Annotated in this window: 53 protein-coding genes and 2 tRNA genes (1 of these 55 running past the window's edge); 21 read left to right on the top strand and 34 right to left on the bottom strand. The window is 54.8% G+C overall.

The features are described from left to right. Window positions 1-246 precede the first annotated feature (246 nt). Window positions 247-690 carry an acyl-CoA thioesterase gene (locus tag FFI90_RS02900; protein WP_144776359.1) on the top strand — a complete coding sequence of 148 codons (444 nt, stop codon included), beginning with the start codon at window positions 247-249 and terminating at the stop codon, window positions 688-690. A gap of 67 nt (window positions 691-757) precedes the next feature. Here FFI90_RS02900 and FFI90_RS02895 read toward each other — a convergent pair whose 3' ends face one another. The 4 genes from FFI90_RS02895 to FFI90_RS02880 all read right to left on the bottom strand — a co-directional run bounded on the left by FFI90_RS02895 (window position 758) and on the right by FFI90_RS02880 (window position 4,011). Continuing rightward, window positions 758-1,396 carry a response regulator transcription factor gene (locus FFI90_RS02895; RefSeq protein ID WP_144776357.1) on the bottom strand — a complete coding sequence of 213 codons (639 nt, stop codon included), beginning with the start codon at window positions 1,394-1,396 and terminating at the stop codon, window positions 758-760. 6 nt (window positions 1,397-1,402) lie between these two features. Beyond that, a complete protein-coding gene (locus tag FFI90_RS02890; protein ID WP_186317899.1) occupies window positions 1,403-2,923 on the bottom strand; it encodes a PAS domain-containing sensor histidine kinase in 1,521 nt (506 codons plus the stop codon). A 96-nt stretch (window positions 2,924-3,019) separates the two neighbouring features. Further along, window positions 3,020-3,565, bottom strand: a complete 546-nt coding sequence (locus FFI90_RS02885; RefSeq protein ID WP_144776355.1) for an isochorismatase family protein — start codon at window positions 3,563-3,565, stop codon at window positions 3,020-3,022. A 14-nt stretch (window positions 3,566-3,579) separates the two neighbouring features. Then, window positions 3,580-4,011 carry a MaoC family dehydratase gene (locus tag FFI90_RS02880; RefSeq protein ID WP_144776353.1) on the bottom strand — a complete coding sequence of 144 codons (432 nt, stop codon included), beginning with the start codon at window positions 4,009-4,011 and terminating at the stop codon, window positions 3,580-3,582. Window positions 4,012-4,161: 150 nt separating this feature from the next. Here FFI90_RS02880 and FFI90_RS02875 point away from each other — a divergent pair, with 150 nt between their 5' ends. The 4 genes from FFI90_RS02875 to FFI90_RS02860 are packed head-to-tail and all read left to right on the top strand — an operon-like array spanning window position 4,162 to window position 9,536. Beyond that, a complete protein-coding gene (locus FFI90_RS02875) occupies window positions 4,162-5,529 on the top strand; it encodes a malonyl-CoA decarboxylase (protein WP_144776351.1) in 1,368 nt (455 codons plus the stop codon). Between the two features lie 28 nt (window positions 5,530-5,557). Then, a complete protein-coding gene (gene phbB / locus FFI90_RS02870; RefSeq protein WP_144776349.1) occupies window positions 5,558-6,301 on the top strand; it encodes an acetoacetyl-CoA reductase in 744 nt (247 codons plus the stop codon). Between the two features lie 11 nt (window positions 6,302-6,312). Beyond that, the gene (locus tag FFI90_RS02865; RefSeq protein ID WP_144776347.1) at window positions 6,313-8,091 is read left to right on the top strand and encodes an acyl-CoA dehydrogenase family protein; all 1,779 of its coding nucleotides are present in this window, start codon (window positions 6,313-6,315) and stop codon (window positions 8,089-8,091) included. 23 nt (window positions 8,092-8,114) lie between these two features. After that, window positions 8,115-9,536 (top strand): NAD-dependent succinate-semialdehyde dehydrogenase, encoded by a 1,422-nt coding sequence (locus FFI90_RS02860; RefSeq protein ID WP_144776345.1) that lies wholly within the window; start codon window positions 8,115-8,117, stop codon window positions 9,534-9,536. A gap of 95 nt (window positions 9,537-9,631) precedes the next feature. On the opposite strand, the gene FFI90_RS02855 is transcribed toward FFI90_RS02860, so the two are convergent. Then, a complete protein-coding gene (locus tag FFI90_RS02855) occupies window positions 9,632-10,402 on the bottom strand; it encodes a ferredoxin--NADP reductase (protein ID WP_144776343.1) in 771 nt (256 codons plus the stop codon). 144 nt (window positions 10,403-10,546) lie between these two features. On the opposite strand from FFI90_RS02855, the gene FFI90_RS02850 reads away from it, so the two are divergent. Continuing rightward, window positions 10,547-11,431: a LysR substrate-binding domain-containing protein gene (locus FFI90_RS02850; RefSeq protein WP_144776340.1), complete on the top strand. Its 885-nt coding sequence runs from the start codon at window positions 10,547-10,549 to the stop codon at window positions 11,429-11,431. A gap of 3 nt (window positions 11,432-11,434) precedes the next feature. Here FFI90_RS02850 and FFI90_RS02845 read toward each other — a convergent pair whose 3' ends face one another. After that, window positions 11,435-12,061, bottom strand: a complete 627-nt coding sequence (locus tag FFI90_RS02845; RefSeq protein ID WP_144776338.1) for a MiaE family protein — start codon at window positions 12,059-12,061, stop codon at window positions 11,435-11,437. A 193-nt stretch (window positions 12,062-12,254) separates the two neighbouring features. Here FFI90_RS02845 and acnB point away from each other — a divergent pair, with 193 nt between their 5' ends. Then, the gene (gene acnB, locus FFI90_RS02840; protein ID WP_144777191.1) at window positions 12,255-14,849 is read left to right on the top strand and encodes a bifunctional aconitate hydratase 2/2-methylisocitrate dehydratase; all 2,595 of its coding nucleotides are present in this window, start codon (window positions 12,255-12,257) and stop codon (window positions 14,847-14,849) included. Window positions 14,850-14,935: 86 nt separating this feature from the next. On the opposite strand, the gene FFI90_RS02835 is transcribed toward acnB, so the two are convergent. The 16 genes from FFI90_RS02835 to FFI90_RS02760 all read right to left on the bottom strand — a co-directional run bounded on the left by FFI90_RS02835 (window position 14,936) and on the right by FFI90_RS02760 (window position 30,669). Beyond that, complete coding sequence (locus FFI90_RS02835; RefSeq protein WP_144776336.1) at window positions 14,936-15,928, bottom strand: zinc-dependent alcohol dehydrogenase family protein; 993 nt, start codon at window positions 15,926-15,928, stop codon at window positions 14,936-14,938. A 23-nt stretch (window positions 15,929-15,951) separates the two neighbouring features. Continuing rightward, window positions 15,952-16,698: a sulfite exporter TauE/SafE family protein gene (locus FFI90_RS02830; RefSeq protein ID WP_144776334.1), complete on the bottom strand. Its 747-nt coding sequence runs from the start codon at window positions 16,696-16,698 to the stop codon at window positions 15,952-15,954. Continuing rightward, window positions 16,695-18,872, bottom strand: coding sequence for a TRAP transporter permease (locus tag FFI90_RS02825; RefSeq protein ID WP_144776332.1), 2,178 nt, complete (start codon window positions 18,870-18,872; stop codon window positions 16,695-16,697). Before FFI90_RS02825 ends, FFI90_RS02830 begins: the two co-directional genes overlap by 4 nt. Beyond that, a complete protein-coding gene (locus tag FFI90_RS02820; RefSeq protein WP_144776330.1) occupies window positions 18,872-19,879 on the bottom strand; it encodes a TAXI family TRAP transporter solute-binding subunit in 1,008 nt (335 codons plus the stop codon). The genes FFI90_RS02825 and FFI90_RS02820 overlap by 1 nt, the downstream gene beginning before the upstream one ends. 161 nt (window positions 19,880-20,040) lie before the next feature. Continuing rightward, window positions 20,041-21,537, bottom strand: coding sequence for a sodium/proline symporter PutP (putP, locus tag FFI90_RS02815; protein ID WP_144776328.1), 1,497 nt, complete (start codon window positions 21,535-21,537; stop codon window positions 20,041-20,043). 340 nt (window positions 21,538-21,877) lie between these two features. Beyond that, window positions 21,878-22,657, bottom strand: a complete 780-nt coding sequence (locus FFI90_RS02810) for an AraC family transcriptional regulator (RefSeq protein WP_144776326.1) — start codon at window positions 22,655-22,657, stop codon at window positions 21,878-21,880. Between the two features lie 38 nt (window positions 22,658-22,695). Further along, window positions 22,696-23,331, bottom strand: coding sequence for a dTMP kinase (gene tmk / locus FFI90_RS02805; RefSeq protein ID WP_144776324.1), 636 nt, complete (start codon window positions 23,329-23,331; stop codon window positions 22,696-22,698). Then, the gene (gene mltG / locus FFI90_RS02800; RefSeq protein ID WP_186317898.1) at window positions 23,328-24,380 is read right to left on the bottom strand and encodes an endolytic transglycosylase MltG; all 1,053 of its coding nucleotides are present in this window, start codon (window positions 24,378-24,380) and stop codon (window positions 23,328-23,330) included. Before mltG ends, tmk begins: the two co-directional genes overlap by 4 nt. Before the next feature lie 5 nt (window positions 24,381-24,385). Next, window positions 24,386-25,216: an aminotransferase class IV gene (locus tag FFI90_RS02795; protein ID WP_144776320.1), complete on the bottom strand. Its 831-nt coding sequence runs from the start codon at window positions 25,214-25,216 to the stop codon at window positions 24,386-24,388. Window positions 25,217-25,222: 6 nt separating this feature from the next. Next, window positions 25,223-26,470: a beta-ketoacyl-ACP synthase II gene (fabF, locus tag FFI90_RS02790; protein ID WP_144776318.1), complete on the bottom strand. Its 1,248-nt coding sequence runs from the start codon at window positions 26,468-26,470 to the stop codon at window positions 25,223-25,225. Window positions 26,471-26,608: 138 nt separating this feature from the next. Continuing rightward, the gene (gene acpP / locus FFI90_RS02785) at window positions 26,609-26,842 is read right to left on the bottom strand and encodes an acyl carrier protein (protein WP_012136033.1); all 234 of its coding nucleotides are present in this window, start codon (window positions 26,840-26,842) and stop codon (window positions 26,609-26,611) included. Between the two features lie 134 nt (window positions 26,843-26,976). Further along, on the bottom strand, window positions 26,977-27,720 hold the full coding sequence (gene fabG, locus FFI90_RS02780) for a 3-oxoacyl-ACP reductase FabG (RefSeq protein WP_144776316.1): 744 nt from the start codon (window positions 27,718-27,720) through the stop codon (window positions 26,977-26,979). A 16-nt stretch (window positions 27,721-27,736) separates the two neighbouring features. Next, complete coding sequence (fabD, locus tag FFI90_RS02775; RefSeq protein ID WP_144776314.1) at window positions 27,737-28,675, bottom strand: ACP S-malonyltransferase; 939 nt, start codon at window positions 28,673-28,675, stop codon at window positions 27,737-27,739. A 112-nt stretch (window positions 28,676-28,787) separates the two neighbouring features. After that, on the bottom strand, window positions 28,788-29,789 hold the full coding sequence (gene plsX / locus FFI90_RS02770) for a phosphate acyltransferase PlsX (RefSeq protein ID WP_144776300.1): 1,002 nt from the start codon (window positions 29,787-29,789) through the stop codon (window positions 28,788-28,790). A gap of 43 nt (window positions 29,790-29,832) precedes the next feature. Further along, on the bottom strand, window positions 29,833-30,012 hold the full coding sequence (rpmF, locus tag FFI90_RS02765) for a 50S ribosomal protein L32 (protein ID WP_144776298.1): 180 nt from the start codon (window positions 30,010-30,012) through the stop codon (window positions 29,833-29,835). Window positions 30,013-30,114: 102 nt separating this feature from the next. Next, a complete protein-coding gene (locus FFI90_RS02760; protein ID WP_144776296.1) occupies window positions 30,115-30,669 on the bottom strand; it encodes a YceD family protein in 555 nt (184 codons plus the stop codon). Between the two features lie 138 nt (window positions 30,670-30,807). Here FFI90_RS02760 and FFI90_RS02755 point away from each other — a divergent pair, with 138 nt between their 5' ends. Beyond that, window positions 30,808-31,404 carry a Maf family protein gene (locus tag FFI90_RS02755; protein ID WP_144776294.1) on the top strand — a complete coding sequence of 199 codons (597 nt, stop codon included), beginning with the start codon at window positions 30,808-30,810 and terminating at the stop codon, window positions 31,402-31,404. 21 nt (window positions 31,405-31,425) lie between these two features. Here FFI90_RS02755 and FFI90_RS02750 read toward each other — a convergent pair whose 3' ends face one another. Genes FFI90_RS02750 through rluC form a run of 3 tightly spaced genes read right to left on the bottom strand, consistent with a single transcriptional unit; the run spans window position 31,426 to window position 34,202 of the window. Beyond that, complete coding sequence (locus FFI90_RS02750; RefSeq protein WP_144776292.1) at window positions 31,426-32,451, bottom strand: S49 family peptidase; 1,026 nt, start codon at window positions 32,449-32,451, stop codon at window positions 31,426-31,428. Between the two features lie 39 nt (window positions 32,452-32,490). Next, window positions 32,491-33,138, bottom strand: a complete 648-nt coding sequence (locus FFI90_RS02745) for an HAD family hydrolase (protein WP_144776290.1) — start codon at window positions 33,136-33,138, stop codon at window positions 32,491-32,493. Beyond that, on the bottom strand, window positions 33,138-34,202 hold the full coding sequence (gene rluC, locus FFI90_RS02740; protein WP_144776288.1) for a 23S rRNA pseudouridine(955/2504/2580) synthase RluC: 1,065 nt from the start codon (window positions 34,200-34,202) through the stop codon (window positions 33,138-33,140). The genes FFI90_RS02745 and rluC overlap by 1 nt, the downstream gene beginning before the upstream one ends. A 19-nt stretch (window positions 34,203-34,221) precedes the next feature. Between rluC and FFI90_RS02735 the strand changes: the two genes are divergently transcribed. The 3 genes from FFI90_RS02735 (at window position 34,222) to FFI90_RS02725 (ending at window position 38,577) form a co-directional block, all read left to right on the top strand. Then, window positions 34,222-34,434, top strand: a complete 213-nt coding sequence (locus FFI90_RS02735) for a hypothetical protein (RefSeq protein ID WP_144776286.1) — start codon at window positions 34,222-34,224, stop codon at window positions 34,432-34,434. A gap of 375 nt (window positions 34,435-34,809) precedes the next feature. Then, a complete protein-coding gene (gene rne / locus FFI90_RS02730; protein WP_144776284.1) occupies window positions 34,810-38,031 on the top strand; it encodes a ribonuclease E in 3,222 nt (1,073 codons plus the stop codon). A gap of 3 nt (window positions 38,032-38,034) precedes the next feature. Beyond that, window positions 38,035-38,577, top strand: coding sequence for a YecA/YgfB family protein (locus FFI90_RS02725; RefSeq protein ID WP_144776282.1), 543 nt, complete (start codon window positions 38,035-38,037; stop codon window positions 38,575-38,577). On the opposite strand, the gene FFI90_RS02720 is transcribed toward FFI90_RS02725, so the two are convergent. Further along, the gene (locus FFI90_RS02720; protein ID WP_144776281.1) at window positions 38,574-39,452 is read right to left on the bottom strand and encodes a PHP domain-containing protein; all 879 of its coding nucleotides are present in this window, start codon (window positions 39,450-39,452) and stop codon (window positions 38,574-38,576) included. The two genes, FFI90_RS02725 and FFI90_RS02720, sit on opposite strands and share 4 nt — an antisense overlap. 123 nt (window positions 39,453-39,575) lie before the next feature. Here FFI90_RS02720 and FFI90_RS02715 point away from each other — a divergent pair, with 123 nt between their 5' ends. From FFI90_RS02715 to FFI90_RS02705, 3 genes are all read left to right on the top strand, one after another. Next, window positions 39,576-39,875, top strand: coding sequence for a YciI family protein (locus FFI90_RS02715; RefSeq protein WP_144776279.1), 300 nt, complete (start codon window positions 39,576-39,578; stop codon window positions 39,873-39,875). A gap of 138 nt (window positions 39,876-40,013) precedes the next feature. After that, window positions 40,014-40,685, top strand: a complete 672-nt coding sequence (locus FFI90_RS02710) for a TIGR04211 family SH3 domain-containing protein (RefSeq protein ID WP_144776277.1) — start codon at window positions 40,014-40,016, stop codon at window positions 40,683-40,685. A gap of 5 nt (window positions 40,686-40,690) precedes the next feature. Next, complete coding sequence (locus FFI90_RS02705) at window positions 40,691-40,981, top strand: PilZ domain-containing protein (protein WP_144776275.1); 291 nt, start codon at window positions 40,691-40,693, stop codon at window positions 40,979-40,981. A gap of 32 nt (window positions 40,982-41,013) precedes the next feature. Here the strand turns inward: FFI90_RS02705 and rraA are convergent, their stop codons facing one another. Together rraA and ppsA are read right to left on the bottom strand one after the other, a co-directional pair. After that, window positions 41,014-41,493 carry a ribonuclease E activity regulator RraA gene (gene rraA / locus FFI90_RS02700; protein ID WP_144776273.1) on the bottom strand — a complete coding sequence of 160 codons (480 nt, stop codon included), beginning with the start codon at window positions 41,491-41,493 and terminating at the stop codon, window positions 41,014-41,016. Window positions 41,494-41,524: 31 nt separating this feature from the next. After that, window positions 41,525-43,897, bottom strand: a complete 2,373-nt coding sequence (ppsA, locus tag FFI90_RS02695; RefSeq protein ID WP_144776271.1) for a phosphoenolpyruvate synthase — start codon at window positions 43,895-43,897, stop codon at window positions 41,525-41,527. Between the two features lie 151 nt (window positions 43,898-44,048). On the opposite strand from ppsA, the gene ppsR reads away from it, so the two are divergent. Further along, on the top strand, window positions 44,049-44,864 hold the full coding sequence (gene ppsR / locus FFI90_RS02690) for a posphoenolpyruvate synthetase regulatory kinase/phosphorylase PpsR (protein WP_144776269.1): 816 nt from the start codon (window positions 44,049-44,051) through the stop codon (window positions 44,862-44,864). A 53-nt stretch (window positions 44,865-44,917) separates the two neighbouring features. Here ppsR and FFI90_RS02685 read toward each other — a convergent pair whose 3' ends face one another. Continuing rightward, a complete protein-coding gene (locus tag FFI90_RS02685; protein ID WP_144776267.1) occupies window positions 44,918-47,842 on the bottom strand; it encodes an insulinase family protein in 2,925 nt (974 codons plus the stop codon). A gap of 100 nt (window positions 47,843-47,942) precedes the next feature. Here FFI90_RS02685 and FFI90_RS02680 point away from each other — a divergent pair, with 100 nt between their 5' ends. The 3 genes from FFI90_RS02680 (at window position 47,943) to FFI90_RS02670 (ending at window position 50,834) form a co-directional block, all read left to right on the top strand. Beyond that, the gene (locus FFI90_RS02680) at window positions 47,943-48,404 is read left to right on the top strand and encodes a hypothetical protein (protein ID WP_144776265.1); all 462 of its coding nucleotides are present in this window, start codon (window positions 47,943-47,945) and stop codon (window positions 48,402-48,404) included. Between the two features lie 113 nt (window positions 48,405-48,517). Further along, window positions 48,518-49,675, top strand: coding sequence for an MORN repeat-containing protein (locus FFI90_RS02675; protein WP_144776262.1), 1,158 nt, complete (start codon window positions 48,518-48,520; stop codon window positions 49,673-49,675). 61 nt (window positions 49,676-49,736) lie between these two features. Continuing rightward, the gene (locus FFI90_RS02670; protein WP_144776261.1) at window positions 49,737-50,834 is read left to right on the top strand and encodes a response regulator; all 1,098 of its coding nucleotides are present in this window, start codon (window positions 49,737-49,739) and stop codon (window positions 50,832-50,834) included. On the opposite strand, the gene FFI90_RS02665 is transcribed toward FFI90_RS02670, so the two are convergent. Continuing rightward, window positions 50,794-51,444, bottom strand: coding sequence for a nucleotidyltransferase family protein (locus FFI90_RS02665; RefSeq protein WP_281288095.1), 651 nt, complete (start codon window positions 51,442-51,444; stop codon window positions 50,794-50,796). The two genes, FFI90_RS02670 and FFI90_RS02665, sit on opposite strands and share 41 nt — an antisense overlap. Before the next feature lie 134 nt (window positions 51,445-51,578). On the opposite strand from FFI90_RS02665, the gene FFI90_RS02660 reads away from it, so the two are divergent. Then, window positions 51,579-52,430, top strand: coding sequence for a 6-carboxytetrahydropterin synthase (locus FFI90_RS02660; RefSeq protein ID WP_144776257.1), 852 nt, complete (start codon window positions 51,579-51,581; stop codon window positions 52,428-52,430). 236 nt (window positions 52,431-52,666) lie between these two features. Here FFI90_RS02660 and FFI90_RS02655 read toward each other — a convergent pair. The 3 genes from FFI90_RS02655 to gltX all read right to left on the bottom strand — a co-directional run bounded on the left by FFI90_RS02655 (window position 52,667) and on the right by gltX (window position 54,422). Beyond that, window positions 52,667-52,742: transfer RNA gene (locus FFI90_RS02655), tRNA-Glu, on the bottom strand. Window positions 52,743-52,750: 8 nt separating this feature from the next. Then, window positions 52,751-52,826 (bottom strand) — tRNA-Ala (locus tag FFI90_RS02650). Between the two features lie 114 nt (window positions 52,827-52,940). Then, window positions 52,941-54,422 (bottom strand): glutamate--tRNA ligase, encoded by a 1,482-nt coding sequence (gltX, locus tag FFI90_RS02645; protein WP_144776255.1) that lies wholly within the window; start codon window positions 54,420-54,422, stop codon window positions 52,941-52,943. A 185-nt stretch (window positions 54,423-54,607) separates the two neighbouring features. Between gltX and FFI90_RS02640 the strand changes: the two genes are divergently transcribed. After that, a complete protein-coding gene (locus FFI90_RS02640; protein ID WP_144776253.1) occupies window positions 54,608-55,558 on the top strand; it encodes a zinc ABC transporter substrate-binding protein in 951 nt (316 codons plus the stop codon). On the opposite strand, the gene FFI90_RS02635 is transcribed toward FFI90_RS02640, so the two are convergent. Then, a complete protein-coding gene (locus tag FFI90_RS02635) occupies window positions 55,535-56,449 on the bottom strand; it encodes an AEC family transporter (RefSeq protein ID WP_144776251.1) in 915 nt (304 codons plus the stop codon). The genes FFI90_RS02640 and FFI90_RS02635 overlap by 24 nt on opposite strands. A gap of 231 nt (window positions 56,450-56,680) precedes the next feature. Between FFI90_RS02635 and FFI90_RS02630 the strand changes: the two genes are divergently transcribed. Further along, window positions 56,681-57,509, top strand: partial view of a trans-sulfuration enzyme family protein gene (locus FFI90_RS02630; RefSeq protein ID WP_144776249.1) — the 5' portion only. It continues 368 nt past the right edge of the window; the window shows 829 of its 1,197 coding nt (coding positions 1-829); the start codon lies at window positions 56,681-56,683; the stop codon falls past the right edge of the window.

Here is a 57,509-nt window from a genome sequence, read left to right as displayed (position 1 = left end):
GAGCAACGATATTACACCGTTACCTGAACTGAACTGCGAAGTGCAAAAGGGAAAGAAAGGGGCTCTAACGACCTGTGCGGCCAGGGGAAAACCGCAGTTTCTAAAGCATCACAGAAAGAACTCTCTGGATCAGCCTGAGTTGGTATCAGGCCAGGTCAGGCAGGATCGTTCGGAACGGGAATTTGACATACTCACTGCCTTGAGCAATGCTCCTGTCCCGTTAGCCAATCAAAGAGGTGATTAGAAATGGCAGAGGGCGCCACCAAAGACTGGACTCTGGAACAGTTTCCGATTCGTACCTATGACAAATTGCGCTACGCGGACACAGATCGACAGGGTCATGTGAACAATGCGGTATTTTCAACGTTTCTTGAAACGGGCCGGGTTGAACTGATATACGACTCGGAAGCCCCACTTGCCTCTTCCGACACATCCTTCGTAATCGTCAACATCAACCTTCAGCTGCGCGCGGAAATTCACTGGCCGGGGACTGTCGATATTGGATCAGCTGTCACACGCGTTGGTAACAGCTCCATACAGCTACATCAAGGCATCTTTCAAAATGGGGTGTGTTGTGCAACCGCTGAATCAGTGATTGTTTGCATTGACAATAACACCCAGAAGCCAACGACGTTAGCAGACGCTGCCCGGCGCAACCTCTCTCGCCTCGAAACGGCCAACAAGCGGTAAGTTACGGCCTTGCACCATTCGTCAGATTAAAGGGCGACCCGGCTGTACCCCCCTTAAGCAGCTGGACTTATGGCTTCGCAATGCCCTGTACCAATCCCAGCGCTATGGCCACCTGCACCAGCTCTGCAAACGAATCCACTTTCATTTTTGCGGTCATGTGCGCCCGGTGCCCTTCAACCGTTTTCCTGTTGATACCAAGCTCATCGGCGGCTTCCTGATTCGAGAGCCCCTTAACGATCAGCTCCAGGACCTGACGTTCTCTTCGCGTCAAGCTGTCGTAGCGATCCCGAATACGAGACTGTGAACGACGCTGAACAAATCTAGCCCGGTCTTTCTCCAGGGCATCATGGACGTGGTCAATCAGTAACTGGTCGTCAAACGGCTTTTCGATAAACGTTATGGCGCCTTGAGTCAGGGCTGTCACGGCCATATCCACATTACCGTGGGCCGAAATCATGATCACCGGCAGCTCAATATTGTAGTCTGACAGTTTTTTCTGCGCGTTAATCCCGCTGAGCCCCGGCATCCTCACGTCCATCACGATGCAGCCGCTGGAGCCCGTATCGAAACCCTCGAAAAACGCCAATGCATTCTCGTAGGTTTGAACATTCAGGCCGACAGACTCAAGCAGCCACTTCAAGGAGTCTCTTACGTCCGTGTCGTCATCAATGACAAAAACTGTCTGTGCATCGTTTTGAGAGGTCATGAGTGATCAGTCAGTCGTATTTAGAGTAAATGAAAAGCGAGCCCCGCCTGCAGGGATGTTTTCTGCCCAGAGCTCACCTCCAAGATTCTCTACCAATGAACGACTGATGGCCAGCCCCATTCCAAGCCCGGTGTCCTTGGTTGAAAAAAAACGATCGAAAAGACGAGACATATCCGCTTCCGAAATACCCTGCCCCTGATCTTCCACCTCAACTTGCAGTTGACTGCTTCCGTATGACTCGACACGAATGTCCACGGTAGTAACATCTTCATCTTCTGATGAGGCGCTCGCCTCTATGGCGTTCACAATAAGATTCAACAACACCTGCTCCAACTGAATCTTATCTCCTCTGACCGGGGGCAAGTCGGAGGGCGGCTCAAACGCTATGCGCACATTGTTCCGCTCCGCCATGCTCTCGCAGAAATCGACCATCTCACGGATCAATTCCGGTAAATTGAGGCTGGTGATCACCGGCTCCTGCTTTCGGGTGAAGTCCATCATCCGGTGGATTATCCCACCTGCCCTCAAAGCCGTTCGGATACTACGACTAATGGGCAGTTCGACATCGCTCCAGGAGAGCATGGCTTTATCCGCAAAACGCCGCTCAATACCCCTGAGGTAGTTCACCATTGCGGCTAAGGGCTGATTCAACTCATGGGCCAGGCTAGACGCCAATTCGCCCATCGTGACCAGACGACTGGCGTGATCAATATCGGCTTGATACTGCTTGAGCTGTTCTTCTGCGACTTTTTTCTCTGTGAGGTCATGGGCTACCAGCGAGTAGTATTCAATACCCCCCTGCAAGGATCGGTGAGCCAGTAGTTCAAGCATGACCGGTATGCGAACGGCATTGAGACTTCGCATGGCCAGCTCTCCACGCCAACTCCCCGTCTCCCCCGCTGCGGGGAAGCCCTCATCCATCAATTTTCTGAAACCTTTTTCCGTCACAAACCAGGAAAGGGGGGATGCGCTGTAATCTGTACGTTCCAGCTCAAGAGCAGTTCGAGCAGCTTCGTTCAGATGAGAAACGGTAAAGTCCAGGTTCGCGAAGATAACCAGATCCTGGGTGCTTTCCAGTACTCGTGCCAGCCGGCGGTTTGCCTTATCCGCCTTGATCCTGTGAGAAGCATCCCGAGAAACTACGAGGATCTCCCGAATACCGTTGGTTTTCGGGTCACGAATGGTCCGGCTGGTACTTTCCAGCCAGGTGTAATGACCATCCTTGCAGCGAAAGCGGTATGTATGGGTATACAGACCTCGATCATAATTCACCGTCGGCGCCCGCAACCGAAAATCTTCTACATCATCGGGATGATAAAGATCATAGGCGGAAATACCGACAACCTCTTCAACGGTATAACCCAACAGGTGCGTCACCGCAGGGGATACATAGATAAATCGCCAGTCTTCCGGTGTATGCCGGGAGATCATGTCGGTGGATTGTTCTGCCATTTCCGCCAGCAGGCGGTTGCGTTCGGCGTCGTCGGTCAGGGCCGTAAGCCCTTCTTCCGGAGTGCGGTTTTTCATGAGTATGAGATTCTCGGAACTCGGGTTGCCTGGTCGAACCCTATTCTGACGGTCTCCGGGGCCCTTGACCATAAGGTACCGGGGCCCCGCGACTTACTAGCGCAGAAACTCTTTGCTGAAGGCCTTGAATTGAGCCGCATCAGAACGTCGCAGCCATTCAAACCCGACCATTTCTTTCGTGACAATTCTGGCCCCGGCCTGTTCCATCCGGCGTAGCGCTACTTCAGTGTCGTAAGAGTTGCGTGCAGAAATGGCATCCGCTGCCACAAAAACCTCCAACCCTCTCTCCAGCAGCCTGATCGTCGATTGCATCACGCAAGCTTGAGATTCCATACCACACAGGACAACCTGTTTGCGGCCGTGTGCCTGAAATGCTTTATCAAAACCCGGGTCGTCTATGCACGCAAAGAAGGTTTTGCCGTAAATATTGGCCGGCCCCACCAGTTCGCGTAAACCCTCTTCCGTATGGCCCAGACCATCCGGGTACTGCTCAGACCCCATCACCGGCACGTTCATCAGGCCGGCCAGGCGAACCAGCCAGTCGCAGTTGTTCACCAGCTTCTCGTTTTCGTGCACACCGCCCAACAATCGGGCCTGCACATCAATCACGGCAAGGATGCAATTCTCTCGATCCATCAACATATCAGTCTCCAAACTTATGCCGGGCGGCGGTCAACCATGTTGGTGGCCACGCCTTCCGCAACAACCGTATCACCCACTTTACAGATGGTTTCGAGTTTTACTCGGCGGCGTTCCTGGCTGATCTCAATGACCTTGGCAGATGCAACAACTGTGTCACCGATATGAACCGGCGCTTTGAACTTGATCTGCTGGTCAATGTAGATCGCACCTGGGCCAGGCAACCGTGTACCCAAAACCGCAGAAATCAGCGCTGCACTGAACATGCCGTGAACGATCCGCTCTTTAAACGGCGTTGTTTTCGCATACTCGGCATTAATGTGTACCGGATTGTCATCGCCACTGATGCCAGCAAACAAAACAACATCCGCATCTGTGATCGTCTTGGCGTAGAACGCCTCCATCCCGACTTCCAGATCTTCCAGGTAGTAACCATGTAGTTCTTGCATTGTATTTTCCTTTTGTTGATCCATACAGCCGCTACACTACTGGTTTATATCCGTCGAACCAAGTACTTTTACTTGGTTTTTTCAAATTGCTCTGGTAGCCTGCTCTCATCAACAAAGACAACACCGCTTTGTACATAGGGAGTCGCGGTCATGCAGAGGCAACCCGTAAGCATTTTTGAAAGAGCCTTTAAGAAGCTGGTCTCAGGTGGACTGGAATCCGTAGGCCGTCGTGGTTCAGACATATTGAACATTGCGGAAGACCTCCCGGAGCCTGATGTCGCTATCGTCAAAGAATGGATAGACGACTGTCTCGCCGAGAATGGTGGCCAGGTAGAAGCCCGCAAGCGAGCGGCCCTCCTTGGGCGCGCCTATCTAAAGCTATCCGTTACCGGAAGAACCCGTTTTTTGGGGCTGCTGGCCGAATACTATGGCGTTCACGAAGGCACGGTAGAAAGCGCTATCGACAAATGGCATAACGCTAAGGCCAACGAGAAAACCGAAGCCGCTCAGGCTTTACGCAAAGCGCTGATACCCAGCCGGACCGCCCTGTTAAAGCAATTCAACGGAGTACCTTCTGGCGTAAAATTCCTGGTTGATATGCGGGAGGAACTGCTCAGGCTCTGCAAAGAATATCCGGAACTGAAACCTCTGGAAACCGACCTCCGGGACCTTTTGGCTACCTGGTTTGATGTTGGCTTACTGCAACTGGAAGAAATAAGCTGGAACTCCAGTGGTGCCATGCTTGAAAAGCTGATTGCCTATGAAGCCGTGCACGCCATCAAGAGTTGGAGTGATCTGAAGAACCGACTCGATTTCGATCGCCGCTGTTTCGCCTTCATTCATCCGAACATGCCCGACGAGCCTCTGATCTTCGTTGAAGTGGCTCTGGTGAACGGCCTGGCCGATAACGTCCAGAAACTTCTGGACGAACATGCTCCCACTCAAGATATCGACAAAGCTGACACGGCAATTTTCTATTCGATATCGAACGCTCAGAAGGGCCTGGCCGGCATCAGTTTTGGCAACTTTCTGATCAAGCAGGTGGTCAGCAAACTGCAAGGCGAATTCCCCCAGCTTAAACAGTTCGCCACACTTTCGCCGGTTCCTGGCTTCCGCCGCTGGCTGGAGAAAACCCCGGCGAACGAACTTGTCCTGTTGCCCGGTGGAGAGCAATGGCTCAGCACACCCCCTCCGCGCAACCCGGTGCAGGCCATTCAGGAAGACAAAACCGGCGCGCAGCAAGACGCCATCATGAAGCTCGCTACCACCTACTTATGTTCCTCCAAATCAGGTACGTCCCGTGCGAACGATCCGGTAGGGCACTTCCATCTGAGCAACGGTGCCCAGGTCGCCCGACTTAACTGGATGGCTGACACCTCTGAAAAGGGGCTCAAACAATCCGCAGGGCTAATGGTTAACTACCTGTACGAGCTTCCGAAAATTGTTCAAAGAAGTAACCAGTACACCTCACAGGGAATCATTTCCCAGTCTTCCAATATCAAGAAACTCTTGAAGTAAACAACCCGCAAATAGAAAGGAGAAGACCATGACGAATCGCATCGCAGTTGTGACCGGAGCAACCGGTGGTCTGGGTACCGCCATGTGTAAGGCGCTGGCCGCTCAGGGCCGTAAAGTAGTAGGCACCCACCTGCCAGGTGAAGAAGCGCAAGCCAACGACTGGCAAGCCAGCCTGCAGCAAGAAGGCATTGAAGCAGCCGTTTACCCGCTGGACGTAACCAACTTTGACGGCTGCAAAGCCTTTGTTGCTGCCGTTGAAGACGATCTGGGCCCTATCGACATTCTCGTTAACAACGCCGGCATTACCAACGACGCACCGCTGAAGAGAATGCAGCCAGAACAATGGAACCAGGTTATCAACGTCAATCTGACATCCATGTTCAACATGTGCCAGCAAGTGTTCGAAAACATGTGCGAGCGCGGTTTTGGCCGTATCGTGAACATTTCGTCCCTGAACGGCGAGAAAGGTCAGTTTGGCCAGTGCAACTATGCGGCGACGAAAGCCGGTATCTATGGTTTCACCAAATCCATTGCTCAGGAAGGTGCCCGTAAAGGCGTAACCGCCAACTCGGTGTCCCCTGGATACATCGACACCCCAATGGTTCGTCAGGTACCTGAAAAAGTACTGGACAACATTGTTGCGGGTATCCCGGTTGGCCACCTTGGCAAGCCTGAAGACATCGCCAGAGCCGTAGCTTACCTGACAGCTGATGAAGCCAGCTTCGTGACCGGCACTAACATGTCGGTTAACGGCGGCCAATACATGGCCTAAGGGAGCAAACCATGACAGGGTTCAGAGCACCCACCCGTGAGATGGCGTTTACCCTGCAGCAGGTTGCCGGATTTTCAGACATGGCGAATGCCTGTGGCTACGAAGATGCCTCCGAAGACGTCGTTGCAGCCATTCTTGAAGAAGCCGCACGCTTTGCCGGTTCCGTCATCGCCCCAACCAACGTCATCGGTGATCAAACCGGTGTGCGTCTGGGTACCGACCACGAGGTGGTCACCCCGGCAGGCTTCAGAGAGGCTTACCAGCAATACGCTGAGAGCGGTTGGGCCAGTTTGCAGTTTGACCCCGAGTTCGGTGGTCAGGGTCTGCCTTTCTCGCTGGCCATCCCGGTTCAGGAAATGTGGCATGCCGCCAACATGGCCTGGGGGCTCTGTCCTTTGTTGTCTCAAGGCGCCGTAGAGGCACTTTCCGAGAACGCCAGCGAGATGCTGAAAGAGCAGTTGCTGCCGAAAATGATTTCCGGGCAGTGGACCGGAACCATGAACCTGACCGAACCACAGTCCGGTTCCGATTTGTCAGGCATTCGCACCCAAGCCCGTCCGGATGGCGACGCCTACCGGATAAAAGGTCAAAAGATTTTCATCACCTGGGGTGAGCACGACATGGCGGAGAACATCATCCATCTTGTACTCGCTCGCGTGCCCGATGCTCCTCCCGGCGTCAAAGGCATATCGCTGTTTGCTGTACCCAAGTATTTGCCGAAAGGTTCCGGAGAACCCGGGGAAAGAAATGACTGCCAAGCGGTCTCGCTGGAACACAAGCTCGGCATCCACGCCAGCCCCACCTGCGTCATGAGTTTTGGCGATAATGAAGGCGCCATCGGTTATCTGGTGGGCGAAGAGAATCGCGGCCTGGCCTGCATGTTCACCATGATGAACAACGCACGGCTGACCGTTGGCCTGCAAGGTGTGTCCATTTCTGAGCGCGCTTATCAACAGGCACGGGACTACACCTTCGAGCGAATTCAAGGCACTGCTCCCGGCGAACAGGGTGTTTCCCCAATCATCAGGCACCCGGACGTGCGCCGCATGCTGATGATCATGAAAACCTTGACCGAGGCAGCCCGCGGGCTCGCCTATACCGGCTGTGTGGCCGTTGATTACGCCAAAGCGGATAACCTTCCAGACGACATCAAGAACCGCTACAAGCGCAGAGCCGACCTGCTGACACCGCTGGTTAAAGGCTGGTGCACAGAAATCGCACAGGAAGTCACTTCTCTGGGCATTCAATGTTACGGCGGCATGGGCTTTATTGAAGAAACAGGCGCTGCACAGCACTATCGTGACGCCCGCATTCTACCTATATACGAAGGCACCAATGGCATTCAGGCCCTTGACTTGATCGGCCGGAAAACCGTTCGTGACAGGGGCCAGGCGATGGCCGAGCTGATTGATGATATGCGGCCGCTCACTGGGCCACTACAAAGCAGTTCGGTGCTCACAGCTGAGCGCCAGGCCAGATTTGACCAAGCGGTAGCCTTCCTTGAAGATGCCACCAGAATGATCCTGGAGCGCGGCGATGACGACCAGTTTACTGGCGCTGTAGCCTTCGACTATCTGATGCTGAGCTCTACCGTGGCTGCAGGCTGGCTGATGCTGAAAGCCGCTACTGCAGCCGCGAACGCGCAGGCTGACCAGAACTCATTCGCAGCCAACAAACTGGCCACCACAAACTTTTTCATCGATCACATCCTGCCGCGCTGCTCTGCGCACCTGAGCGCGATGCGATCCGGAGACGACGCCATTATGGCGCTGTCGGAAACAGAGTTTTAACAACAACCAAGAGGTATCGCCTCATGTATATTAACGGACAATGGTTAACCGGGCGCGCTGAGCTCCCGGTAACCAACCCTGCCACAGGTGAAATCATCGGGCAGGTGCCCGACTGTACAGACCAGGATATTGAGGCGGCCATTACGGCCGCCGATTGTGCTTTTAAAGAATGGAAAAAAACCACCGCGTACCACCGCTCCCAATTGCTCTACCGGGCTTGGGAACTGATGATCCGGCAAAAGCGTGAACTGGCTGAACAGATGACCCGCGAACAGGGCAAACCCCTGAAAGCGTCCCTCAATGAAGTTCAATACGGCGCAGATTTCCTGCTGTGGTTTGCCGAAGAAGCCAAACGCGTATACGGGCAAAGTATTCCTTCCGCCCGTGAAAACCAGCGTTTTATGGTGCAGAAGTCACCTGTTGGCGTGGTCGGTGCGATTACGCCCTGGAACTACCCGATTTCCATGATTACCCGCAAGCTCGCACCCGCACTGGCGGCAGGCTGCACGGTGATCCTGAAACCGGCTGAAAGCACACCCCTATGCGCAAAAGCCATGATAGAGATCTTCGCCGAAGCAGGCTTTCCGGCTGGCGTGGTTAACATGCTGACCGTGCAGGATCCTTCCCGGGTGGGCGATGCTTTTTGTACCGACCCGCGAGTTCACAAGCTGACCTTCACAGGCTCTACCCCTGTCGGCAAGAAACTTAACGGCCTGGCCGCAGCCAACATGAAGCGTGTCTCTATGGAACTCGGTGGCCATGCACCTGCCATTGTCTTCCCTGATGCTGATCCGGTGCATGCTGCCAAAGGCCTGTCCCTGGTCAAGTTCTTGAATACTGGCCAGGCCTGTATTAGCCCTAACCGTATTTTCGTGCACGAAGATCACCTTGAACCGTTCATTAACGAACTCACCAGCCGCGCCAGTCGCCTGGTGGCCGGCAACGGCATGGCCGAAGGCGTGGGCATTGGCCCGCTAATCAATGAACAGGCCATCCTGAAGGTTGATCGTCAGGTTAAAGACGCAGTAGCCAAGGGCGCGAAAGTAGAGACCGGTGGCCACCGATTAATGGAAAACGGACTCTCAGAGGGTTACTTCTATGCCCCTACTGTGCTCTCCGGAGTAACGCCTGAGATGAAAATCTACCGGGAAGAAACCTTTGGCCCGGTCGCTCCAGTCATCAGCTATCGCTCAGAAGACGATGTCATCGCCATGGCCAACGACACCGAGTATGGCTTGGCGGCTTACATCTACAGCAACGACATGACGACGGCCATGCGGGCGTTTGAAGCTCTGGATTTCGGCATTATTGGTATTAACGATATCAACCCGACCAGCGCCGCAGCACCTTTTGGTGGTATGAAGAACAGCGGCCTTGGCCGTGAGGGCGCTCAGGAAGGTATAGAGGAATACCTCGAAACCAAACTGGGTGGACTCGCCATCTGACCGGCGGGCTTGAAGTGATCATTATTGATGACACTCAGGTGTGAGGGGGCGACCCACCGCCCCCTCACACTATCAGACCAAGCGCTCCGTGCGTCCTAGCTCTCCACGAAAGCCCTTTCAATCACATAATGCCCCATCTCCCCACCACGAGCTTCCCTGAAGCCCATTTCGTTCAGTATGGAACAGGTGTCCTTGAGCATGCTGGGGCTACCACAAATCATAAAGCGGTCGTTTTCGAGATCAAAGTCCTGCAAACCCAGATCCTGGGTTATCTTGCCGCTTTCCATAGCTGCCGTCAGCCTGCCTTCATTGCGGAATGGCTCCCGGGTCACGGTGGGATAGTACTCAAGCTTGCCCTTGACCATTTCACCGAAGAACTCGTTTTCCGGCAGCTCTTCAATCTCGTGCTGGTAAGCCAGCTCTGAGACGTAACGCACCCCGTGAGTCAGGATGACTTTATCAAAGGCGTCGTATACGTCGGGATCCTTGATGATACTCATAAAAGGCGCAAGGCCGGTTCCCGTGCTGATCAACCAGAGGTTCTTCCCTGGCAGGAGGTTGTCCAGAATCAGCGTTCCGGTTGGTTTGCGGCTGACAAGGATCTCGTCCCCGACCTGGATTTTCTGCAGACGTGATGTGAGCGGACCGTTTTGCACCTTGATTGAGAAGAACTCGAGTTCCTCTTCGTAATTGGCGCTGGCGATACTGTAAGCACGCATCAATGGCTTACCCTCAGTTTCCAGGCCAATCATCACAAAGTGGCCATTCTTGAACCGGAACCCCGGGTCGCGGCTGGTTTTAAAACTGAACAGCGTATCGTTCCAATGATGTACGCTGGTGACCGTTTCTTTTATCAGGTTGCTCATTTAAACCTCTTGGCTGCCCGGTTAACGAACGGCGGCGAATGTTGCAAATTTGAATTGCCTAAAGTCTAACTCATCACTAACCTATCGATGAAATGGGATATTCCCATAACCTTATTCGGTTACATCGATTTAGAGCGTTTTGTTATGAAATACAGCTTCAGACAACTCGAAGTGTTTCTGGCGGCCGCGCATTTTCAGAACATTACCCGCGCCGCGGAATCGCTTGCTATGTCGCAGTCTGCCGCCAGCAGCGCCCTCAAAGAGCTGGAAAACCAGTTTGATATCCAGTTGTTTGACCGGGTTGGCAAGCGCCTGCAACTGAATGAACTCGGGCGCCTCTACCGGCCCAAGGTGGAAGCCGTTCTCGCTCAGGCAACGGAGCTCGAACAAGCCTTCAGCAAACATTCCGAAGTCGGCGCTCTGAAAGTCGGAGCCACCCTGACCATAGGTAACTATCTGGCCGTTGGTGTTATGGCCCAATACATGAATACCACTACCCGGCCCCGGGTATCCCTGGAAGTGGCCAATACCAGCACCATCGCGCGCCGGGTAAAGGATTTCGAACTCGATATTGGCCTGATCGAAGGTGAGCTACAATCCTCAGAGCTTGAGGTTCTGCCATGGCGCGGAGACCAGCTGGTGTTGTTCTGTTCACCTACTCATCCATTGGCCGCCAAGAAAAACATTTCAGATACGGATCTACGGAACGCCACCTGGATCATGAGAGAGCAGGGCTCGGGAACCCGACAGACGTTCGAACGCGGCATGCACGGCCTGCTTCCGGACTTGAACGTACTGCTGGAGCTGGAGCATACCGAAGCAATCAAACGGGCCGTGGAAGCTAACCTTGGCATAGGCTGCCTGTCAGAAGTCGTTCTTGCGGACGCCTTCAAACGTGGCAGCCTGGTACCTCTGAAAACGCCGGGGAGCCGTAATTTCGCACGGCAGTTCTATTTTATTCTGCACAAACAGAAATACCGGAGTGCAGGTATCGACGCGTGGATCGGCCTTTGCCGCGCGCTCGAGTGACGCTCAGCCAACAGGCCCGCTGTGAAACCGGAACTCCTCATCGGGCTCCAGAATCAGCTGTTTTTCGATCGCCAGAAACTCAGCCACCCTTGCGTCGACCGACCCAACATTGGCCTGTTCCGCCAGGTTGAGGTAATCACGGTAATGACGCGCCTCGGATTTGAGCAAGCTGTTGTAAAACTCCGCCAGTTCCGCATCCAGAAACGGAGCCAGCGCAGCGAACCGCTCACATGAGCGAGCTTCAATGATGGCTCCCACAACCATAACGTCCACCAGGCGACCCGGATCATCGGTGCGCACGCTGGCCCGCAGGCCTGCGGCATAGCGCGACGGGGTCAAATGGCAATAAGACACACCGCGCTTGTCGATAATAGCGAGTACCTGCTCGAAATGGCGCAGCTCTTCCCGGGCCAGGCGAGACATCTTGTTAAGCAGGTTAGAGTTACCCACGTAACGGTACATCAGACTGAGCGCCGTAGACGCTGCTTTCTTCTCGCAGTGGGCGTGATCTATCAGCATCAGATCCTGATTGGCCAGTGCGTTATCAATCCACTGCTGCGGCGTAGCGCAAGGCAGAAAGTCATGAATCTCTTGCAAAGCCAGAACCGTGGAGTCGGTTTTGTTGTTCATGGTGAGTAACTGTGTCTATCAAATGGGTGCGCGATTATAGCGCAGCTAACAGACTTCTCCGACCTCTGTCCAACTTAACTTTATAAGGGGTTTCCTGTAGAATGCTGCGCCAACTTGAGGTCTTTCCACCATAAAACTCCTGCCAGGCACATCGCCAGAGTGCGGGACATACCAACTGATGAGGGTCCATATCGTGTTAGAAGCCTACCGTAAACACGTTGCAGAACGTGCGGCTCTGAGTATACCGCCCCAGCCACTGAACGCTGAGCAAGCTGCGTCTCTGGTTGAGCTGCTGAAGAATCCTCCAGCCGGCGAAGAGGAAACTCTGGTTGATCTGCTGGAAAACCGTATCCCGCCGGGCGTGGATGAAGCCGCCTACGTTAAAGCTGCTTTCCTGACCGCTATCGTTAAAGGTGAAGCGCAATCGCCGCTGTTGAACAAGCAAAAAGCCGTGCAGCTGCTGGGTATGATGCAGGGTGGCTACAACATCGAAACTCTGGTTGATCTGCTGGATGACAGCGAGCTGGCTGAGCTGGCCGGTGAGCAGCTCAAGCGTACCCTTCTGATGTTCGACGCTTTCAACGATGTGAAGGACAAGATGGACGCTAGCAATGCCGTTGCCAAATCCGTTGTTGAATCCTGGGCCAATGGTGAGTGGTTCACCAAAAAGAACAAGGTTCCCGAAAGCACCAAGATGGTTGTTTTCAAGGTAACCGGCGAAACCAATACCGACGACCTGTCCCCGGCGCCAGACGCCTGGTCCCGCCCGGACATCCCGCTGCACGCCCGCGCTGCCTATAAAATGGAGCGTGACGGCCTGAAGCCGGAAGAACAGGGCGTAACTGGTCCCATGAGCCAAATTGACGAAATCAAAGCCAAAGGCCTGCCCGTTGCCTTCGTTGGCGATGTGGTTGGAACCGGCTCTTCCCGGAAGTCTGCCACCAATTCTGTTCTGTGGTTCTTCGGTGACGATATTCCGGGCGTGCCAAACAAGCGTGCCGGTGGTGTCTGTATCGGTAACAAGATTGCTCCTATCTTCTTCAACACCATGGAAGATGCCGGCGCCCTGGTATTCGAAGCACCTGTCGACAATATGAACATGGGCGATGTCATCGAAATCCGCCCCTACGAAGGCAAGATTCTGAACGAAGCGGGTGAAACCATCTCCGAGTTCGAATTCAAGTCTGACGTTATTCTGGACGAAGTTCAGGCCGGAGGTCGTATCCCCCTGATCATCGGTCGTGGCCTGACCGCCAAGGCACGTGCCGCACTGAATTTGGGTGCCACGGATATGTTCCGCCTGCCGAACGACCCGGAAGCTGGCACCAAGGGCTTCACCCTGGGCCAGAAGATGGTCGGTAAAGCCTGTGGTCTGGAAGAAGGCCAAGGCGTTCGTCCGGGCACTTACTGCGAGCCGTACATGACCACCGTCGGTTCCCAGGACACCACCGGCCCGATGACTCGCGACGAGCTGAAAGATCTGGCGTGCCTGGGTTTCCAGGCAGACCTGGTGATGCAGTCGTTCTGTCACACTGCGGCGTACCCCAAGCCGATTGACGTTGAAATGCAGCACACCATGCCTGACTTTATCCAGACTCGTGGCGGTGTTGCCCTGCGTCCGGGTGACGGCATCATCCACTCCTGGTTGAACCGTATGCTGCTGCCAGACACTGTCGGCACCGGTGGTGACTCCCACACCCGTTTCCCGATGGGCATTTCCTTCCCTGCAGGTTCTGGCCTGGTAGCCTTCGCAGCTGCTACCGGCGTTATGCCGCTGGATATGCCAGAATCCGTTCTGGTGCGCTTTAAAGGCGAGATGCAGCCCGGCATCACTCTGCGTGACCTGGTTCATGCCATTCCGCTTTACGGCATCAAAAACGGCATCCTGAACGTTGAGAAGAAGGGCAAAATCAACGAGTTCTCGGGTCGCGTGCTGGAGATTGAAGGCCTGGAACAGCTGACGGTTGAGCAAGCATTTGAGCTGTCAGATGCTTCAGCCGAGCGTTCCGCTGCGGGTTGTACCATCAACCTGTCAGAAGAATCTGTTGCAGAATACCTGCGCTCCAACATCACCATGCTGCGCTGGATGATTGCTGAGGGTTACGGCGACCCACGTACGCTAGATCGTCGTGCTCAGGGCATGGAAGAGTGGCTGGCAAACCCAAGCCTGATGCGTGCAGATAAAGACGCAGAGTACGCGCACGTGATCGAGATCGATCTGGCTGACATCAAGGAGCCAATCGTGTGCTGCCCGAACGATCCTGACGATGCCCGCTTCCTGTCTGAAGTGGCTGGCGATAACGTAGACGAAGTATTCATCGGCTCCTGCATGACCAACATTGGTCACTTCCGCGCGGCTGGCAAGCTGCTGGAGCAGAACAAGGCACCTCTGAAAACCCGTCTGTGGATGGCGCCGCCAACCAAGATGGACGAGTCGCAGCTGATGGAAGAAGGCTATTACAATATCTATGGTACCGCTGGTGTGCGCACCGAAATGCCGGGCTGCTCACTGTGTATGGGTAACCAGGCGCGCGTGGCCGCCAAGAGCACTGTGCTGTCTACCTCTACCCGTAACTTCCCGAATCGCCTGGGCGATGGTGCCAACGTGTACCTGACCTCTGCGGAATTGGCCGCGGTGGGCGCAATTCTGGGTAAACTGCCAACTCCGGCAGAATACATGGAATACGCCAAAGATCTGAATAGCATGTCAAAAGAGATCTACAAGTATCTCAACTTTGACCAGATGGAGAACTACACCAGCAAGGCAGCTGAAGCGAATGTCGCTTAGGCTTTGACCTCAACGGTTTAGCTCCACGAAAAACGCCAACCTCCGGGTTGGCGTTTTTTTATGGCCGTAATTCAGTTCTGTGGTTGCTATCGCTCCAAGAGAATTTTACCGACAGCGCGACCGGACTCAATATGTCGATGCGCTTCGGCAACGCGCGCAAAGGAGAAACGCTTTGGATCCAGCAATGGCCGAATGGCACTCTGCTCCAGCATCTCACACATGGCAGCTATCAGACGCGGCTGGTCTTCCATACCGATGCCATGAAGTAACGGGATTGAGCGAAAAATCACATGAAGAGTCAGCCCTTTTGCATGCATCAGGCTAAGGTCGTGGGTTGAGCGGGTATTGATGGAGCAAAGCCGCCCGGAAATTGCCGTTGCCTCAATGGCTCGATCAAGATTTTCCCTTCCTACCGTATCAAACACCAGGCTGAAGCCCTGCCCGTCAGTCAGCCGTTGCTTGTAAGCTTCAACCGACTCGTCATGGTAGAAAATAATATCGTCCGCCCCCAACTGCTTTGCCATCCCAGCTTTCTCATGCGTAGACACCGTCGTGGCTACCCGCGCGCCCAGATGTTTCGCTATCTGAATTGCGGCATGGCCTACGCCCCCCGTGCCGGCGTGAATCAGTACATGCTCACCAGCCTGAATATTGGCTCGTTCCACAAGAGCCGACCATGCCGTAAGAAATACCAGTGGCAGCGCAGCGCACTCCGCCAATGGCAAGGTCATCGACGATGTGCGCTTCGCCAATAAACGGGCATCTGCGATCATGAAGTCTGCCAGCGCCCCAGGCCAGCCTTTGGTGCCACCCGCGCATCCGAATACCTCGTCGCCCGCGGAAAACGACGTAACGCCCACCCCCACCTTGTCCACAATGCCCGCTACATCCCCGTTCAGGATAGCGGGCATAGCAGGCCCGGCTTTGACCAGGCCTGAGCGAATCTTGGTTTCGATCGGATTAACGCTGGACGCCACGACTTTGATACGTACCTGCCCGGCAGCCGGCTCCGGGGTCTCTACTTCCCGTTCCACGAAGACATCGGGGCCACCAAACGTCTCAATAACCATTGCTTTCATTGCAGCTTCTCTCCACGTTCCGATTAATAGACCATAAGCCGGATCAGTATCGCACCTGCCATAACCAGGGTAATCCCCTTAACCCACTGCGCGCCCTTCTCACTCAGGTTCACTTTCACCGCAACAAATGCGCCCGTGATATTCCCGATCGCGAGAATCAGCCCCATACCCCAGCGCACCTGCCCGTTCAGGGCAAAAATCAGCAACGCCGGCAAGGTGTACATCAGGATAATCGAGACTTTGAACACGTTAACCTGGCGCAGATCAATGCGCAGCATGCGGTACAAAACCACAATAAAAAGCGCGCCTACGCCTACCTGAATAAAACCGCCATACACGCCAATCAGAAACATGGCAATATAGATCACCGGCCCAAGCCGGTCCGGCGTAAGCGGGTTGGTGTCCAGTTTGGGTTGGGGCAACAGCATAAACACCGAGGCGCCGATCATGGCGATGATCAGCACCAACTCGAATACTGCATCTGCCACCCAGGTCGCTACCCAGGCCCCCAGCAGCGACCCAAGAACCGCTGGCACCGCCAGATGAATGCTGACCCGAAGGTTGCCATGGCCAAGACGCCTGAAACCCGCTACAGCGGTTGTGCTCTGTAGAATAATCGCAACCCGGTTTGTGCCGTTCGCAACCTGTGGTGGCAACCCCAGAAACATCAAAAGAGGCAGGGTCAGCATCGAACCGCCTGCCGAGAGTACGTTGATAAATCCGGCAATACCGCCCAGCGCCAGCAATCCTGCTATCTCAATTGCTGTCATGCAACGCTCGAAACGCCCGACTTGCTATCCGCATGGTCGCCATTCTGACGCTTTCCGCAACGACTGCTCCATACCAGAACAGCGAGGAAAATAATCAGTCCGGCTCCGTCTACCAGTATTTGCCCATGGGGCCAGAGCATCAGTGCGCCAAGCGGAAACATCAGAGCCCGTACCACAAGATTAAGCTTATGTTCGAGATAGCCTTCAAGGCCCGCGATGATGGCGTAAATGCCGAACAGGGCGAAGCAGAATACACGGATCATTTCCGTAAAATCTCCGGTGATCAAGGGCGAATATGCGAACAGAAGCGGCACTATATAAAGACCCTTGGCGAGCTTCCAGGCTGTAAATCCGGTGCGCATTTGCGGTGTGCCCGCAATAGCGGCTGCAGCGAAAGCAGTCAGACAAACGGGAGGGGTGACGTTCGAATCCTGGGATAGCCAGAAGATAACCATGTGCGCTGCCACCAGCAACATGGAAAGCGATGCAGGTGATAATGCCTGCTCCAGGAGTTGACTGCTAAAGGTGTCCGGCACCAGAGAGAGCATCTGCTGAGCGGTTGCCGCATCCATGGGCCCGTTGAGCAACGACAGCTTGTCAGGCGCGGCAAGCATGAAGATGGCTTTGGCCTGTTCTGGCAGATTGCCGTTAACCATCAGTTCAACCAACTGACTTTGCGCAATCAAATTGTATATCGCAGGGGCAGAGAGTGTGGCAAGTACGATATAGGCGGCCGTTACCGGCAACCCCATACCGAGAATCAGGGATGCCAACGCGACGAGCAAAATCGTTATCAGCAAGCTCCCGCCAGCCCAGTCGGTAATCATCAGTGAGAAGGTGTTGCCGATACCGGTGGTGGATACAACCATCACAATGAGACCAACCGTAATCAGCAGAATCGCCGTGGTTGTGATGTTTCGTGTCCCCATCGCAAGCGCATCGAGAATGTCCCGAAAACCCATCGGATTCTTCGAGAGCCAAGACGCCACAACCACAGACAAAATCGCAATGCCTGCCGCATACGTGGGCGTGTACCCATAGACAAGCGCAGCGACCAGAACAACAAGAGGCAACAGGAAATGCCAGCCGCCTTTAAGCACTTGTTTGAGGGAGGGCGCCGCCTCGTCATCCAGTTTGACGGCATGGCTGCGCTTGGCCTCAATGCGTACAAACATCGCCACCGAGATAAAATAAAGGAGGGCCGGCAGCGTTGCCACGCCAATGATGGTGAGGTAGGAAACCTGGGTATAAGAGGCCATGATAAACGCGCCTGCCCCCATCACCGGTGGCATCAATTGGCCCCCGGTTGAGGCCGCAGCTTCAACACCGGCGGCAAAACGTGCCGGAAAGCCCGCCTTGCGCATCAACGGGATGGTAATGACTCCGGTAGAAACCGTATTGGCAACGCTGGAGCCTGAGACCGACCCCATAAGGCCGGAGGCGAACACCGCCACGAACCCGGGACCGCCTACAAACCGCCCTGCAGCACAGCGCGCCAGTTCGATAATGAAGTCACCTGCCCCGGACTTGACCAGGAAGGCGCCAAACAGAATAAACATGAACACGTAGGTCCAGGAAATCCGGGCAATGGATCCCAGCATTCCCTGTCCGCCAATGTAGGAGCGATACAAAACGGTTTCCCATGACAGGCCGGGGAAATTGAAAATGCCATCAACAAACTGCCCCCACCAGGCCACATACGTCAGTGCAACCACACAAAGCACGGGAATAAACCAGCCAACTGTGCGGCGTGCCAACTCCAGCACCAACACTACCGACACAATCGAGACAATCCAGTCGCTCGTATCGAAGTTGAATCCGCGCTGATACAGCTCATCTTCAAAGAAGATCAGATAAAAAGCACAGGCAAGCGCGGTAAACCCGAGCATCACATCAACGCCCAGTACAATCCTTTGGCCGCCGGTTGAGCGTACTTTGAACATCGGGGTCGTAAGTGTGCAGATCAAGCCAAAAAGGCCGAAGTGCAGAGCAGAACTCCACAGCTCCGACAGGGTAGAGACAGTATTGAAATAGAGGTGAACGATTGCTGTGGCGATGGCGAGCCAGAAGACCACCGGCCCGATCAGCCGGTGCTCCAGACGCTCGCTCGCCTCGCTGACACTCTCATCGCGAACCGCAATAGCCGGTTCGCTTTCTGTTTTATCTCGCATCATTACTCTGCAATCAATCGATCGGGAATTTTCAGCCCCTGCTCCTGATAGAAACGAGCGGCTCCGGGGTGAAGCGGCAGTGGCAGGCCGGCAATCGCTTTCTCAAGCGCCATCGCTTTGGTTGCCGGATGGATATTGTTCAGGAACGGTAGGTTTTCGTAAATAGTTTTGGTGATCTCGTAAACATCGTTCTCCGGGACATCGTCACGCACCGCCAGGATATTGGGCTGCGCAATGGTGTGGATATCCTCAGCCTGCTGCGGATAGGTCCCCGAAGGAATGGTGTAAGCGGTCCAGAGCTCGAAATCGCTGTTGACCTGAGCAATCTGCTCCGGGGTGAAGTTCAGCGTGGTGACCTTGTCACCCATGTTGGCGTAGGCTCTTGTTACCGCAGCAGCAGGCACGCCCGCCGGTATGTTCATACCATCGATGTTACCGTTCTGCAGAGCATCTGCACTTGGACCATAGCCCAGGTATGCGAGGTTTACCTTTTCCAGATCGATACCAACCTTGCCAAGAATAAAGCGACCGGAACCCTCTGTTCCCGAGTTTCTGGCTCCGATGGAAAAGCTCTCGCCATACAGGTTGGTCATGTCTTCGATTGTGCCGGTTTTCGCGACTTTTGTGGTCACAACAAAGTGCTCAACGTTCTGCCACAGCATGGACACTGAACGCAGATTTTTATAAGCCTTTGGAACCGGACCCGTTCCATTCCAGGCGTAAGCCCCATAAAGCCCCTGAAGAATACCAAACTGGATCTGGTCTTCGTCCATAAGCTTCAGATTTTCACCGGAACCGGCAGAGCTGATAGCTGAAACAGATATATTGGTAGACGGCTCAAGTTTCACCTTGATCAGCGTTGAAATAGCCACACCAACGGGATAATAGGTTCCTCCCGTTGTGGCAGTGCCCATCACGTAATTGCCTTCCGCCTGAACACCACTGGAAAGAGAGACCACGGCCGCAGCCAAAAGGCCCGAGGCGCATTTCAGCATTCTTTTTTTGCTCATGAAGTGACTCCTTTTTATCATTATTCTGGCTCATGCCTGAAAGTGTAACCCTGTAAAGATAGCTGCCCTGCATCGGATCTACCAGTTGAGCATCACTGATATCCAGACAAAAAAAGGGCTCCCGCAGGAGCCCTTTCTGGTTTTAAGCGCCTTATGCTCTTTTATCCGTGATGACTGACTGCCTGATACTCATTGGCATCTGAGGTAGCAAGACTTACCACTACGATGGCAATCATGGATGCAATGAAGCCTGGAATAATTTCATAGACGCCAGGGCCGCCCATGAACTCACCATTCCAACCCAGGGAAACCCAGATCATTGCAGTACCGGCACCAACAATCATGCCCGCCAATGCGCCAGCGCCATTCGTGCGCGGCCACATAAGCGCGAGAATGATCAGAGGACCAAACGCCGAACCAAAGCCAGCCCATGCGTTACCGACCAGACTCAAAACGTTTGAGGTGGGGTCAGAAGCGATGACCGCGGCAACAAGACCAACAAGCACTACGCATACACGGCCAACGTTTACGCACTCGCGGTCTCCAGCTTCTTTGCGCAGGAACAAGCGGTAAAAATCCTCTGTCAGGGACGACGACGCAACCAGAAGCTGGCTGGAAATGGTGCTCATTACCGCTGCCAGCAAAGCTGCATACAGGAAGCCTGTGATCAGCGGATGGAACAGCAAGTCTGCAAGAATAATAAAGATGGTTTCGGGATCGTCAATTTGAATGCCATTACGCACTGCGTAAGCACGGCCGAAAATACCCAGACCAATCGCGCCAATCAGGGAAATAGCCATCCAGGACATGCCGATGTTACGAGCCGTCGGGACTTCTCTCACTGAACGGATTGCCATGAAGCGAACGATAATGTGCGGCTGGCCAAAGTAGCCCAGGCCCCACGTCACTGCTGAGAGCCATCCAATAAAGGTAAGTCCTTCTGTCCAGGATAGCAGGGTCGGATCCACCTCATTCAGCGTTTGGGTCGCCTGGGCAAAACCGCCACCGCCTTCGCCGAATAGCACAACTGCCGGCATAAGAACCAGCGCAACCATCATGATGCAGCCCTGAACAAAGTCAGTCATGCTCACAGCCAGGAACCCGCCAACCACTGTGTAGGCAAGTACGACACCCAGAGTTATGGTGATACCCACTCCGTAATCACCCATACCTCCGAAGTTGAAAATTCCGGCAAATGCACTTTCAAACAGCTTGCCACCCGCTACCAGGCCTGAGGCTGTATAAACCGAAAAGAACACAACAATAACGATCGCCGCCACGGTTCGTAGTGGCAATGCCTGAGTGGGAAAGCGATTGGCCAGAAAAGCCGGTATAGTCAACGCGTTGCCATAATGAACTGTCTGGGCGCGCAGCCTGGGTGCAACGAGAACCCAGTTAATGAACGCACCGACGAAAAGGCCGACACCGATCCAGGCAGAAGCCAGACCCGATACATACATCGCCCCCGGAAGACCCAGAAGCAACCAGCCACTCATGTCTGAGGCGCCCGCAGACAAGGCTGCCACCTTGGGACTTAGCCCCCTGCCACCAAGCATGTAATCTTCTGATGAAGAAGTAGATGTGCGCATCGCAAAAAGGCCGATGCCAATCATCACCGCAAAATAAGCAAATAGACTTATCCAAACACCAATAGCCATGGAATTCCTCCGGTTTAATGAGTCGGATTAAATCCGATCTCAAAGCACAGAGCTGGCACGGGTACCAGCTTGCTGCGTCATTTTTCTTGTTTACTTGAAATCCTTCCGAACCTGACCGCAATCATCGCACTTTCGCGTTTAACTATAGTTAATTGCCGCGAATTTGCGACCATAACAATCGCCAAGTCACTAAAATGCAACAAGCCAGCAGGATGAGAGTTAACACACACTAGGTTAGTATTGCTACGTATCACCGGCTTACAAAATCCTACGATTCTTTTACAGAATTCTACGGGACTTCCGCGGAGGCTTTACGAAACCAAACCCTTTCCAGACCAGATCAGGCAACGTTTTCACGAAGTTGCAATCTCGCAGGAGTCGTTCCCTTATGTTTACGTAAGGCATTTGTAAGAGCGCTCTGCGAGGAGAAGCCTACCCGGTAACTGATTTCAGATACCGATAGGGGCGTCGAGGCCAGGAGATTTATGGCCTGATTGAGGCGAGCCTGCAAAAGAAACTGGTGAGGCGTTGTTCCAACCACCTCTCGAAACACTTCATGGAACCGGCTTACACTCAGGCAGGCTTCACTCGCCAGATCCTGTACCGTAATCTTCCGGTGAAGGTTCGCCTTTATATAGCGCTGTATTGCGTCGGGGCTGAGACTATGTCGGCTCGGCGTGCTTGCCGCTCGATCAACTATCCTGTCCGCCATACAGTAAAGAATACTGGACGCGAGATGGCTGTGCATCGCCAAGTTGCCGGGCGAACGATCGAACTCGCCAGCAGCAAACTGAACCAGCCCTTGCAGGCGGCTATCCATATGGACCGTACGCGGTTTTTCAAACACACGTACCATCCGCTCGTAATCAGCGTGACTCGGCGTCGAAATAGCTGGGTTTGATGGATCGAGGTTAATCACCATCACGTGATTCTGAAGGTCACCACAATAATCGTGGCGAGCCTCCGTTGGAACGAGGCAGGCTTTCCAGGTGTCCAGATGGGAGCCGGTTCCATCAACACTCAAATCTGCCTCGCCTTGAACACCGACCACAATCTGGTGGTGCTCATGACGATGCTGGTGAGAGGCGGTTGGAAGTTTGAGTAATCGGGCATCCAGCATAGACAGTACCGGAACCTCTAATTGAGAATATAACGCAATTAAAGCAGATCTGATTGGAACTTGCACATAAGTTCGGTGATTCGGGCGCTTACCTGCTCCAACGGAGCAGCTGCGTCAACGATATTATAGCGTTTGGGCGAGGCTGCAGCGCGAGACAGATAGGTATCGCGAATCCGCTGAAAAAAAGACACCGCTTCCTGCTCAAAGCGATCCAATTGTCCTCGATGCCTCGCCCGCATCATGCCAGTTTCGACGGGGGCATCCAGCAATACCACGTGATCGGGGCGCACCTCGCCTTGCACCAGATTTTCCAGCAGCGCAATCCGCTCGCCTGGAACACCACGCCCTCCACCCTGGTATGCGAAGGTCGCATCGGTAAAGCGATCGCAAAGTACCCACTGCCCCTTCTCAAGCGCAGGAAGAATAAGCGTGTGAAGATGTTGCGCCCGTGCTGCAAACATCAGGAGCAGCTCGGTGAGATCGTTCACCGGTTCGTCCCTTGGCGCCAGAAGCAACTCACGGATCGCTTCGGCCATGGGCGTACCACCTGGTTCGCGGGTTACGATGCAATCAACCCCCAGTCCTTTCAGGGCGTCAGCGGCATTGGCGATCTGGGTGGATTTACCCACGCCTTCAGTTCCCTCGAAGGTAATAAACTGGCCACGCACAGTCATGGTTTCTCATCCTTGTCGGGGGCGGGTGAAGACCGGTAATCAGAACGGCGGTTCAACTGAAACGCCCGGACCGCTTTCTGGTGCTCTGCCAGCGTGTTCGAAAACTGATGGGTGCCATCGCCCCGAGCCACAAAGTAGAGGGCTTTACCTGCGCCCGGATGCATGGATGCGTGTATGGCCTCACGGCCAGGCAAGGCAATAGGCGTAGGCGGCAATCCGTTAATACGGTAGGTGTTATACGGCGTGTGAGTACGCAGATCCTGACTGCCTATGCGGCCCTGGTACTTGTCTCCCATGCCGTATATTACCGTGGGATCTGTCTGTAATCTCATACCTTTTTGCAGGCGGCGCACAAACACGCCTGCCACTTGATCTCGCTCCTTAGGAGCACCGGTTTCCCTCTCGACAATGGAGGCCATAATCAGCGCTTCATAGGCACTGGCATAGGGCAGGCCTTCTTCACGGTTCTCCCATTCTTCAGCGAGAACCGTCTCCATGCGCCGGAACGAGCGTCGGAGCAAGTCGAGATCCGACTCGCTGCTGGTGAACAGATACGTATCCGGGAAGAAACGCCCCTCAGGGTGCTCACCCTCGGCGCCAACAGCTTCCATTATCTGCTCAACCGGCCACTCTGAGGTAAGCTTCTCAAGACGCTCTGATGCTGCAAGGGCTGCGCGCATATCGCTGAACGTCCAGCCTTCGATAAACTGCACAGACCAGTGCTTGGTGTCGCCCGACACCATTTTGGCAAGCATGGCTTCAGCAGTCATTCCATCGGTGAATTCATATTCCCCGGCTTTGATTCTGGCCTGATCCGGAAACAAACGCCCGTAGACGCGCACCCATAAGCTTTTTTCAACCAGGCCGCGAGCCTCCAGCTGTCTGGCGACTTCGCTGAACGCAGTGCCACCGGGCACATCAAACAACACCGGCTCAGTCATAACAACCGGCTTTGACAGTGAATCCAGCCCTTGCCAGGCCCATAAGCCGGTGCCTGTAACCACCAGCACGGCAGCACAAATACCTGCAATCAATAGTTTTTTGAACAAACGAATTATTCCAGCAGTTCGAGAGGATTAAAGATTGTCGCAAGTCCATCATCGGCAGGCAAATCCTGCCCGGCAAAACTGCGCACGGGAACAACGCCGATCACGCTGTTCAACAAATAGAGCCCCTGGCAATGAGCCCCCAACACGTCTGCCATGCTAACAGCGCGCTCCTCGACAACCTCGCCTTTTGCCCTGAGTTTCTCCAGAACCCACTGGCGCAATATGCCGGCAACCGCAAGGCTTTTGGCCGGAGGCGTTACCCAGCCTCCGGGCCCCTTGAGTAAAAGGTTGGTACGAGTCCCCTCAACCAGATTGCCGGCGCTATCAGACATGATCATCTCGTACAGCTCGCCTGTAATCTCTCGGGCCGCCATAACCTGTTCCAGCCGGTTGAGCGATTTTATACCTGCAAGAAGAGGGTTCACCGTTAGTGGAACCCTGGAGACATCAGCCGCAACACCGAAAGTGGCGGGCGCTACAGGCATAGGACTGGCGGACACCATAAGGTTAGGCCGCATTCCGGAGCCTGGCTGGTACCCACGACCACCCTCTCCGCGGGTGAGCGTTAACTTGAGCACCCAGCCACTCTCACCATCCTTGTTGCAAAAACGGTCTGCGTAACGGCTGACCGCCGCGGTGCAGGCTTTACGAAGATCTGTATGGGCAATCGGAATGCCCAATCTGCCCGCATCACGACCCATTCGAGCCAGGTGGCGAGATAAAAGGACACCCCGGTTACCGCACATCCTTATGGTCTCGAACAGACCGTCACCGTATGCAGCACCACGATCACCAGCTGGGAAACCACTTTCATCGGCCCAATACAGATTGAACATGACGCTTCAACCTTCGTAGCGGCGCACAATCAAGGTGCCGTTAGTGCCACCAAAGCCAAAGGAGTTAGACAGTGCCACGCGAACATCAGATTTACGGCAGATGTTCGGTACAAGATCCAGATCGCAGCCTTCGTCAGGATTATCCAGATTAATCGTTGGCGGCAGCACGCCATCACGTATAGCAAGCAGGGAAAAGATGGCCTCTACTGCACCAGCAGCGCCCAGCAAGTGTCCAGTCATGGATTTCGTACTGCTCATGGCTAACTGACTTGCGTGAGCGCCAAAGACGCGCTTGGCCGCCGCAATCTCCGCAACATCGCCTACCTGAGTCGAGGTTCCATGGGCATTGATGTAATCAACCTCTTCGGGCTGCAGGCCTGCGTCACGCAGCGCGTTGATCATGGAACGTGCAGCGCCCTCCCCGTCTTCCGGGGGCGCTGTTATGTGGTGGGCGTCATCACTCATGCCAAAGCCGACCAACTCACCGTAGATGGTTGCACCGCGCCGTATTGCGTGTTCCAGCTCTTCCAGGACAACGACCCCGGCGCCGTCGCTGAGAACAAAACCGTCCCTGTCCCGATCCCACGGGCGACTGGCTCTCTCCGGCTCGTCATTGCGGGTTGAAAGCGCACGGGCTGATGCAAATGCAGCAATGCCCGTTCGCGTTGTTGCCATTTCGGAGCCACCGGCAAGCATCACATCCGCATCGCCATAGGCGATAGTGCGGGCGGCGTAACCTATATTATGGGTGCCTGTCGTGCAGGCGGTGACAATCGCAATATTTGGCCCACGGTAGCCAAAGCGAATCGCCGCATTACCGGAAATCATATTGATCACCGAGGCCGGAACAAAGAACGGCGACACTTTGCGCGGACCAGATTTATCCATCGTCAGCACGCTTTTCTCAATATACTCCAGGCCACCAATGCCTGAACCTATTGCGATACCGGCTCGGTCAAGGTCCAGCTCGCCGTATTCTGCGAGCCCGCTGTCATCGACCGCTTGCTGAGCCGCAATCAAACCATAGTGAATAAACGCGTCCAGTTTTCTGGACTCTTTCGGGGACAGATAAGACTCAAGGTCCAGATCCTTGATCGATCCACCAATGCGGGTGTTGTACTCGGATGCATCAAAGCGATCGATCATACCGATGCCACTGCGGCCCGCGCAGATACCCTCCCAGGAAGACGCAACGTCATTTCCCAGAGGCGACAACATTCCCATACCAGTGATAACCACCCGTCGCTTACTCATAAACACGCTCACCTGATCGTTCATCTGTCGTTATTGCTGAATACACCCAAAGCATGGGTAATTCTCAGGCAATAAAAAAGCCGTCCCTCGTACAATGACAAGGACGGCTTTTTGCCTGGCTTACTTAAATGCAGAGTATCAGGTATGCGCGACGATGTAGTCGATCGCGTCCTGAACACTGGCAAGCTTTTCGGCTTCTTCATCAGGAATTTCGGTTTCAAATTCCTCTTCCAGTGCCATGACCAGCTCAACGGTGTCCAGTGAGTCAGCGCCAAGATCCTCTACAAAAGAAGATGAGTTCTGAACTTCGGACTCTTTTACGCCCAACTGTTCACAAACAATCTTCTTCACGCGCTCTTCAACTGTACTCATAATGTCCTCACTTTGTGTATCAACCAAGCAACTCAAGTGCTGCCAGTTTAGTGTAAACCCTACCTGCAAACAAGCAGGGATCCGGTTAAACATGTTGTGCGACAAGGGGTTGCGCACGAGCCCCAAATTGGGGCTTATCCCATGTACATTCCGCCGTTTACATGAATGGTTTCTCCAGTCACATAGCCGGCAATATCCGACGCCAGAAAAGCAACCAGAGCCGCCACTTCTTCCGGCTGCCCCAGACGACCCGTAGGTATTATCCCCAGCATAGCTTCACGCTGCCTGTCGTCCAGTTTTTTTGTCATATCTGTGTCGATAAACCCGGGTGCAACACAGTTCGCTGTGATGCCCCGATTCGACATTTCCTTTGCCAGGCTGCGAGTAAAGCCCTCTACACCGGCTTTGGCAGCGCAATAGTTCGCCTGACCGGGATTGCCCATACTGGCAACCACAGAGCTGACGTTTATAACGCGACCCCACCGAGCCTTTGCCATACCTCGCAAAACAGCCTTGCTCGTACGGTACACACTTGAAAGGTTAGTTTCGAGCACAGAAGCCCAATCATCATCTTTCAAACGCATCAGAAGATTATCACGGGTTATGCCAGCGTTATTGACCAGAATCAGAGGCGCACCGGATTTCTCAGTTATCTCTTTCAGACCCGCTTCGATGCTTTCAGGATCGGCCACGTTCATCACAATGCCATAACCCCTCACGCCCGCGGCCTGAAGGCTATCCGTGATGGTTGCCGCACCATCTGCACTGGTCGCGGTACCCACCACCTCTGCACCCTGCTCTGCCAGGGCCAGCGCGATGGCTTTTCCGATTCCTCGGGTAGCACCGGTTACCAGTGCTGTTTTACCTTCCAGAGACATGCAAAACTCCCTTTCTTCAAGACGGTTCAAATGCCGCAATGGCTGCTGTCAGTGCCTGCGGGTCTTCGATCCCGTGAACTGAAAGTCCCCGGTCGATCCGCTTGGCCAGCCCTGCAAGTACTTTACCTGTACCGCATTCTATGGCAACGGTGACGTCGCGGCCAACCAGTGTACGAACTGAGTCCGCCCACAATACCGGCGAATAAAGCTGTTTAAGAAGATTGGCTTTCAGTGTAGCCGAATCTGTCTCTGCTGCAGCGTTAACATTCTGTATAACCGGAGTGAGCGCATCGTTAAAGCGAACTTCGTCTAGTGTCTGACCCAGTTCCTCGGCAGCACCTTTCATCAGGGCGCAATGGGAGGGAACACTGACAGGCAGAAGCATGGCTTTACGGGCTCCTTTTGCCTTACAGGCCTCGATAGCGCGATCAACGGCAGCAGCGGACCCGGCAATCACAACCTGGCCAGGGGCATTGAAATTCACCGCTGCAACAACATCACCGTTAGCAGCCTCTTCGCAGGCGGCCACAACATCTGCATCTTCAAGACCCAGAATGGCAGCCATTTTACCTTCTCCGGAGGGCACAGCTTCCTGCATGAGCTCGCCACGCAAGCGGACAAGTTTTACAGCTTCAACGAAATCAAGGCTTTCAGCCGCGACGAGCGCACTGTACTCACCCAGGCTATGCCCCGCCAGATAATCGGGCTTTGGGCCGCCTGACACCAACCACTGGCGCCACAGCGCGACACTGGCGGTCAGCATCGCCGGCTGGGTGACCATCGTCTGATTGAGGTCTTCTGCCGGGCCTTTCTGACACAAATGCCAGAGGTCGTAACCAAGCACATTGGAAGCCTCGGCGAAGGTTTTGTTGATCATGGGCCAAGTCACAGCAGCCTCGGAAAGCATGCCAACTGACTGGGAACCCTGTCCGGGAAAGATAAAGGCTGATTTCATAAGCGGGATCTTATCGTCATTGGAGGTTTCAGGAGATTAGCCAATAGTACAAGCTCGACGGATTATGCGCGAGTAAGCCGTACCAATGACAAGCTACTCCGGTCTTGGCTGGTCAGAGCATCAGATCATCAAGACGCTCATTAATGCGCCTTGGCACTTCCAGCTCAACTTCGCGCACAGCCTGTCGAATAGCCGCAAGCATGGCGCGCTCATTGGCGTTGCCATGGCTTTTGATAACCACGCCCTGCAGACCTAGCAAGCTGGCACCATTGTGACGAGACGGGTCCATCAGGCGAAGCAGGCGCCCGATAATGGGGCGGGCAAGAAGGCCCACAAAACGACCATAAAGCGTGCGGGTGAACGCCTGCTCCAAGAGCTCAATAAGCAGACCCGCAACGCCCTCTCCGGTTTTGAGCGCAATATTACCCACAAAACCGTCACACACCACCACATCGGCAACGTCCCGGAACAGATCACTCCCCTCCACGTAGCCAATGTAGTTAATAGAGTCGCACTGCGCGAGCATGTGGGATGCGAGGCGCACCTGCTCGTTGCCTTTGATTTCCTCTTCACCCACATTCAGCAGCGCGACTCGCGGCTCCCCCTGGCTACAGATTGCCGAAGCCATGAGCGATCCCATCAGAGCATACTGATAGAGATTTTCCGCACTGGAATCGACATTGGCACCAAGATCCAGAACATGACACCGCCCCCGAAGCGAGGGGATCAGCTTGGCAATGGCGGGGCGCTCTATGCCCGGATACATGCGGATAATGGAGCGCCCAAATGCCATAAGGGCCCCGGTATTTCCCGCGCTGATACAACCCTGAGCCTCGCCGTCACGAACCAGGGCCAAAGCAATGGCCATGGAGGAGTTTTTCTTGTGTCGCAGCGCATGAGAGGGGCGCTCGTTCATGCGGACAACATCCGCAGCTTCCATAATTTGGATTCGAGGATGCCCATCACGCAAAAAAGCCTCAAGCTCACTCCGGATACCCACCAGAATGAAACTCAAGGCTTTATTTTCGCGCACCGCTTCGAGGGCCGCGGCGACGACCACTGAAGGCCCCCGATCGCCACTCATGGCATCAATCGCTATAGTGACCGGTTTCACCGCTCGCCCATTCGATTGATGTTGGTGCGGCTGTACAACGAGCTTACTCGTCGTTGGCTTCAATTACCTGCTTACCACGGTAGAATCCGTCCGGAGACACGTGGTGGCGACGATGAACTTCACCAGTTGTTGAATCAGTGCTCAGAGCTGCAGGGCTCAGAGCATCGTGGGCACGGCGCATGCCACGCTTGGAACGGGTCTTGCGGTTCTTCTGTACAGCCATGGTTATACTCCTGACCTGTTAACGTAACTTACTTGAATATCGTTACACGTAACATGTGTTCGTTTGAATGCGCCGGCTTCAACATAGATGCCCACGCTCGCATTAATGCTTTGTTTTTCCAAGGCCCGCCAGCACGCTGAACGGGTTATCCCCCGGCTTTTTCTCTGATACGGCCGAAGAACTGCCTGGTTCGTATGCTTCCAGCTCTTCTTTTGCCGGGCATTCACTCCGGTCATGCAACGGATATGGAGGCAAAACCAGCAACAGCTCATCCTCCGCCATGGACCAGAGATTCGCACTGAAATCTTCAGTTTGAAACGGCTCGAGATCCTTTGGCAACCGCTCGGCCTGCGCATCGCTGGTGACCAACCCAAGCACAAACCGGGAGGTCAGCACAGAATCCATGGACTCCATGCAACGCTGACACTCCAGCTTAACAGGAGCCTCCAGCTCACCAGAGACGATACGACGACGCTCGCCATCCTGATAAAAGGACAACGTCACGCGACATACGGCATCATTCTCGAACCCTAAAACAGCTTCACGGAAACGAGGCAACCCACTGAGAGGGATATCTCCCTCCAGCACGCTGTCGTGCTCCGCCAACCGGTAAGGGTCGACAATTTTTGGCAATTCTGCATTTGACGCGTTTGACATAGGCGCGCAATTCTAGGGGCCAAGCTCGCTGCTGTCAAAGACTTCGTAGCGTTTTGACCGGGGGTTCCGGTTTCCGTAGGTGTATTCTACGATACGCGCACTGAAAAGTAGCGCACAAACACCGGAAGGAATGACATCATGCCCCTAAAACCCCTGCTTTTGGCTTCATCATCAAGGTATCGCCACGAATTGCTGGCAAGGCTCGGACTGCCGTTCTCCAGCGCCAGCCCGGACATTGATGAATCACCCATCGCAGGGGAGCCTCCGGTCGACCTCGCCTTACGTCTGGCCGAGTCGAAAGCCCGAGCTCTGGCACCCTTGTACCCGGATCACTGGATAATCGGTTCAGACCAGGTGGCTGGCTTGCCTGACGGCACACGGTTAAGTAAACCCGGAAACTACAAAAATGCTTACGAACAGCTGGCCAGGAGCAGTGGTCAAAGCGTCATCTTTCTGACCGGTCTCGCGCTGTTGGACGCCAGCTCCGGAACGCTGCAAACTCACTGCGAGCAATTTACCGCTCGTTTCCGGGACCTGTGCCCAGAAGAAATCGACGCCTATCTCCGCAAAGAGGCGCCCTATGACTGTGCAGGCAGCTTCAAGATGGAAGGCTTGGGCATCACGCTTTTTCGTGAGCTACAAGGCCGCGATCCGAACAGCTTGATCGGCCTGCCCTTGATCGCCCTGACCAACATGCTAACGAGCTGGGGCAGAAACCCACTTCTCGAACCGTAACTGCCCGTGTATGCCCTGCCCCTATCGCAATTCCAGGCGGGACTCTACCAACTGCCCGACAACCCCCTGACCAACGGACACCCCAAGCTGATCAACAAGATCACGCAGCGCGCCTTTGCGCTGACTATAATCAATCAGATCTTCCTGACCCACAATCTGCCTTGCAACATGGGAGGTACTGCCAAGCCCGTCAATAAGACCCAGCTCCAACGCCTGCTCGCCACTCCAAATCAAGCCGCTGAACAAGCGCTCGTCATCAGCCAGTCGATCACCACGACCTTTCTTTACTGCTTCTATGAACTGCTGATGGGTACTCTCCAGCACGTCTTGCCAAAACGCCACTTCCTGTTCCTGCTCGGGTGAGAATGGATCCAGAAAGGCCTTGTTGTCACCGGCCGTGTAAAGCCTGCGTTCAACGCCCAGCTTGTCCATGACACCGGTAAACCCGAAACCGCCGGCCACAACACCGATTGACCCCACGAGACTGGCCCGGTTTGCATAGATCTCATCAGCTGCAGCCGCTATGTAGTAGGCGCCCGATGCTCCAATATCCGAGATCACAGCATAAACTTTCTTTTCCGGGTACTCCTCCCGCAGCCGTTTGATCTCATCATAAATATATCCAGATTGCACCGGACTGCCGCCAGGACTATTAATGCGCAGGATAATCGCTACAGCATTTTCTTGCTCGAACGCTGACCGCAGAGAGCCAACAATGTTGTCGGCGCTGGCGAGCTCGTCTGCCGCAATCGGACCATTCACTTCCACCACCGCAGTGTGTTTCCCGGTTGTTGCATCAAGACTGTCTCCAAACGGAGTCCAGACAATCGCCAGCAGAACGAACAGATAGGTGAATGTAAGAAGCTTGAAAAAGATACCCCAGCGTCGGCTCTTGCGCTGCTCAGACTGCAGCGACATAACCAGCTTTTCAATCAATCTCCAATCACGACCCGATTCGGGCGGCAAACGCGGTTGATTTCGCCCCAAACGAGGCTCTGCAGATTTATCACCCCATTCTGGAGTCTTTTCTGAATCCCACTCACTCATGCATCTATCCTGTCAGAAATGAACACACCAAAATTTGTTTTACAGACCGAGCACGCTTCGAAGATCCGGAACAGAATCTACGATGGCATGGGGCGCGTAGCCTCCGAGCACATCACGCTTATGCACACCCCACTCAACACCTATGGATGGCATACCAATGCGCTGCGCCATTTCGAGATCATAACGGGTATCGCCAATCATAACGGCCTCTGAGGGCTCCACCCCATAAAACTGCAATATCTCTTCAAGCATACGCGGATCAGGCTTGGATCGGGTCTCATCAGCACAGCGAGTGATATCGAAATGTGCGCCAAGTCCGCTCGAAACAAGTGCAGATTCAAGACCTCTACGGCTTTTACCCGTAGCCACAGAGCATCCGCGGCCAGCGCCTCGAAGATCTGCGACGACATCAGCCATACCGTCAAATACATTCTGGGGCGTCGTGACCTTACGGAAGAAATAATTCCCGTACCCCTCCCGGATGGTGGTCATTTCTTCGCGACTGATACCCGGATAGAGCCTCTCCAGAGCCTCGACCATGCCCAGACCGATGATGTCACGGTATGCTTCCCGCTCCAGCGCGGGATAACCCAGATCGGTGGCAGCCTGATGCAGACTGTCCGCAATGTGATCTACGGAATCCACAAGGGTTCCATCCCAATCAAAAATTACAATTTTAACGTCCATCAACCTGCTCCCGTTGCACGCACTTCGAGTTTACTCAGCACGTGACTGAATACATCATCATAAGGGGCCTCGAACCGAACCGCCTCCCCGGTCACAGGCAGCAAGAGCTCAAGAGCCCGGGCGTGCAGCATCAGCCGCTGACCGCCAACAGACCGGAATGCTTTCAGACTTACATCATCCATATACTTGTCATCCCCCGCTATCGGATGACCAGCGCAGGCACTATGAACGCGAATCTGATGGGTACGACCAGTAACCGGTGACGCCTCCACCAGACTGTAGCCGCTGTAGCGCGCAAGGCAGCGAAAGGTGGTCAGCGACGCTTTGCCGGCTTCATCCACCTTCACCCTGCGCTCTCCATTGGGCATTTCATAGCGCAGCAAAGGCTCATCAACCCGGCCAAGCTTATTGGGCCAACTCCCCACCACCAAGGCATGGTATTGCTTCCGAATGCGCCTCTGCCTGAGCTCATCCTGCAAATAGCGTAGCGCCGACCGCTTTTTGGCAATCATGACAAGCCCGGAGGTATCCCTGTCCAGACGGTGCACCAACTCAAGGAACTTCGCCTCAGGGCGGGCCGAACGCAGCACCTCAATCAGACCGAAGCTGAGACCGCTGCCGCCATGCACCGCAATACCGGATGGCTTGTTGACCACCAGCATCTGATCGTTTTCAAATACGACCGCCGCCTCTACCACACCTTGAACCCTGCTCCCAGGCGCCGGCTGGGGGGCTTTCTCTTTGCGGATAACCGGCGGAATACGCACCTGGTCGCCCGTCGCAAGGCGCGTATCGGGCTTCACCCTACCCTTGTTCACTCTCACTTCGCCCTTCCGGACGATGCGATAGATAATACTCCTGGGCACACCGCGAAGTTGCGCCAGCAGAAAGTTATCCAGCCGCTGTCCATGATTATCCTCATCAACAGTTACCCAAAGAACCCTCTGCTGGACAGTTTCTCGCCCGCCACTCGTCCGGCTTGATTCGGCGCCGTTGCCGGGGCGTGACACCGGCTTTCTGACCCTGGCGCGGGTGGGCTTTCCGGTAGCAGATTTGCGGGGCATAAGGTTCCTTTAACGGGTGATGGAGCTGGCGATACGGGCGGGATTGAACGACTCCCTGAATACTGTTATATTCCGGCGTGATCTGTCGTTTGTCTACGGCCTGACCAACTTGAGTCAGAAGCCGGAGCGGCAGAAGTATACCGACACTATTCAAGAGTTTGAACGCCGAACGCCCAATCACTATCGGGCCCGGCGCAAGAAATGCCTCCGCAGTGCCAGGGTAAACCCGTAAAAAACGGCAAACTGACACCGGAAAAACTGAAACCGTGCGGAAAACCGCCGGGCGAAATCGCGAAGAATCACTGCCACGCAAGGCCGGGCCGTCCAGCTTACGAATAAGACGTGAGACCCAGGCACTTGTGTGAACCTGAAAACGGATTATATGCGCCAACAGACACGAACCCTACACGACACCCCTCTGCCGGAAGGCCGGTGGGCTGTCGGCGGTGGTCTCAGATCAACAGGATCATACCCCGACGGGGCATGATTTGTCTGTCCGCCGCTCTGCCCCTGATTTAACGGGGCCTGCGGCACGCACGTCCTGCTTCGCAGATGCGACGCCCTTCGGTTTTCTGTCAAAATCAAACGACAGGAAAATCCCCTTTCCATGAAAAGAATGCTTATCAATGCAACTCACCCTGAAGAGTTGCGCGTCGCTCTGGTTGACGGCCAGCGCCTGTTCGACCTCGATATTGAATCCAGCTCCCGCGAGCAGAAAAAAGCCAACATCTACAAAGGGCGCATTACCCGCGTAGAGCCGAGTCTGGAAGCTGCCTTTGTTGATTTCGGCGCCGATCGCCATGGCTTTCTCCCTTTGAAGGAGATTTCCAGGGACTACTTCAAAAAGTCGCCAGGCCAGATCGAAGGCAAGGTCAACATCAAGGAAGTCGTTGCGGAAGGCCAGGAAGTCATCGTCCAGGTCGATAAGGAAGAGCGTGGCAACAAAGGCGCCGCCCTCACTACATTTATTTCCCTTGCCGGTCGCTACCTCGTTCTGATGCCCAACAACCCCCGTGCAGGCGGCATTTCACGCCGCATTGAGGGCGAAGAGAGGGCACAACTCAAAGAAGCCATGAATAGCGTTCAGGTGCCCAAGTCCATGGGCATCATCGTACGCACCGCTGGTATCGGCCGCACCACCGAAGAATTGCAATGGGATCTCGACTACCTGGTTCAGTTCTGGGAAGCGATTACCCAGGCAGCCGGCGAGCGCAAAGCCCCCTTCCTGATCCATCAGGAAAGCAACGTTATCATTCGTGCCGTTCGTGACTACCTGCGCCAGGATATCGGAGAGGTGCTGATCGACTCGGAAAGCGTTTATGAGGACGTATTGAATTTCGTCCGCGCCGTAATGCCGACGTTCGAGAACAAGATCAAGCTCTATAAAGACGAGATTCCGCTGTTCAGTCGATACCAGATTGAAGGCCAGATCGAAACGGCTTTCCAGCGGGAAGTCAGACTCCCCTCTGGCGGCTCTATCGTTATCGATCCGACCGAGGCGCTGGTGTCCATAGACATCAACTCATCCCGCGCCACCAAAGGCCAGGATATCGAGGAAACTGCGTTCCAGACCAACCTGGAAGCGGCGGAAGAAATCGCTCGCCAGCTGCGTCTGCGTGACATGGGCGGCCTGATTGTCATCGACTTTATCGACATGACCCCAGCCAGGCACCAGCGCGAAGTTGAACAGAAAATGCGCGAAGCTCTGGAAATCGACCGGGCACGAGTTCAGGTTGGCAAGATTTCACGTTTCGGCTTGCTCGAAATGTCCCGTCAGCGGCTAAGGCCCTCGCTGGGAGAAACCCGCAGCGAAGTGTGCCCGCGCTGTGAAGGCCAAGGCACCATCCGTGGTATCGAGTCGCTGGCGCTGAGTATCATGCGCCTGATCTACGAAGAATCGTCCAAGGAAAAGACGGGCGAAGTGCGAGCCATCGTACCTGTGTCAGTCGCCACTTTCCTGCTGAACGAAAAGCGCAAACAGCTTGCCGACATTGAAGCGCGCCAGGAAGTCAGCGTTGTTGTTGTGCCGGTACCCCACATGGAAACGCCGCACTTCGAAATCCTGCGTATGCGGGATGATGAGGCCACTCCCGAACATATCTCCAGCCACCAGGTAGCGCAAGAATACAGCGAGCGTGAGGAAGATGTGTTTGAAGCGCCCGCAGCTGAAAAGCCGGTCCGAGAGCAAGCTGCAGTCCGGGCTATCCGTCCAAGCGCCTCGGCGCCGACTGCCAAAGCGGTCGAACCCACTGAAGCGACGCCCGAAGAACAAGACGATGGCCTGTTCCGTAGAATTGGCCGAAAGATTGCCTGCTTCTTCAGTGACGATGAAGCGCAGCCGACCAAAACCCGCGACAGCGCAAGCAAAGAGACGACCAGCCGCGGCGACCAGCGCAACCAGGGGCGGCAGGATCGCCGTAAAACCCGCGTCGCGCGTGATGGTCAAGGCTCCGGTAGCAAAAACCGCAGCAGCAACGAGCGTCGCCAGAGCAACAACCAGAAGACTGGCGGTGACGACAGCCGTGCACGAGGCCGCAACCGAAATGACGACCAGAATCGTCCTAACCAGAGCCGTCAGGCTGCCGACAAAAATGCGGACAGGAGCGCCGAGAATAAAGGCTCCGACAACCGCAATGACGATAACCGTCGGGATAATCGCAGAGACAACCAAAGCCGCGGTCAGAACCGAAACCGCCCTCAGCGTGACGCCAAAAACAACGGTGACCAGAAGGATGCAAATCAGCAGGAATCTCCACTAAAGGCGAATACCGCTGAAAAATCCGGCGCTGATGACAGCCGCCGCAAACCGCGCCGCCCACGTAACCGGGACGGTTCTTCTTCTGAGGCTCCCGCTTCCAGTCCGGCAGCTCGCAAGAGCGCTCGTAATGAGAAACATCAGAAGGATACACAGCCGGAAGCGGGCAACGATACCACGGAGCTGAACGCCTCGGCTGCAACAGAAAAGAGTGCACACCAGGCCGCTTCGAATGCACCTGTGGCGAAGCAGAACGAGCCGAAGCAGTCGGAGCAAAAGGCTGCCTCTGACGACAAGCCTGCTCAAAAACCGCAACCCGTCGCTGACGTTGCCCCGGCACATGAAGTTAAGGCAGATCCGCAGGCTCAAAAACCGACGGACTCCGCTACCACAGATGCAGCTGCAAAGGCAGAAGCTCCGGCAGTCGAAGCCAAGCCCAAAGCGACACCGGGCGAAGCAGTCACTACTCAGACTCAGCCAGCTAAAGAAACCACAACTGATGCCAGCTCGAAGCCGGCAGCACAAATCAGTGAGGCCGTATCAAGCAGCAAGCCCTCCGCCGAAGCGAGCGGAGCAGCATCTGCTTCCAAAGACAGTGAACCGCCCGTAACAGAGGGCAAAGAGCCATCAGCAGTTGTGAAAGAGCCATCAGCAGTGGTGAAAGAGCCATCAGCAGCAGAGGTTAAAAAGCCCGCAGCGACAGAAGCGAAAAAACCCTCAGCTGCAGCAGAAAAACCGGCAGCAAAAGCAGAGCGCGACCTGTCCTCAGCCAAAGAAGATGAAAACCCGGTGGCAAACGCAGACGCAGGTGCAAGCTCATCTGACGGCGAGAGTAAGACCCCTCCTGCCAGGAAGCCCAGAGCCACGCCAGCAAGGAGCCGGAGTAAGTCTGCAGCAAAAGCGCCCGCAGAGAATGCCGAAGCCACACCAGATAAAGCGGTGCCCGTGTCTGAAAAAGAACCCGCCGAAACAACCGGCGTTTCAGTAACGCCCGGGCGCGCTTACAACGACCCCCGTGAAGTTCGTAAACGCCAGCGAGCGGCCGAAGAAGCCAAAAAATCCGGGGGTAACTAACACATGCTGTCCAATTCCGACATTGAAGCGCTGGAAGATATCCTGTTCGCCGAACCCTGGGGCGATGATGCCTTGGACTTTTTCGGCTTTCACGGCGCAGTGTGCGCCAGCGTCGTCGGGCCGGCCAGACTGAGCGTAGAAACCGTGTTCCGCCTTGTTACCGGAGCCGATGAGACGCCCGGCGGTGGAATTCCGGAAACCTTTCGTCAGTGCGTCACGCAGCTGGCGGGGGATATGGCCAGGGCACTCGATATGGGCCAGGCTCTGGAGCTTCCAGAGCCGGAAGACGGCGATCCAATGAACGCGCTTGAGAATTGGTGTGCGGGCTTCGTGGATACGTTTATGGAGAATGAAGATGCGTGGCTGGATGCTGCCAGCGAGGATGAGACCGCCGATCTGATGGTGCCCATGCTGACGCTGTCAGGCCTGTTTGACGACGAAGACTTCCAGAACGTTCGCAACAGCGAAAAACTGTCACGTCAGATGGCCGATGCTATCCCCGACTCCCTGACAGACCTCTATCTACTGTTCCACGCACCGGATTAAACCGGTGCGCCAACACCTGGCACCTGCCTGAAATGATGCCAGACTGGCTCCAGCCCGTCTGGCATTTTCATGATACGACCGAGCTCACACCAAGGCGCGCCGGGAAAGTGAAAATCACTGCCCTGTGACGCCAGCAGCTTCTCCCGCACGCAAAGCTCAGCCAGAAACCCCAAATCCCCACTGGATTGTCCAGACGTAGACACTTCGATGGCTTGACCGCCAGCACGGCGAAAGTCGGCCGTAAGATCGCGAAGTTTTGTTGCCGTTAACTGGTATTTTCGGGGATGAGCAAGCACCGCAAGCCCGCCGGCGGAATTGATCCATTGCACGACTTCCTGCAACTCCGGCCAGTACGCCTTAACATCACCGACCTTTCCGCTACCCAGGTAACGCTTGAACGCCTGCGCGACATTCTTCACGACACCCGCTTCAACCATCACCTTGGCAAAGTGCGGTCGCCCGGGAACATCGCCTCCGGATTCAGCTGTGGCGCGTTCAAGCAGATCCGGAACAGCAAGCTTACTCAGGCGCTCGGCGATCATGGCCGCCCTCGCCCAACGGTTGCGATTCTGCTGCTCCAATGCGGCAAGGAAATCCGTGTTGTCTATATCAAAATCCAGACCTACGATGTGTATTGTGTGGCTGCGCCATAAACATGAAAGCTCAATCCCCGGAATCAGCACGATATTGTTCGCTTTCGCGGCACTGTGGGCCTCGGCAAAGCCGCGTACCGTATCGTGATCTGTCAGGGCAAGATGCGTAACCTTTTTCTCTGCGGCACGGGCCACCAGTTCAGTTGGCGTGAGTGCCCCGTCTGAAGCGGTGCTGTGGCAATGCAGATCAATGCACAAAACAGGGTCTTGCGGTATAGTCACAAAAATTCCCGATGAAATGAGTGGCAACACGTGCCTGGCCCAAGCTGCGCTGGTCAGGCACTACAGTGTACCAGCCATTCCATGCATTATTTAACAAGTTCCTCCTTGGAACCGGAGACCCGCATGTACTACGCCATTATCAGTGAAGATGTCGATAACAGCCTGCCTCTGCGCCAGGCAGCGAGGCCCGCACACGTTGAGAGGCTACAGCAACTGAAAGCGGAAGGCCGGCTTTTGGTAGCGGGGCCTCACCCCGCTGTCGATACAAATGACCCGGGCGATGCAGGTTTCTCGGGCAGCCTTGTAATTGCCGAGTTCGATTCCTTGGGCGCGGCTCAGGCCTGGGCTGACAGTGACCCCTACATGGATGCGGGTGTTTATCAAAAAGTTATCGTTAAACCGTTCAAAATCGTGTTGCCCTGATGCATCTGGAATCGCTCCATGAGCTTATTGTAATGACAGCTCGCTTGAACGGTCGAAGATCTGTGACAGAATTGCGGCTTTAATAACGACATACTTTTAAAACCGCATTTTAACTTGAACACCGTGGGAATCTTGCCAGTGACGCTTTTTCGCCTTGCCATCAGTGCGCTATTTATACTGTCTTCCATAGCTACGGCTCAGGCAAAAACCGCCTGGGTTGATGATCAGCTCTATCTTCCAGTGCGATCTGGCGCCGGCTCCCAGTTTCGTATTATTGAAAATGCAGTTCCCAGTGGCACCGCACTGGAAGTTATTGAAACGTCAGATTCCGGCTATACTCGCGTCCGCACGCCAAAAGGTAATGATGGCTGGGTGTCCAGCCAGTACCTTAGCGATACCCCAATTGCAGCAGATCGGCTGAAAACCGTAAGCCGACAGCTTGAGCAAGCCCAAACTGAGCTATCCTCTTTGAAAGCACAGTTGAACGAGGTCTCCAGTGAGCGTGATTCCCTGAGTAACGCAGAATCTTCGCTGTCTGCCCGCTCAGAAGAGTTGCAGCAAGAGCTCAGGCGTATTAAGAATATCGCTTCAGATTCAATTAATTTGAAGCGTCGAAACGGTGAGTTACTGGGTGAAAATCAGAAACTGCGCAATGACCTTGAAGTGCTGACCGCGGAGAACGAGCGGTTGGAAGCCGGCAAAGAGTCTGATTTCATGTTGGTAGGCGCTGGCCTCGTACTCGGAGGGGTGCTTCTTGCTTTGGTGATTCCGATGCTCAAACCCACAAGAAAAACCGATAACTGGGCGTGAATGTTATGAAAGACTATTCGGAGAAGCGCGATTTTCATCGCATGCAAGTTGAATCGGAAATCGAGATTACTGACAGCAAGGGAAATACTTTTTCAGGTACCTGCAAGGATCTCAGTGCAACGGGCATGCAACTGGTTGTGAGAGATCCGGTTATGGTTGGAGAAGAACTGACCACGGTGCTGCACCCGAGCAGTGATCAGTTCCCTCCGCTGGAGACCATTTGTGAGGTAATCCGGTGTGAACCGGAGGGCGACGGCTTCTTGTTGGGAACCAACATCAGCGAAGTCACCCGCTAGTCTCTCACCCCTTGGCATTAGTGAGGTAACGGCTAAACCAGGGGCTTTTCTGACACAACGATGCCGTTGTTGTCAGCATACACATAGTGGCCAGGGCGAAACGTCACGCCATGGAAGGTTACCGGCACATCGAGGTCACCAAGGCCACGCTTTTCGCTTTTCCGAGGGTAGGTTGCCAGCGCCTGAACCCCCAAATCTGTTTTGCCGATCTCATCAACATCCCGCACGCAGCCATAGATAATCAAACCCGCCCAACCATTGCTGGCCGCTTTTTCAGCGAGCATGTCGCCCAGGAGAGCGTGGCGCATGGAGCCGCCACCATCAACCACCATCACCCGACCCTTGCCGGGCAAGGCAACCTGCTCCTTCACCACGGAGTTGTCCTCAAAGCACTTCACAGTGACGATTTCGCCACCGAAGGCTTTTACACCACCGTAGTTATTAAAGCCGGGTGCGACCACTTCGACTTCCGGAAACTCATCACATAAATCCGGGGTAATAATCGTTGTCACCTTATCGCTCTCCTTACGCACAGAAATAAACTCAGTCGATTTTTTCGTCGGCCAGGAAAAACCAGGTATCCAGCACCGAATCCGGATTAAGGGACACAGTATCGATACCCTGATCCATCAGCCATTTGGCAAGGTCCGGATGGTCGGACGGACCCTGGCCACAAATTCCGATGTACTTGCCTGCCTTTTTGCATGCTTGAATGGCGTTGGACAACAGTATCTTGACCGCATCGTCACGCTCATCGAACAGGTGCGCAATAATGCCCGAGTCCCGGTCCAGACCGAGAGTCAGTTGGGTCAGATCGTTTGAACCGATGGAAAAACCATCAAAGTGCTCAAGGAACTGCTCTGCCAGCAACGCGTTGCCCGGAAGCTCGCACATCATGATCACACGCAGACCATTCTCACCGCGCTTTAAGCCGTTCTCAGCCAGCAACCTGACCACCTGCTCTGCTTCGCCTACGGTGCGAACAAAAGGCACCATAACCTCTACGTTGGTCAGGCCCATCACATCGCGTACTTTTCTGAGCGCACGGCATTCCAGCTCAAAACAGTCACGGAAAGTTTCCGAGATATAACGCGACGCGCCCCGGAACCCCAGCATCGGGTTTTCTTCATCGGGCTCATACAGAGTACCGCCAATCAGGTTGGCGTACTCATTGGATTTGAAGTCAGACAAACGCACGATGACCTTCTTGGGCCAAAACGCGGCAGCCAGGGTAGAGATGCCTTCGACCAGCTTGTCCACGTAGAAATCAACCGGTGAGCTGTAACCGGAGATGCGTTTCTCTACGGTCTGCTTGATATCCCTGGGCAGGCCCTCAAAGTTCAGAAGGGCCTTGGGGTGCACACCGATCATGCGGTTAATAATGAATTCGAGGCGTGCCAGGCCAACCCCTTCATTGGGCAGCGACTGGAAATCAAAAGCACGGTCCGGGTTACCCACGTTCATCATGATCTTGAACGGGATATTGGGCATGGAATCCACGGTATTTTCACGCAGTTCGAAATCCAGAGCGCCTTCGTAGATCAACCCGGTGTCACCTTCCGCACAGGAGACAGTGACTTCCTGGCCATCACTCAGAACTTCTGTTGCGTCACCACAGCCCACGACTGCAGGAATGCCCAGTTCGCGGGCAATGATAGCGGCGTGGCAGGTGCGGCCACCGCGGTCTGTAATAATCGCGGAGGCGCGCTTCATAACGGGCTCCCAGTCAGGGTCCGTCATATCCGTAACCAGCACATCGCCATCCTGCACGCGATCCATTTCCTTGATGCTGGTAATGATCTTGACCGGGCCGGCGCCGATCTTGTGACCAATGCTGCGGCCTTCTACCAGCACTGTGCCGGTTTCGTTCAGCAGGTAACGCTCCATCACGTTGGCAGACGCCCGGCTTTTAACCGTTTCAGGGCGAGCTTGAACAATGTAGATTTTGCCGTCATCACCGTCTTTGGCCCACTCAATGTCCATGGGGCGTTGGTAGTGCTTTTCGATGATCATGGCCTGCCGGGCCAGTTCTTCCACTTCGGCATCTGAGATACAGAACCGACCACGCTCTTCCGGATCCACTTTAATGGTTTCCACCAGTTGGCCTTCACCAGGCTCTGTGTGGTAAATCATTTTGATGGCTTTGCTGCCGAGGTTTCGGCGCAACACAGCGGGCCGACCGGCATCAAGAGTGGGTTTGTGAACGTAAAACTCATCAGGGTTAACGGCGCCCTGAACAACCGTCTCACCAAGTCCATAAGAGCCGGTGATAAACACAACATCCCGAAAGCCCGATTCCGTATCCAGCGTAAACATAACGCCGCTTGCAGCAGTTTCGCTGCGCACCATCTTCTGGATGCCTGCAGACAGGGCAACATGCTTGTGATCAAAGCCATGATGAACACGGTAGGAAATTGCGCGGTCATTAAACAGGGAGGCAAACACCTCTTTTACAGACGTACGTACCTGCTCAAGCCCGACCACGTTCAGAAAGGTTTCCTGTTGGCCGGCAAACGACGCATCCGGGAGATCTTCGGCCGTAGCGGAAGAGCGCACGGCAACCGCCATCTTGTCATTGCCGTTGAGTATTTGGCCGTAAGCCTCCTTGAGCGCAATTTCCAGGGCGTCCGGGAAGGGCGTATCAATAATCCACTGGCGTATCTTGGCGCCTACACGGGCAAGCTCGTTCACGTCATTGATATCGAGAGCATCGAGGAGTTTATCGATCTTGTCTTTCAGGCCGTCTTTGGCCAAGAATTCACGGTAGGCGTGCGCAGTGGTGGCAAAACCACCCGGAACCGTGACACCTGCATTGGCGAGATTACTGATCATTTCACCGAGGGAAGCGTTTTTGCCGCCTACCCGGTCAACATCGGACATTCCCAGGTGATCAAACCAGATAATGTAATCTTCCAAAGCGTGTCTCCCTAAAATCTGTAAGGATAAGAATTAAACCGGGCCAGCGGTAGCAAGCGTGAAAAGCGGACAACAACCACTGCGGAGTCTCGAACTTGCCGTGTATGATACTGTAACCATCGGATTTTACCTAGGGAGCGGCCCCAACACCATGAAACGTACAGCCTTCTTTATTTCCGACGGCACCGGCTTGACTGCCGAGGCACTCGGGCACAGCCTTCTGGCCCAGTTCGAGAAAATTGAATTTGAGAGGGTTACCGTACCCTATATTGATGATGTTGAAAAAGCCCGGGACATGGTCAAGCGCATCAACAGTGCGGCAGAGGCCGACGGCGCCCGCCCCCTGGTTTTTGACACCATTGTGGACAGTGCCATCCGCGAAATCATATCGGACGCTCAGGGCTTCATGGTGGATATTTTCGGGACATTCCTGAACCCTCTGGAACAGGAGCTGCAGTCGTCGTCGTCCTACTCTGTAGGTAAATCCCATGCGATCAACAACGAAGGCGTTTACGAGCGTCGCATCCATGCGGTGAACTTTGCGCTGGATAACGATGATGGTGCGCGCACGCGGCATTACGATGAGGCAGATCTTATCCTGGTGGGCGCGTCGCGCAGCGGCAAAACCCCAACCTGCCTGTACCTCGCACTCCAGTATGGTGTTAAAGCTGCCAACTACCCGATTACCGAAGAAGACTTGTCAGACCAGCAAATGCCCAAGGCACTGAGGCCGCACAAGGAAAAGATTTTTGGTTTGACGATTGAGCCCGAAAGACTGGCCACCATCCGCAATGAGCGGCGCCCAAATTCCCGCTACTCGTCGATTCAGCAGTGCATGCACGAAATCGAAGAGATTGAGCTGATGTACCGAAGGGAACGCATTCCGTTTCTGAATACGACCGCGTATTCCGTAGAAGAAATAGCGACGCGCATCATGGTTGCGACCGGCTTGAAGCGGAACCGCTAAAAGGCCTGCTGCTAAACAGGCAGACCGGCGTTACCGGCCTGCCTTGTTACTACCTACAACTCCTGAATGTTCAGCCCCAGCCCCTCCACAAGAGCGCGGTTATCCGGGCCTGTCACTACGGCAGTGCTGGCTTTTTCGGGCACCAGCCATGTTGCAGCAACCCGCTTGAGGTCATCAAGCGTGACGGACAATACCCGCTCACGGAAACGTGCCCGCTGCTCAGGGCTGCGCCCGAACAGCTTGTTGTGGAAGGCGTGACGTGCGGCGCCAGCTGGCGAGCGCGGGCGATCCATTTGCCCGATAACGCCAAGAATGGACTCTTCCAGTTCCTGATACTCATGGTCCGTTTCCTGAAGCCATACCAGTGCCTTGTCGAAATCTTCGAGGGTTTCAGCCAGGCGAGGATCCCGATAGGAGAAAAAGCGGAAGTTGCCATTCACGCTATCCTGCGCTGCCCCGCCCCCGTAGGCACCACCTTTCTCACGGATGGCCCTGTGCAAATAGCCATTTCGCAGAAAACCACCCAGCACGCTAAGCGCCGCTGCATCCGGATGGTCAACCGGAACCGTGCTGTATGCGCGGGCGCAGAAGTTAACCTGTGTGGACGTCAGCCAGGCTTCGCGGGTTACGAAACTTACCGGCTCCATTTCCCAGCGGGATGATTCAACACCCGTATCACTCTGCCAGCAGGACTTAAGGTCGTCGATCAATGCCGGGAGCTGCTCTTCCTCACCGATAATCAGGAACTCACGAGTCTGTTCGCGAATTTTGCCGTGCAGGCTTGCAAGTTGCTTGCAAAACGCATCAAGCGCTGCCGGATCCTTCAGGGACTGATCCAGCTCCTTGGTGCCGCGAATTCCCGCAAGACCACCAAGGCGGAAGCTTAACCAGGCGCCTGGGCTCATGCCTTGAGCCGCGGCACCCATGGCCAGCGCGTGGCCACTGCCGGTTACAGCCTGCTCACGGCGGGCGCGGATCTGCGCAACAATTTCCCGGATACGATCTTTTTCATCGAAGCGGGCGCTGGTGTAAACGTCCCGGAGCAGTTTCGTCAGCACCGTCCGATTGCGTACCAACGCCTTGCCGCTGAAAACCATGTAGCCAGACAGATCCTGAACGTCATCAATTCTGCCCTTGGCAGTGAACGAGGCGCCAACACCACCGGACTCTGCCGAGATCCGATCCTGTATCTGCAGGTAGTCCAGGTCGCCGCAGCCGACTTCCGATATCAGTGCGCTGTAATACGGCAGCAACAGCAGCTCATCTTCGGTCAGCGCCGGCAATGGTAATACCACCTGCTCGTATATCAATCCGTTGGTGCCTCGCGCAAATACAGTGGCCGAAATATCACCGTCGAAACGGGCTTCCGGCTCTGGCATTTGCAAGGGTACATCCGTCAGATCCACTTTCGGCAGGATGGAGTCGTCGTCCTTGCGCATCTGGCGTTCTTCCAGTGCCTTCGCTCGCTCAACAATATGTTCGATTTCGTCGCGGGTCAGCCCAGCCTTGCGCTTGGCAAGTGCCTCACGGATGGCCTGCTGTCGCCGCGCATCCAGCTTGTCGTCCGGACGCAGGGTGAGCGTCACCCTGTGCGGGTTATCAAGCAGTTTGCGGCGAATCAGGTCAGGAATGTACTGCGGATCGCGAATTTTTTCACGCAGCGTTGCCAGCACAGGGTCGAGGTCCAGAAGTTCAACCGGGTCACCGCCATGTACCATCGGGGAAATCGCACTCATGATCAGCTGAAGCCCGTAAGGGAAGCTGTCCCCGGCAATTTCACGTTGGTGCAGCTCAAGCTGATGCAGAATGGCCTCCAGACGATCTTCGCTGACACCCTCCTCCACGACTCCCTGAAGCGTACCCTCAATCAGCGCTTCCAGATCGCCCAGCTTCTCCGGCTCGCTGCCTTCAATGCCGCATACAAACGTCATTTCCCGATTGGAGTCTTCGAGCCCACACATGGGCGACGGCGCCTGGCCGATATCCGTGGTTTCCAGCGCACGCATCAGAGGCGACGCGCTGTTTTCAAGCAGTACAGCCGACAACAGCTGCCCTTCCAGATTTTCCTGCAGGTCAAAGCTGTGGCCCAGCAGCCAACCCATAACAATATGGGTTTTATCGGCAGTGTCTTCGCCCTCGTTTACACCGTAGCCCTGCTCCACACGAACGGGTGCGTACATGCGCTTTTCATCGCGCACCGGCAGCTCAACGTTCAACTTGTCAAAACGCTTTAGAGCCAGCTCTTCGAATCGCTCGTGGTGCTCGTGAGCCGGAATATTGCCATAGGTGGCGAAAATGGCGTTGCTGGGGTGGTAATGGTGTTTATAGAAGCGGATAAGATCGTCATAGCTCAGATCAACAATATGATCCGGCTCACCGCCACTGTTGTAATGATAGGTTGTAGTCGGGAACAGGTGGCTGCTCAGATTCTGCCACAGCTGCGAGGTAGCCGAACTCATGGCGCCTTTCATCTCGTTGTAAACAACGCCCTTGTAGACCAGGTCGGTACTTGGGTCATCCGGCTTTTCAAACTCCAGCCGATGCCCTTCCTGAGCGAAGTCCAGCGGATCCAACTTGGAGAAAAACACTGAGTCCAGATAAACCGACAACAGGTTCTCAAAATCCTTGCGATTCATGCTCGCAAAGGGATAAGCCGTCCAGTCGCTGCTGGTGAACGCGTTCATAAAGGTGTTCAGAGAGCGACGGATCATCATGAAAAACGGATCGCGAACCGGGTAACGTTCACTTCCGCATAAAGCCGTATGCTCAAGAATATGGGCAACGCCTGTCGAATCCATCGGAAAGGTTCTGAGCGCCACAAAAAACACGTTTTCATCGTTGTCCGCCGCGAGATGGAGATGACGGGCACCGGTCTTTTTGTGGCGATACTCTTCTACATCGAGATTAAGCGTATCGATCCGGTGACTGCGAAGCTTCTCAAAAGCCGGATGGGTTGCGTTATCGATCACTGCAGCCATTCAAACTATCCTGTCGTTAAACAATTGGAGAATGACAGGGTAACACGTAGTATCAGTTATCCTGTATCCGTCCCCCAGCGATAAGGTATCCCCCAGGATCATGAGTACATCTTCAGGCCCAGCACGAGCCTCACAGGCTCCCGACGTCGCCGCTTATTGGGCAGAGCGGCGGAGTTACCTTGAGCGCATACGTAAATCTCCAGAGGTTCGGCAGCGCTTCCGGCGCGAGGTCGCTATCTATCTGGCGCGCCGTCTGCTCTGGTCTTTCGGCTTCTTTCCCATATTCATGGCCTTCTGGGTGCCCTTGGTACTGTCCAGCTTCAATCCGGTGGTCCTCGCTTCTGATCTGATTCCTGTACTCCAGGATTTCGTGAACTCCAACCCCGAGGTGCAGGCCACAACACTCAGTACACTTGCCATCGCCTGGGCGTCGGTTGGCTTTTTCTTTCTGATCTTTGATTTTGTTCTCACGCCCTTCAAATCGCCCTATGAATACGAAGCCGATGTCTACATGAGGGCCTGGGAGCAGCTCAATCATGATCAACTTCCGGCTAAAGTGTGATTTGGCCTGCATTCTCGCCAAGTTCAAGCACTTTCGGTTACATATCTCCGCGCTCGCTGGGTAAGATAAAACCGCTTCCGAATTTGTAGAGTGCTGGATCAAGAGGTTCCACCATGGTCGATTTCAGACCACTTCTGTTTTTGAATGCCCTCGCTCTTATGCTTCTGGTGACAGCGGGGCTTGCCTCTGTTCAGGGTGAACAGAAGATTGTGGAAGCTCCTCCCCACCTGATTGAGTCTGCTGCAGAGCCAACTACAGCACTTGCGGTTGAGCATGCTGCAGAGCCTGTCCCGGCACCTCCGGTTGAAACTGCGGTTCCATCAGCACAGCCATCGGTGAACACCGAGCCGTTCCGCATTGCCGAGCCCCCGGAGAAATCCATGGTGGTTGCCTCAGCCGAGCCGGCGGCGGCCCTGGCCTCCGACACTCCAGATCCAGATGCTGCCGAGCCAGCTCCGGAACAGCCGCCGGTCCCGACAACCGGCCTTCTTATCCTGCGTTCAAACGTGGAAGATGATCAGGTTGATATCAATGGCAAATCCTATGGCGAAACCCGCCTGGATCTTGAACTTGCCCCGGGCACCTATGACATCACCATCAGCAAAACCGGTTTCCGGCCCTGGCAGCAAAGCGTCACTCTCGACGCCGGCAACGAAGTGATATTGATGGGCGAACTGGAAGCCTACACAAACGTCAGTTTCCAGAACGGCGTCTGGACAGGTGGCATAAAAACCGGCGAAGGAATCTATGCAGACAGCGACGGTCTTCGTTACGAAGGCCATTTTGTGAATGGCGCGTTTCACGGCCAAGGAACACTCACACGTGGCAATGGTGATATTCTGACCGGCGAATGGTCCCAGGGGCAGCTCAACGGTCACGGCTCACTGGCAACAGTCGACGGCATGTTATACGTCGGCGGTTTCCGTAACAGCGACTTTCATGGGCGCGGCACCCTGACCTATCCGGATGGTCGCCATTATGAGGGCGACTTTTCCAATGGGACTTTCCACGGAAGCGGTTCGGAAGTTTTCGCCAACGGCAAAAAATACGAGGGCGATTACATCGAAGGCAAGTTTCACGGAAATGGTTTACTGCGCAACCCGAATGGCAGTTCCATCGAGGCGACATTCCGCCACGGTGAACCCTATGGACAGGTTCGCCTGACCACAGCGGCTGGTGAGATTTTTACAGCGCGCACCACAGAGCCCGGCGTCTGTTATCGGGACAAGAGCTACCGGGCAACACAATGCCCGAAACTGGAAGGCTGGTAGCTCCAATAGTAAAACCAGCCCGATAACCAACGCGATTGAAGTAACAGCTTGAGGTAGTTAGATGGCGATCAAGAATGCTCTTCTGGTGGACGACTCTAAGGTAGCGCGGTTTGCCCTGAGCAAGCTGCTGGAGAATCTCGACATGAACGTCAGCATGGCCGGCTCAGCCGAAGAGGCCTTGGAGTTTCTCGGCAGCCGTGAGCGTCCGGACGTTATCTTCATGGACCACCTGATGCCCGGAATGAACGGCGTGGAAGCCACCAAGGCCATCAAGGGCAACCCGGAGACGGCCAGCATACCGATCATCATGTGCACGTCCCAGAAGTCCTCATCGTTCACGAAAGAAGCGAAAAATTTCGGGGTTTATAACATCCTGACCAAGCCAACACAGCCTGATGGCCTTGGCCTGGTGCTCGAGCAACTGGCAATCGACGTCAAGGAAGGCTCCCTGCAAGAGGCACCGCAGATCGACCTGACACCCGAGACCGACGAATATCTGGCGAATATGCCAGACAATGCTGCGGTAGAGATGTCACCAAAGCAGTCTGAGAGTGAACCCACGTTGAATGGCGACACCTCGCCAAGTGTTGTGCCGTTGACCAGCGATCTGATAGAGCAGATTTCCCGCTCCGCCGTCAAAACTCACGTCAACAACCGCCTACATGAGCTGCTCAGTTCGTTATTTGACGAACAGTTTGACCACCTGAAGCGCGCACTGGATGAATCGCGTGGCAAGCAGGCATCCATGATTGAAGAACGCCTGAATGCGATGAGTGGGATGATAGAGGAGCGCACCCGGAACCTGCATGAGGAGGTTGCGGCAGAAGTAAACCTCCACCTGGGCCGCGAGCTGGCAGACCTGAAAAATGAGCTCTCACAAAACACCGGCTTTACCAGTAACCATATGGCCGAACTCAAAGACCACATTACCAGTGTGCAGACCATCGATACCGATTTCTGGCAGACACTGCAATCGGAAGCCATACAGCAGGCACATGAGATTTCCCGTGAAACGGCTGAAGACATCGCGCAGCGGACCATTGATCTGTTCGTGGGCCAGCAGCGCTCAGCGTCTTCCAAAATCTATACGGTTGCGCTTGCGGTCAGTCTTGGAGTATTCAGCCTTGGGATTGCCTGGTTAGCGGGTCTTTTCGGCTAACCGCCTGGCGAATTCTTTCCCAATCTTCCGGTGTGTCTATGTCGTCATGGACGCCCGGAATGTTCAGCCGGGTCGCACCAGCTTTGGCCAGCAAACGGCTTGCCCCCCTATCACCTTCCAGCGCCAGCACTTCGGGCCATAGTCCGCGGGGCAGGTAGGCCGGTACGCCCGGGCGCCGGCCATAATCCGCTGCAGCCGGCTGCGCCGGGAAACATCGCGCCGCTGCGCCAAAAGCTTCAAGTGCTTTCGTATCCAGCAGCGGCTGATCCGCTACCAGCACGAACACACCTTTCGGATACGGCCCAAGGCTTCGAATACCAGCCGCTAACGAAGCCGCCATACCCTCATGCCAATCTGCCACTGGCACCCAACGAGAAGGCTGCACGCGACAACGGAAACGAACCAAAGGGTACCAGGCCCCACACACAACTCGCACCTCCTGGCTCAGCAGCCTACCCTGAGCGATTGCATGATCGAGCAACGTACAGCTCTGCCCATTCCGTGCTCTCAGGGTTAACAGGGCTTTTGGGCGCCCAAACCGACTGGAAGCACCTGCTGCAAGAACAAGTGCCGGAAATTCCTGATCGCTGTCACAACAAGAGGCGGTTATGATTTCGCTCCTGATAAAGAGGTGAAAACAGAAATAATGGCATGAATCGACTCAGGCCATTACCTGACCGGTCACTCATTCAGGATTTTTGCTAGAATCCCCACATCATTCAACCCTACCCGCCCGGAAATTTAATGAATCACCTGTTTGTAGACAACCTCACCGTTATTGATTTTGCTTACCTGGATCCCACCCGTGGGTTAGTAGGGGAAAGCTGGATTGCCGACGTTGTGCTGGGAGGCGAACTTGATGACCAGGGCATGGTATTCGATTTCAGCAACGTGAAGCGCACCATCAAGCGCATTATAGATGAGCGCGTGGATCACCGGCTGGTCATACCCCGTGGCTACGAAGGCCTCTCCTGGAACCAGGACACGCCCGACACTTTTACCTGGGCCCTGACCGACGGCAGCCACATTGTGCACCGCTCACCGGATGAAGCCGTTGTATGGCTTTCGGCAGAGCGGGTTGTTCCATCGGCGGTTGCGGCACTGCTGGAGCGTGAGCTGATGGCGGTACTGCCGGCAAATGTGACATCGGTGGAAATCAACCTTCGTGAAGACGTGATAGAGGGCGCCTACTACCACTATGTTCACGGCCTGAAAAAGCACTTGGGAAACTGCCAGCGCATCGCGCATGGCCACCGTTCACCTATTCGCATTGATCGAAATGGGCACCGGGACTATGACCTGGAAAGCGCCTGGTCCAAGCTTTGGCAGGATATCTATGTGGGTTCTGAGGAAGACGTAGTGCGCAGGCACGTAGCAGAAGATGGTGTTCCCTACATAACCTTTGAGTACGAGGCCAACCAGGGCGAATTTGCCCTGACCTTGCCTGAAAAGCGCGTTTATATGATGGGTACTGACACAACGGTTGAATTGATCGCCGCACACATCGCCGACCAGCTTAAAGCAGAATTTCCTTCCGACACCGTTCTTGTGAAAGCCTACGAGGGTGTTGGCAAAGGTGCCATTGCCTCACGCTAGTACCTTGAACTCCGGGCACCGGTGAGCTGGGGAGCGGGTGTCCCAAAACACGCCGTGAACCCATCCATGGGGGCTTGGTGTTGCCATCCCTGGCAACACACAGTTTTGGGACACCCGCTCCCCAGCTCACCACCGTATCTTTGGTGTCAGTCTTCCTTTTTCTTTCTGGCACAAAAAAACCGCCCGAAGGCGGTTTATTTGATGGCTATCCGGTGGACTAAACCGTCAAGCCGTATTGGCGTCCCCTAGGGGGTTCGAACCCCTGTTGCCGCCGTGAAAGGGCGGAGTCCTAGGCCACTAGACGAAGGGGACTAGAAAATTGGTGGAGCCAGACGGGATCGAACCGTCGACCTCAACACTGCCAGTGTTGCGCTCTCCCAGCTGAGCTATGGCCCCCAACGGCTGCGTATATTAAGGATCCGCCCCATGGGCGTCAACCTTTGGGGGCACTTTTTTTCAGTTTTCCGAACTTCCCTGTCCAGACCGCTCACTTCTTCACCAAAGCGGCTATTAAGCACCCAGTGCAGCGTATTCTTTCTCCACTTTCTTGTTTTCTTTCTTGGAGAAACCTCCAAGCACTTCCAAAGCCTGCCGCAAACGAGCGCGGGTCATATCCGGGCCGAGCATATCCATGGAATCCATAACCGACCAGGAGTTCGGAGTACCTGCAATAGCAACAAATACAGAAAACATGAAGTCGCCCATCTTAAGATCCATGGCTTTGGCCAGAAACTTGATATCCGCGAAGATGCTTTCCTTGCTCCAGTGGCGCTGGGCTTCAAGCTTCCACAAGGTGAACTGGAGAACCCGCTTGATCTGACCTTCTTCCAGTTTGTTGTGCGCAAAGTCTTCGGGCTTCAGATCAAGCATGCCCGAAAACATGAATCCGGCCATGGGCGCCACATCGGAGAACACCTCTGCCCTGCCCTTGATATGCGGAACCAGCGCCTTGAGCGAATCTTCGTTAAACCACCACTGGCGCATACGCTCGATAAACTGATCTTCTGTGAGTTCGTCGCGTAGCCAAAGGCCGTTAAGCCAGCGTAGCTTTTCCACATCAAAAACCGGGCCGCCAAGCGATACACGCTGAATATCGAAGTTGGAGATCATCTCGTCCAGCGTGAACTTTTCGCGCTCATCGGGCATGGACCAGCCCATACGGCCAAGGTAGTTGGTAACGGCTTCCGGCAAAAAGCCCATGCGCTCGTAAAAGTTAATGCTGGTAGGGTTCTTGCGTTTGGACAGTTTGCTCTTGTCCGGGTTGCGCAGCAGCGGCAAATGGCAGAGAACCGGCATTTCCCATCCGAAATACTCGTACAGTAACTTGTGCTTGGGCGCGGAGTTGATCCATTCCTCGCCACGCAGAACGTGGGTAATTTCCATCAAATGGTCGTCAACCACGTTGGCGAGGTGGTAGGTGGGCATGCCGTCAGATTTAAGCAAAATCTGACAATCTACCTGTGCCCAATCGATTTCAATGATGCCGCGAAGCATGTCATTGATCTCGCAGGTGCCTTCCTCCGGCACCTTCATGCGAATCACATAGGGCTCACTTGCATCCAGGCGGCGCTTTACCTCCTCTTGAGAAAGCTCCAGATTTCCTTTGATGCCCGGGTTCAAACCTTGTGCCTTGCGCTCTTCCCGGATGGCATCCAGCTCTTCTGGCGTGCGGAAGCAATAAAAAGCATGACCAGCAGTGACCAGATCTTCCGCATACTGAGCGTAAGAATGCTTGCGCTCAGATTGGCGATACGGCCCGTGAGGCCCACCGACATCGGGACCCTCATCCCAATTGAGGCCGAGCCAGCGTAGTGCCTTGAGAATATCCTGCTCAGATTCCGCAGTGCTGCGAACCTGATCGGTGTCCTCAATACGCAGAATGAACTGCCCGCCGTGCTGCCGGGCGAAACACAGGTTGAACAGGGCCACGTAGGCGGTACCAACGTGTGGGTCACCGGTAGGTGATGGGGCAATTCGGGTACGTACAGTCATGAAAGTTTCCTGAAAGTCGGTGGCCGTTTGATAAACCCGGCATTATACCGGCCCGTGCATTATTTCGCATGATTGCAAAGCGTATCATTACGCAGACTCTTTGAGGCCCCAGAAGATTTTGCGATTATCCTACTCGTGGTGTTATATTATAACATTACAAACAAACATCAGGATCCAGACCCACCATGCGCACCCTCAAAACAGCTTGCACTCTGGCTCTGAGCGCCAGCACCCTTCTCTACGGCAGCAACACGCTTGCCGATACCCGCATTCTGACCTCCATCAAGCCGCTGGAGCTTCTGGTGCGCGCGATTGCAACGGAAGACATGCACACAAGTACTTTGGTGCCGCCTGGCTCCAGCCCGCATAACTATTCAATGACGCCTTCAAAACGCAGGGCACTGGAAAGCGCCGACATCATTTTCTGGGTAGGCCCTGAGATGGAAACATTTCTGAACCGCCTCTTGACCGGCAACGAATTTGGCGCGCGCTCCGTAGCCCTTATGCAGCAAGATGCCGAAGCACTAGGGGCTGGAGACGACAATTACGAACACGACCAACACGGCGAAAGCCATGACGATCATAACCATGAACATGACCACGGAGACGGAGAAGATCCACACATCTGGGTAGACCCCCACACGGCACTTGCCATGGCAGAAACCATTCGGGATAGCCTGGTTCAACTGAGCGGTGCAGACAAACCAGCTCTGGATCGTAACCTGGTAGCATTCAAGGCATCCATTACAGACAAAGAAGAGCAGATCCGGAGACAATTGCAGCCCTTGCAGGGCATCAGCCTGTTTGCGTATCACAGCGCCTTCACCCGATTCGCAGAGCACTACGATCTGAGCATTGAGGGCATACTGACACTCAACCCGGAACTGTCGCCAGGTGCACGGCACATTGCCGAGGTTCAGGACAGTCTGCGCCGTGCGAATCACCCCTGCCTGTTGACCGAGCCGCAATTCAACCGGCAGTGGTGGCGTTCGATAACCAAAGGGCTGGATGTGACCTTCAGTACCTGGGATCCTCTTGCCACGGACATTGATGCAACAGCAGACGGTTACGCGGCTTTTCAGCAAAGCGTCGCCGATGCCGTGCTCAAATGCTTACCAGAACATACTGAGCATTAACGGAATAGACACCATGGCAAGAAGTGTCTGGCCGCTGATAATGCCCGCCATCAGCGGCGCGTCACCGCCTAGCTGTCTGGCAAGGATATAGGCCGATGTCGCGGTTGGAAGCGTGGCCAGAAGTATCGCCACCTGCACCAAGGTGCCATCAAGCCCCAACAGAACGGCAAGCCCTGCAGCCATCAGCGGAAACAGCAACAACTTCAGGACAGACGACACCATAAAAGGCACGGAGCCGCCACGCAAAGCCTTGAGTTGAAGTCCGGCGCCAACGGTCATCAAGCCCATCGGCAGCGCCAGGTTGCTCAAGGGCTCCAACGTGCCCGCAAGGAGCGGGTGGAAATCAATCTCGAAAAAGCTCCACGTAACCCCGAGAACCGACCCGATAATCAGAGGGTTTGAGGCAATCGTACGTAATACCGGCCCCACCCGCACCGGGCCGTCCGTTGCCACCAGAGAGAACATGAGAATGCACAACAAATTTATCAACGGCACCATGATGGCAACAGCAATGGCGGTCAGCGATAACCCTTCATCACCCAACAGCATGCCACCCGCCGCAAGGCCCACGTATGAATTAAATCGTATAGCTCCCTGATAGACCGATGAGAAAACCGGCCCACTCAAGCGCCAGAAAAACTGCACCGCGACTAATAACAGTGTCATCGCCAAAAGCATGGCACCAATAAGCATCGCAGTATCGCCATAGGCGGAGGCCGGCAACCGCGCCTGGCCCAGCTTGAATACCAGCATGGCGGGAAAGAGCACGTAGTAGGTAAAGCGCTCCGCCTGTGGCCAGAAGTCAACCGAGGGAAATTCCCAGCGCCTGAACAGGTAGCCTAAAACAATCAGCGCAAAAATAGGCACCAGCGCCTGAACCATAACCGGCATATCGAACACTCCAGCATCATTGACTCTTTATGGATAACTGCCCCGGGCGACTAACCGGATAGCCAAAGAGCATATCAGATGGCCAATAGGCCGTCTTGAGACCGACGCAGGCGCTACACCTCTTGCTGACGATCAATTCGCCCAGTGGTCAGGGCGAGCCAAGCCTGCCAGAATAATTCTCCGACACTACACCTTCGGTCATCACACTACATTCATCCTCAGGGAGAGCCCATGCAATCCGAGCCCAGTCCAGAGCCCAAACCTGAAAAGGGAAAAGCGACCCGGATCATCCATAACCGCCGCCATAAGGACAGTCTCGGCAGCCCCTACTCGCCGGTTTACAACACCACCACCTACCGCTTCACGGACACCGCCTCGCTGCAGGATGTGATTGAAGGCCGCACGCCGGGCAACCTGTATACCCGTTGGGGCAGCAACCCCACCATTCGGGAACTTGAGCAAGGCCTTGCAGGTCTTGAAGCCGCGGAGGATGCGCTGGCGTTTGCATCTGGCATGGCGGCCATTTCGGCCACCCTGTTTACTTTTGGACGGAACGGCATCGTCTGCGTCGGTGATCTTTATGGCGGTACGCAAGAACTGCTGACCAAGCATCTGAAACCTCTGGGCATTCCCGTTACTTTTCTGCTGCAGAACGAATCCGATCAATTAACCAACACTCTGAACAAACCCGGCATGCTGGTGTACTGTGAAACGCCGGCCAACCCGACGTTGGGCATTCTGAATATCCGGGAACTGGCGCAACGGACTCATGCCAAAGGTGCCTTTCTCGCAGTAGACAACACCTTTGCCTCGCCGATAAATCAGCGTCCATTGGCGTTGGGGGCCGATATCAGCATTCACAGCGCTACCAAGTATCTCGGAGGCCACAGCGACCTTACCGCCGGTGCCGTGATGGCTTCTGCAGAACGGATTCAGCCCATTGCCCAATGGCGGAAAAACCTTGGTCAGATTCTGGCACCGGAAACCGCCGCCCTGCTCTCCCGCAGCCTCAGAACCCTGCCCGTGCGGGTACAGCAGCATAACGACAATGCCATGGCGG

It is taken from the genome of Marinobacter maritimus, from assembly GCF_007671675.1.
GTDB classification, from domain to species: Bacteria; Pseudomonadota; Gammaproteobacteria; order Pseudomonadales; family Oleiphilaceae; genus Marinobacter; species Marinobacter maritimus.
This window is presented reverse-complemented; position numbering and strand designations above follow the sequence as displayed.

Excerpts from the sequence above, each read along its gene's own strand:
- FFI90_RS02900 (WP_144776359.1), top strand. The coding sequence starts at position 247 with ATGGCAGAGGGCGCCACCAAAGACTGGACTCTGGAACAGTTTCCGATT.
- FFI90_RS02895 (WP_144776357.1), bottom strand. The coding sequence starts at position 1,396 with ATGACCTCTCAAAACGATGCACAGACAGTTTTTGTCATTGATGACGAC.
- FFI90_RS02890 (WP_186317899.1), bottom strand. The coding sequence starts at position 2,923 with ATGAAAAACCGCACTCCGGAAGAAGGGCTTACGGCCCTGACCGACGAC.
- FFI90_RS02885 (WP_144776355.1), bottom strand. The coding sequence starts at position 3,565 with ATGTTGATGGATCGAGAGAATTGCATCCTTGCCGTGATTGATGTGCAG.
- FFI90_RS02880 (WP_144776353.1), bottom strand. The coding sequence starts at position 4,011 with ATGCAAGAACTACATGGTTACTACCTGGAAGATCTGGAAGTCGGGATG.
- FFI90_RS02875 (WP_144776351.1), top strand. The coding sequence starts at position 4,162 with ATGCAGAGGCAACCCGTAAGCATTTTTGAAAGAGCCTTTAAGAAGCTG.
- phbB (WP_144776349.1), top strand. The coding sequence starts at position 5,558 with ATGACGAATCGCATCGCAGTTGTGACCGGAGCAACCGGTGGTCTGGGT.
- FFI90_RS02865 (WP_144776347.1), top strand. The coding sequence starts at position 6,313 with ATGACAGGGTTCAGAGCACCCACCCGTGAGATGGCGTTTACCCTGCAG.
- FFI90_RS02860 (WP_144776345.1), top strand. The coding sequence starts at position 8,115 with ATGTATATTAACGGACAATGGTTAACCGGGCGCGCTGAGCTCCCGGTA.
- FFI90_RS02855 (WP_144776343.1), bottom strand. The coding sequence starts at position 10,402 with ATGAGCAACCTGATAAAAGAAACGGTCACCAGCGTACATCATTGGAAC.
- FFI90_RS02850 (WP_144776340.1), top strand. The coding sequence starts at position 10,547 with ATGAAATACAGCTTCAGACAACTCGAAGTGTTTCTGGCGGCCGCGCAT.
- FFI90_RS02845 (WP_144776338.1), bottom strand. The coding sequence starts at position 12,061 with ATGAACAACAAAACCGACTCCACGGTTCTGGCTTTGCAAGAGATTCAT.
- FFI90_RS02835 (WP_144776336.1), bottom strand. The coding sequence starts at position 15,928 with ATGAAAGCAATGGTTATTGAGACGTTTGGTGGCCCCGATGTCTTCGTG.
- FFI90_RS02830 (WP_144776334.1), bottom strand. The coding sequence starts at position 16,698 with ATGACAGCAATTGAGATAGCAGGATTGCTGGCGCTGGGCGGTATTGCC.
- FFI90_RS02825 (WP_144776332.1), bottom strand. The coding sequence starts at position 18,872 with ATGATGCGAGATAAAACAGAAAGCGAACCGGCTATTGCGGTTCGCGAT.
- FFI90_RS02820 (WP_144776330.1), bottom strand. The coding sequence starts at position 19,879 with ATGAGCAAAAAAAGAATGCTGAAATGCGCCTCGGGCCTTTTGGCTGCG.
- putP (WP_144776328.1), bottom strand. The coding sequence starts at position 21,537 with ATGGCTATTGGTGTTTGGATAAGTCTATTTGCTTATTTTGCGGTGATG.
- FFI90_RS02810 (WP_144776326.1), bottom strand. The coding sequence starts at position 22,657 with ATGCTGGATGCCCGATTACTCAAACTTCCAACCGCCTCTCACCAGCAT.
- tmk (WP_144776324.1), bottom strand. The coding sequence starts at position 23,331 with ATGACTGTGCGTGGCCAGTTTATTACCTTCGAGGGAACTGAAGGCGTG.
- FFI90_RS02795 (WP_144776320.1), bottom strand. The coding sequence starts at position 25,216 with ATGTTCAATCTGTATTGGGCCGATGAAAGTGGTTTCCCAGCTGGTGAT.
- fabF (WP_144776318.1), bottom strand. The coding sequence starts at position 26,470 with ATGAGTAAGCGACGGGTGGTTATCACTGGTATGGGAATGTTGTCGCCT.
- acpP (WP_012136033.1), bottom strand. The coding sequence starts at position 26,842 with ATGAGTACAGTTGAAGAGCGCGTGAAGAAGATTGTTTGTGAACAGTTG.
- fabG (WP_144776316.1), bottom strand. The coding sequence starts at position 27,720 with ATGTCTCTGGAAGGTAAAACAGCACTGGTAACCGGTGCTACCCGAGGA.
- fabD (WP_144776314.1), bottom strand. The coding sequence starts at position 28,675 with ATGAAATCAGCCTTTATCTTTCCCGGACAGGGTTCCCAGTCAGTTGGC.
- rpmF (WP_144776298.1), bottom strand. The coding sequence starts at position 30,012 with ATGGCTGTACAGAAGAACCGCAAGACCCGTTCCAAGCGTGGCATGCGC.
- FFI90_RS02760 (WP_144776296.1), bottom strand. The coding sequence starts at position 30,669 with ATGTCAAACGCGTCAAATGCAGAATTGCCAAAAATTGTCGACCCTTAC.
- FFI90_RS02755 (WP_144776294.1), top strand. The coding sequence starts at position 30,808 with ATGCCCCTAAAACCCCTGCTTTTGGCTTCATCATCAAGGTATCGCCAC.
- FFI90_RS02750 (WP_144776292.1), bottom strand. The coding sequence starts at position 32,451 with ATGAGTGAGTGGGATTCAGAAAAGACTCCAGAATGGGGTGATAAATCT.
- FFI90_RS02745 (WP_144776290.1), bottom strand. The coding sequence starts at position 33,138 with ATGGACGTTAAAATTGTAATTTTTGATTGGGATGGAACCCTTGTGGAT.
- rluC (WP_144776288.1), bottom strand. The coding sequence starts at position 34,202 with ATGCCCCGCAAATCTGCTACCGGAAAGCCCACCCGCGCCAGGGTCAGA.
- FFI90_RS02735 (WP_144776286.1), top strand. The coding sequence starts at position 34,222 with ATGGAGCTGGCGATACGGGCGGGATTGAACGACTCCCTGAATACTGTT.
- rne (WP_144776284.1), top strand. The coding sequence starts at position 34,810 with ATGAAAAGAATGCTTATCAATGCAACTCACCCTGAAGAGTTGCGCGTC.
- FFI90_RS02725 (WP_144776282.1), top strand. The coding sequence starts at position 38,035 with ATGCTGTCCAATTCCGACATTGAAGCGCTGGAAGATATCCTGTTCGCC.
- FFI90_RS02715 (WP_144776279.1), top strand. The coding sequence starts at position 39,576 with ATGTACTACGCCATTATCAGTGAAGATGTCGATAACAGCCTGCCTCTG.
- FFI90_RS02705 (WP_144776275.1), top strand. The coding sequence starts at position 40,691 with ATGAAAGACTATTCGGAGAAGCGCGATTTTCATCGCATGCAAGTTGAA.
- ppsR (WP_144776269.1), top strand. The coding sequence starts at position 44,049 with ATGAAACGTACAGCCTTCTTTATTTCCGACGGCACCGGCTTGACTGCC.
- FFI90_RS02685 (WP_144776267.1), bottom strand. The coding sequence starts at position 47,842 with ATGGCTGCAGTGATCGATAACGCAACCCATCCGGCTTTTGAGAAGCTT.
- FFI90_RS02680 (WP_144776265.1), top strand. The coding sequence starts at position 47,943 with ATGAGTACATCTTCAGGCCCAGCACGAGCCTCACAGGCTCCCGACGTC.
- FFI90_RS02675 (WP_144776262.1), top strand. The coding sequence starts at position 48,518 with ATGGTCGATTTCAGACCACTTCTGTTTTTGAATGCCCTCGCTCTTATG.
- FFI90_RS02670 (WP_144776261.1), top strand. The coding sequence starts at position 49,737 with ATGGCGATCAAGAATGCTCTTCTGGTGGACGACTCTAAGGTAGCGCGG.
- FFI90_RS02660 (WP_144776257.1), top strand. The coding sequence starts at position 51,579 with ATGAATCACCTGTTTGTAGACAACCTCACCGTTATTGATTTTGCTTAC.
- gltX (WP_144776255.1), bottom strand. The coding sequence starts at position 54,422 with ATGACTGTACGTACCCGAATTGCCCCATCACCTACCGGTGACCCACAC.
- FFI90_RS02640 (WP_144776253.1), top strand. The coding sequence starts at position 54,608 with ATGCGCACCCTCAAAACAGCTTGCACTCTGGCTCTGAGCGCCAGCACC.
- FFI90_RS02635 (WP_144776251.1), bottom strand. The coding sequence starts at position 56,449 with ATGCCGGTTATGGTTCAGGCGCTGGTGCCTATTTTTGCGCTGATTGTT.